The 57,540-nt window shown below is 70.4% G+C and carries 53 protein-coding genes; 9 read left to right on the top strand and 44 right to left on the bottom strand.

The window, feature by feature from the left end; all coding sequences use genetic code 11:
• Window positions 1-242 precede the first annotated feature (242 nt).
• Window positions 243-440 (bottom strand): hypothetical protein, encoded by a 198-nt coding sequence (locus tag ACH4C6_RS32410; protein ID WP_398112234.1) that lies wholly within the window; start codon window positions 438-440, stop codon window positions 243-245.
• 741 nt (window positions 441-1,181) lie between these two features.
• On the opposite strand from ACH4C6_RS32410, the gene ACH4C6_RS32405 reads away from it, so the two are divergent.
• The gene (locus ACH4C6_RS32405; protein WP_398112233.1) at window positions 1,182-3,308 is read left to right on the top strand and encodes a tetratricopeptide repeat protein; all 2,127 of its coding nucleotides are present in this window, start codon (window positions 1,182-1,184) and stop codon (window positions 3,306-3,308) included.
• Between the two features lie 426 nt (window positions 3,309-3,734).
• Here ACH4C6_RS32405 and ACH4C6_RS32400 read toward each other — a convergent pair whose 3' ends face one another.
• The 25 genes from ACH4C6_RS32400 to ACH4C6_RS32280 all read right to left on the bottom strand — a co-directional run bounded on the left by ACH4C6_RS32400 (window position 3,735) and on the right by ACH4C6_RS32280 (window position 30,105).
• Window positions 3,735-7,193: a hypothetical protein gene (locus ACH4C6_RS32400; protein ID WP_398112232.1), complete on the bottom strand. Its 3,459-nt coding sequence runs from the start codon at window positions 7,191-7,193 to the stop codon at window positions 3,735-3,737.
• Window positions 7,193-7,645: a TadE/TadG family type IV pilus assembly protein gene (locus ACH4C6_RS32395; protein ID WP_398112231.1), complete on the bottom strand. Its 453-nt coding sequence runs from the start codon at window positions 7,643-7,645 to the stop codon at window positions 7,193-7,195. The genes ACH4C6_RS32400 and ACH4C6_RS32395 overlap by 1 nt, the downstream gene beginning before the upstream one ends.
• On the bottom strand, window positions 7,645-8,106 hold the full coding sequence (locus ACH4C6_RS32390) for a TadE family protein (RefSeq protein WP_376330510.1): 462 nt from the start codon (window positions 8,104-8,106) through the stop codon (window positions 7,645-7,647). The genes ACH4C6_RS32395 and ACH4C6_RS32390 overlap by 1 nt, the downstream gene beginning before the upstream one ends.
• Window positions 8,103-8,528 (bottom strand): TadE/TadG family type IV pilus assembly protein, encoded by a 426-nt coding sequence (locus tag ACH4C6_RS32385; protein ID WP_398112230.1) that lies wholly within the window; start codon window positions 8,526-8,528, stop codon window positions 8,103-8,105. Before ACH4C6_RS32385 ends, ACH4C6_RS32390 begins: the two co-directional genes overlap by 4 nt.
• Entirely contained in the window at window positions 8,528-8,689 is a 162-nt protein-coding gene (locus tag ACH4C6_RS32380; protein WP_398112229.1) for a hypothetical protein, read from the bottom strand. Before ACH4C6_RS32380 ends, ACH4C6_RS32385 begins: the two co-directional genes overlap by 1 nt.
• A 198-nt stretch (window positions 8,690-8,887) precedes the next feature.
• Window positions 8,888-9,772: a type II secretion system F family protein gene (locus ACH4C6_RS32375; protein ID WP_398112228.1), complete on the bottom strand. Its 885-nt coding sequence runs from the start codon at window positions 9,770-9,772 to the stop codon at window positions 8,888-8,890.
• A complete protein-coding gene (locus tag ACH4C6_RS32370; protein WP_398112227.1) occupies window positions 9,769-10,719 on the bottom strand; it encodes a type II secretion system F family protein in 951 nt (316 codons plus the stop codon). The genes ACH4C6_RS32375 and ACH4C6_RS32370 overlap by 4 nt, the downstream gene beginning before the upstream one ends.
• Window positions 10,716-12,203, bottom strand: coding sequence for a CpaF family protein (locus ACH4C6_RS32365; protein ID WP_398112226.1), 1,488 nt, complete (start codon window positions 12,201-12,203; stop codon window positions 10,716-10,718). The genes ACH4C6_RS32370 and ACH4C6_RS32365 overlap by 4 nt, the downstream gene beginning before the upstream one ends.
• Window positions 12,193-13,020: a hypothetical protein gene (locus ACH4C6_RS32360; RefSeq protein WP_376330520.1), complete on the bottom strand. Its 828-nt coding sequence runs from the start codon at window positions 13,018-13,020 to the stop codon at window positions 12,193-12,195. Before ACH4C6_RS32360 ends, ACH4C6_RS32365 begins: the two co-directional genes overlap by 11 nt.
• Window positions 13,020-13,727, bottom strand: a complete 708-nt coding sequence (locus ACH4C6_RS32355) for an SAF domain-containing protein (protein ID WP_376330522.1) — start codon at window positions 13,725-13,727, stop codon at window positions 13,020-13,022. The genes ACH4C6_RS32360 and ACH4C6_RS32355 overlap by 1 nt, the downstream gene beginning before the upstream one ends.
• 21 nt (window positions 13,728-13,748) lie before the next feature.
• Window positions 13,749-14,627 (bottom strand): ATP/GTP-binding protein, encoded by an 879-nt coding sequence (locus ACH4C6_RS32350; protein WP_398112225.1) that lies wholly within the window; start codon window positions 14,625-14,627, stop codon window positions 13,749-13,751.
• On the bottom strand, window positions 14,624-15,220 hold the full coding sequence (locus tag ACH4C6_RS32345) for a hypothetical protein (protein WP_398112224.1): 597 nt from the start codon (window positions 15,218-15,220) through the stop codon (window positions 14,624-14,626). Before ACH4C6_RS32345 ends, ACH4C6_RS32350 begins: the two co-directional genes overlap by 4 nt.
• Before the next feature lie 270 nt (window positions 15,221-15,490).
• Window positions 15,491-16,099 (bottom strand): OmpA family protein, encoded by a 609-nt coding sequence (locus ACH4C6_RS32340; RefSeq protein ID WP_398112223.1) that lies wholly within the window; start codon window positions 16,097-16,099, stop codon window positions 15,491-15,493.
• Between the two features lie 11 nt (window positions 16,100-16,110).
• On the bottom strand, window positions 16,111-16,677 hold the full coding sequence (locus ACH4C6_RS32335) for a hypothetical protein (protein ID WP_398112222.1): 567 nt from the start codon (window positions 16,675-16,677) through the stop codon (window positions 16,111-16,113).
• Window positions 16,678-16,736: 59 nt separating this feature from the next.
• The gene (locus ACH4C6_RS32330; RefSeq protein ID WP_398112221.1) at window positions 16,737-16,865 is read right to left on the bottom strand and encodes a hypothetical protein; all 129 of its coding nucleotides are present in this window, start codon (window positions 16,863-16,865) and stop codon (window positions 16,737-16,739) included.
• A gap of 254 nt (window positions 16,866-17,119) precedes the next feature.
• Complete coding sequence (locus tag ACH4C6_RS32325) at window positions 17,120-18,028, bottom strand: replication-relaxation family protein (protein WP_398112220.1); 909 nt, start codon at window positions 18,026-18,028, stop codon at window positions 17,120-17,122.
• Entirely contained in the window at window positions 18,025-20,655 is a 2,631-nt protein-coding gene (locus tag ACH4C6_RS32320) for an ATP/GTP-binding protein (protein WP_398112219.1), read from the bottom strand. Before ACH4C6_RS32320 ends, ACH4C6_RS32325 begins: the two co-directional genes overlap by 4 nt.
• Window positions 20,631-21,269, bottom strand: coding sequence for a hypothetical protein (locus ACH4C6_RS32315; RefSeq protein ID WP_398112217.1), 639 nt, complete (start codon window positions 21,267-21,269; stop codon window positions 20,631-20,633). Before ACH4C6_RS32315 ends, ACH4C6_RS32320 begins: the two co-directional genes overlap by 25 nt.
• Entirely contained in the window at window positions 21,266-22,375 is a 1,110-nt protein-coding gene (locus ACH4C6_RS32310) for a C40 family peptidase (protein ID WP_398112216.1), read from the bottom strand. The genes ACH4C6_RS32315 and ACH4C6_RS32310 overlap by 4 nt, the downstream gene beginning before the upstream one ends.
• Before the next feature lie 38 nt (window positions 22,376-22,413).
• Window positions 22,414-25,209: a hypothetical protein gene (locus ACH4C6_RS32305; RefSeq protein ID WP_398112215.1), complete on the bottom strand. Its 2,796-nt coding sequence runs from the start codon at window positions 25,207-25,209 to the stop codon at window positions 22,414-22,416.
• A 1-nt stretch (window position 25,210) separates the two neighbouring features.
• On the bottom strand, window positions 25,211-25,567 hold the full coding sequence (locus tag ACH4C6_RS32300) for a hypothetical protein (RefSeq protein WP_398112214.1): 357 nt from the start codon (window positions 25,565-25,567) through the stop codon (window positions 25,211-25,213).
• On the bottom strand, window positions 25,567-28,257 hold the full coding sequence (locus ACH4C6_RS32295; protein WP_398112213.1) for an ATP-binding protein: 2,691 nt from the start codon (window positions 28,255-28,257) through the stop codon (window positions 25,567-25,569). The genes ACH4C6_RS32300 and ACH4C6_RS32295 overlap by 1 nt, the downstream gene beginning before the upstream one ends.
• Entirely contained in the window at window positions 28,254-28,835 is a 582-nt protein-coding gene (locus ACH4C6_RS32290; protein WP_398112212.1) for a hypothetical protein, read from the bottom strand. The genes ACH4C6_RS32295 and ACH4C6_RS32290 overlap by 4 nt, the downstream gene beginning before the upstream one ends.
• A complete protein-coding gene (locus tag ACH4C6_RS32285; protein WP_376330546.1) occupies window positions 28,832-29,173 on the bottom strand; it encodes a hypothetical protein in 342 nt (113 codons plus the stop codon). The genes ACH4C6_RS32290 and ACH4C6_RS32285 overlap by 4 nt, the downstream gene beginning before the upstream one ends.
• Window positions 29,170-30,105: a conjugal transfer protein gene (locus ACH4C6_RS32280; RefSeq protein WP_398112211.1), complete on the bottom strand. Its 936-nt coding sequence runs from the start codon at window positions 30,103-30,105 to the stop codon at window positions 29,170-29,172. Before ACH4C6_RS32280 ends, ACH4C6_RS32285 begins: the two co-directional genes overlap by 4 nt.
• Window positions 30,106-30,812: 707 nt before the next feature.
• Between ACH4C6_RS32280 and ACH4C6_RS32275 the strand changes: the two genes are divergently transcribed.
• Window positions 30,813-32,231 (top strand): hypothetical protein, encoded by a 1,419-nt coding sequence (locus tag ACH4C6_RS32275; protein WP_398112210.1) that lies wholly within the window; start codon window positions 30,813-30,815, stop codon window positions 32,229-32,231.
• A complete protein-coding gene (locus tag ACH4C6_RS32270; protein WP_398112209.1) occupies window positions 32,228-33,673 on the top strand; it encodes a hypothetical protein in 1,446 nt (481 codons plus the stop codon). Before ACH4C6_RS32275 ends, ACH4C6_RS32270 begins: the two co-directional genes overlap by 4 nt.
• Window positions 33,674-33,955: 282 nt before the next feature.
• On the opposite strand, the gene ACH4C6_RS32265 is transcribed toward ACH4C6_RS32270, so the two are convergent.
• The 3 genes from ACH4C6_RS32265 to ACH4C6_RS32255 all read right to left on the bottom strand — a co-directional run bounded on the left by ACH4C6_RS32265 (window position 33,956) and on the right by ACH4C6_RS32255 (window position 37,474).
• On the bottom strand, window positions 33,956-35,209 hold the full coding sequence (locus ACH4C6_RS32265; RefSeq protein ID WP_398112208.1) for a DNA cytosine methyltransferase: 1,254 nt from the start codon (window positions 35,207-35,209) through the stop codon (window positions 33,956-33,958).
• 1 nt (window position 35,210) lies between these two features.
• On the bottom strand, window positions 35,211-36,305 hold the full coding sequence (locus ACH4C6_RS32260; RefSeq protein WP_398112207.1) for a phosphoadenosine phosphosulfate reductase: 1,095 nt from the start codon (window positions 36,303-36,305) through the stop codon (window positions 35,211-35,213).
• Between the two features lie 170 nt (window positions 36,306-36,475).
• The gene (locus ACH4C6_RS32255) at window positions 36,476-37,474 is read right to left on the bottom strand and encodes a hypothetical protein (protein ID WP_398112206.1); all 999 of its coding nucleotides are present in this window, start codon (window positions 37,472-37,474) and stop codon (window positions 36,476-36,478) included.
• A gap of 502 nt (window positions 37,475-37,976) precedes the next feature.
• Between ACH4C6_RS32255 and ACH4C6_RS32250 the strand changes: the two genes are divergently transcribed.
• The 5 genes from ACH4C6_RS32250 (at window position 37,977) to ACH4C6_RS32230 (ending at window position 42,079) form a co-directional block, all read left to right on the top strand.
• Complete coding sequence (locus ACH4C6_RS32250) at window positions 37,977-38,126, top strand: hypothetical protein (protein ID WP_266478272.1); 150 nt, start codon at window positions 37,977-37,979, stop codon at window positions 38,124-38,126.
• A gap of 19 nt (window positions 38,127-38,145) precedes the next feature.
• On the top strand, window positions 38,146-39,318 hold the full coding sequence (locus tag ACH4C6_RS32245; protein ID WP_398112205.1) for a cupin domain-containing protein: 1,173 nt from the start codon (window positions 38,146-38,148) through the stop codon (window positions 39,316-39,318).
• Window positions 39,315-40,226: an aldo/keto reductase gene (locus tag ACH4C6_RS32240; RefSeq protein ID WP_398112204.1), complete on the top strand. Its 912-nt coding sequence runs from the start codon at window positions 39,315-39,317 to the stop codon at window positions 40,224-40,226. Before ACH4C6_RS32245 ends, ACH4C6_RS32240 begins: the two co-directional genes overlap by 4 nt.
• A 19-nt stretch (window positions 40,227-40,245) precedes the next feature.
• A complete protein-coding gene (locus tag ACH4C6_RS32235; protein ID WP_398112202.1) occupies window positions 40,246-41,046 on the top strand; it encodes a hypothetical protein in 801 nt (266 codons plus the stop codon).
• A gap of 280 nt (window positions 41,047-41,326) precedes the next feature.
• Window positions 41,327-42,079: a hypothetical protein gene (locus ACH4C6_RS32230; RefSeq protein WP_398112201.1), complete on the top strand. Its 753-nt coding sequence runs from the start codon at window positions 41,327-41,329 to the stop codon at window positions 42,077-42,079.
• Window positions 42,080-42,470: 391 nt separating this feature from the next.
• Here the strand turns inward: ACH4C6_RS32230 and ACH4C6_RS32225 are convergent, their stop codons facing one another.
• The 15 genes from ACH4C6_RS32225 to ACH4C6_RS32155 all read right to left on the bottom strand — a co-directional run bounded on the left by ACH4C6_RS32225 (window position 42,471) and on the right by ACH4C6_RS32155 (window position 56,688).
• Complete coding sequence (locus tag ACH4C6_RS32225) at window positions 42,471-42,638, bottom strand: hypothetical protein (protein WP_398112200.1); 168 nt, start codon at window positions 42,636-42,638, stop codon at window positions 42,471-42,473.
• A gap of 170 nt (window positions 42,639-42,808) precedes the next feature.
• The gene (locus ACH4C6_RS32220; RefSeq protein WP_376329936.1) at window positions 42,809-43,069 is read right to left on the bottom strand and encodes a hypothetical protein; all 261 of its coding nucleotides are present in this window, start codon (window positions 43,067-43,069) and stop codon (window positions 42,809-42,811) included.
• Window positions 43,066-44,025 (bottom strand): hypothetical protein, encoded by a 960-nt coding sequence (locus ACH4C6_RS32215; RefSeq protein WP_398112199.1) that lies wholly within the window; start codon window positions 44,023-44,025, stop codon window positions 43,066-43,068. Before ACH4C6_RS32215 ends, ACH4C6_RS32220 begins: the two co-directional genes overlap by 4 nt.
• Window positions 44,026-44,277: 252 nt before the next feature.
• Window positions 44,278-45,459, bottom strand: coding sequence for a hypothetical protein (locus ACH4C6_RS32210; RefSeq protein WP_398112198.1), 1,182 nt, complete (start codon window positions 45,457-45,459; stop codon window positions 44,278-44,280).
• Window positions 45,456-46,331: a hypothetical protein gene (locus tag ACH4C6_RS32205; RefSeq protein ID WP_398112197.1), complete on the bottom strand. Its 876-nt coding sequence runs from the start codon at window positions 46,329-46,331 to the stop codon at window positions 45,456-45,458. Before ACH4C6_RS32205 ends, ACH4C6_RS32210 begins: the two co-directional genes overlap by 4 nt.
• Before the next feature lie 87 nt (window positions 46,332-46,418).
• Window positions 46,419-47,402: a hypothetical protein gene (locus tag ACH4C6_RS32200; RefSeq protein WP_398112196.1), complete on the bottom strand. Its 984-nt coding sequence runs from the start codon at window positions 47,400-47,402 to the stop codon at window positions 46,419-46,421.
• Between the two features lie 66 nt (window positions 47,403-47,468).
• Window positions 47,469-47,771 (bottom strand): hypothetical protein, encoded by a 303-nt coding sequence (locus ACH4C6_RS32195; RefSeq protein WP_398112195.1) that lies wholly within the window; start codon window positions 47,769-47,771, stop codon window positions 47,469-47,471.
• 48 nt (window positions 47,772-47,819) lie between these two features.
• Window positions 47,820-48,443 carry a hypothetical protein gene (locus ACH4C6_RS32190; RefSeq protein WP_398112194.1) on the bottom strand — a complete coding sequence of 208 codons (624 nt, stop codon included), beginning with the start codon at window positions 48,441-48,443 and terminating at the stop codon, window positions 47,820-47,822.
• 87 nt (window positions 48,444-48,530) lie between these two features.
• Window positions 48,531-50,081: a ParB/RepB/Spo0J family partition protein gene (locus ACH4C6_RS32185; protein ID WP_398112192.1), complete on the bottom strand. Its 1,551-nt coding sequence runs from the start codon at window positions 50,079-50,081 to the stop codon at window positions 48,531-48,533.
• A gap of 250 nt (window positions 50,082-50,331) precedes the next feature.
• Window positions 50,332-51,567, bottom strand: coding sequence for a DUF6573 family protein (locus ACH4C6_RS32180; RefSeq protein ID WP_398112191.1), 1,236 nt, complete (start codon window positions 51,565-51,567; stop codon window positions 50,332-50,334).
• 90 nt (window positions 51,568-51,657) lie between these two features.
• Window positions 51,658-52,269 (bottom strand): hypothetical protein, encoded by a 612-nt coding sequence (locus tag ACH4C6_RS32175; protein WP_398112190.1) that lies wholly within the window; start codon window positions 52,267-52,269, stop codon window positions 51,658-51,660.
• A 105-nt stretch (window positions 52,270-52,374) separates the two neighbouring features.
• Window positions 52,375-53,271, bottom strand: a complete 897-nt coding sequence (locus tag ACH4C6_RS32170; RefSeq protein WP_398112189.1) for a methyltransferase — start codon at window positions 53,269-53,271, stop codon at window positions 52,375-52,377.
• A 132-nt stretch (window positions 53,272-53,403) separates the two neighbouring features.
• A complete protein-coding gene (locus ACH4C6_RS32165; protein ID WP_398112188.1) occupies window positions 53,404-54,696 on the bottom strand; it encodes a hypothetical protein in 1,293 nt (430 codons plus the stop codon).
• 13 nt (window positions 54,697-54,709) lie between these two features.
• Window positions 54,710-54,967 (bottom strand): hypothetical protein, encoded by a 258-nt coding sequence (locus ACH4C6_RS32160; RefSeq protein WP_376329959.1) that lies wholly within the window; start codon window positions 54,965-54,967, stop codon window positions 54,710-54,712.
• A 95-nt stretch (window positions 54,968-55,062) separates the two neighbouring features.
• Window positions 55,063-56,688 carry a DUF3560 domain-containing protein gene (locus tag ACH4C6_RS32155; protein WP_398112187.1) on the bottom strand — a complete coding sequence of 542 codons (1,626 nt, stop codon included), beginning with the start codon at window positions 56,686-56,688 and terminating at the stop codon, window positions 55,063-55,065.
• Window positions 56,689-57,092: 404 nt separating this feature from the next.
• Here ACH4C6_RS32155 and ACH4C6_RS32150 point away from each other — a divergent pair.
• Window positions 57,093-57,540 (top strand): transposase (locus tag ACH4C6_RS32150; RefSeq protein WP_398112186.1); only part of this gene is annotated, 448 nt, incomplete at its 3' end.

Here is a 57,540-nt window from a genome sequence, read left to right as displayed (position 1 = left end):
ATCGGTCCTCATGCCAGCCGTCCGGCTGCGCAATGAGAAGAATCCCCTGGTCAGGGGCGCATTGCGCAGGCATTGTGATCATTGCGCAGCCTGGCGCATCGCACCCGTGCGTTTTGCGCAGCCCCGGTCCGCGATCCAGGAGCACTTCGACCGAACCGCGACGTGCGACGGCCCCGAACGAGGGTCCAGGGTGTGGTTCGGTGCGGGGCTTGGGGCCGTCAGCCTGCGGCCGGTGGGCTGGTTCAGACGAAGAGGGCAGCGAGGGCACCCGCTACCGCAGCGGCGAGGGTGATGACTGCGGCGAAGGCGGTGGCGGCTCGGGTGAGAGCGGCTGGGTAGGTGGCGCCGTCCATGCGCGCGAGTTTGGCCGCGCCGGCGGCGGCCAATAGCGCAATGACGATCACGAGTGCGGTGGCGAGGAGGGCGACGGCGACGGTCACGGCAGGCTCCCGATTCACGAGATGGGGTGTCGTGGTCGAAAGTCGCGGAATGCCTGTTCGCCGGGGTTCGCCGGAGGAAGATGAACACCGGCGAACACGGGCTTTGCGGGGGGCGAGCGGGTGCAGTACGAGCGGGACGGCAACGGTGACAATCCGGCGCTCACGGAGCTGCGCGGGAGGCTGAGCGACGGACTGGCTCGTAACCGGATCAACAAGACAGAACTCGCCCGCCGGTCGGAGCTGGGGCGGACGACCGTATCGGAGGCCTTCCAGACCGGCGGGCCGGTGCCCTCGTCGCGCACGGTGCAGGTACTGGCCGAAGCGTTGAAGCTGCCTGTCGCGGAGTTGCTGGACTTGCAGCGGGACGCGGACCAAGGCGGGGGAGCACAGCGGCCGGTGCCGGGCCGTGCGATCGGGCAGTGGGAGCCGCACGCTCTGGAAGTCCATCCGGCAGGGCCCAGCAGCATCGTTCCCGGCAGTGATGCGCCGGGGGTGCGTGTGCTGCCGGGGTACGTCGAGCGCGCGCATGACCTGGTGCTGGCGGAAGCGGTCCGGGACGCTGCAGCCGGCCGCAGCCGGATGGTGGTCCTGGTGGGAGGTTCGTCGACGGGCAAGACACGGGCATGCTGGGAGGCTGTCCAGCCGCTCGCGGACATGGGGTGGAGGCTTTGGCATCCATTCGATCCCACCCGCGCCGAGGCCGCTCTCGATGACCTGCACCGTGTCGCACCAAAAACCGTGGTGTGGCTGAACGAAGCCCAGCACTACCTCGGCGACCGGGAGGCAGGGGAGCGCATCGCCGCCGTACTCCATAACCTGCTCACCACCCCGGAGCGTGGTCCAGTTCTGGTACTCGGCACCCTCTGGCCCGAGTACGCCGCCCGCTACGCCACCCTGCCCTCCCCGAAGGGGGAAGACCCGCACAGCCGGGTGCGGGAACTCCTGTCCGGCCGCACGCTCACCGTCCCCGAAGCGTTCGACGCCCAGGCGCTGGCCACCGCGGCAGCCCTCGCCCGGGACGGTGACCGGCTCCTGGCCGATGCCCTCACCCGCGCCGACACCGACGGGCGAGTGACTCAGGACCTGGCCGGTGCCCCCGAGCTGCTCAACCGCTACGAACGTGCGACCCCTGCGGCCCGAGCGGTGCTGGAGGCGGCGATGGACGCGCGCCGTCTCGGTGTCGGCCTCCACCTTCCGCAGGCCTTTCTCACCGACGCCGCCGCTGACTATCTCACCGACACCGATTACGACCAGCTCACCGAGGACTGGGCCGAACAGGCCTTCGCCGAACTCGCCGAGCAGGTCCACGGCAAACAAGCCCCCCTGCGCAACACCGCTCTCCGCCCCCAACGACGACCGCCTACGCCCTCCCCGCCTGCCGACATCCCGGCCCCGGCGACTGCGGGGCCGATGTTTCGGCTCGCCGACTACCTCGAACAACACGGCCGCACCGCCCGCGGACCGCTGTGTCCGCCCGCTTCCTTCTGGCATGCCGCCCTCACCCACCCCACCCACCCCGACGACCTGAACAACCTCGCCACGGCAGCCCAGACCCGGCACCGCCTGCAATGGGCCCACCACCTCCTACACCGCGCCGCCGACCACGGCAGCACCGACGCCCTGGTCCGCCTGGCCGAGGGGCGGGAGGAGGCGGGGGACCGGGAGGGCGCCCAGCGCCGCTACCGGCAGGCCGCCGACCATGGCGACACCTACGCCCTGGGCCGCTTGGCCCTGGTGCGGGAGGTGGCCGGGGACCGGGAGGGCGCCGAGGACCTCGCCCGGCGGGCCGCCGGCCACGGCAGCACGAACGCCATGACCCTCCTGGCCCTGATGCGGGAGGAGCGGGACCGGGAGGGCGCCGAGCACCTCTACCGGCAGGCCGCCGACCACGGCAGCACCGACGCTCTGGTCCGCCTGGTCGTGATGCGGGAGCGGGCCGGGGACCGGGAGGGCGCCGAGGCCCTCGCCCGGCAGGCCGCCGACCACGGCAGCACCGACGCCCTGGTCCGCTTGGCCGAGGGGCGGGAGGAGGCGGGGGACCGGGAGGGCGCCGAGCACCTCTACCGGCAGGCCGCCGACCATGGCGACACCTACGCCCTGCGCCGCCTGGCCGAGGGGCGGGAAAAGGCGGGGGACCGGGAGGGCGCCGAGGACCTCTACCGGCAGGCCGCCAGCCACGGCAGCACCGACGCCCTGGTCCTCCTGGCCGTGATGCGGGAGGTGGCCGGGGACCGGGAAAGCGCCGAGCACCTCTACCGGCAGGCCGCCGGCCACGGCGACACCTACGGCCTGGGCCGCTTGGCCGTGATGCGGGAGGAGGCGGGGGACCGGGAGGGCGCCGAGGACCTGGCCCGGCGGGCCGCCGGCCACGGCAGCACCGACGCCATGATCCTCCTGACCCTGATGCGGGAGGAGGCGGGGGACCGGGAGGGCGCCGAGGCCCTCGCCCGGCAGGCCGCCGACCACGGCAGCACCCACGGCCTGGGCCGCTTGGCCGAGGGGCGGGAGGAGGCGGGGGACCGGGAGGGCGCCGAGGCCCTCGCCCGGCAGGCCGCCAGCCACGGCGACACCTACGCCCTAGTCCACTTGGCTGAGGGGCGGGAGAAGGCGGGGGACCGGGAGGGCGCCGAGCACCTCTACCGGCAGGCCGCCGACCACGGCGACACCCTCGCCACGATCCTTCTGGCCAAGAGGCGAGAGAAGGCCGGAGACCGGGAGGGCGCCGAGCACCTCTACCGGCAGGCCGCCAACCACGTCACTGGGGATTCAATTCTCAGGCAGATCTTTCTAAAGCGGTGGCCCGAGGGACTAGACCCAGACGGCACGCCCACGCGGCCATGGCAATGCTCCACGTGCCACTCAACTTGACCTACCGGGCACCACATAGTGAAGACGTGTGGTGGACGGCGTCCGTCCTTAATGAGGCTATTTGCCCTCCGTGTGGCGCACCGCCGCGATCGAACGAGCGTCCACGAAGTGGTCCGTCCGAACCACTTCCCGTACGTGCCTAACGTGACTACACACGCAAGAAGTCACCTGACCTGCGCGTACCGACTGATACCCCTAGATAACTGCAGTCGTCACGGGCCGCACCGAGAGCGGCGACACGACGGCCCTCGACGACGACCTGGGGCACCACGCGAAGGCCGTTGCGCAGACCATCCGCGACACCCTGTCCGAGCGGCGCGCACGCCCTCCCGCCTCCGACGAGGCCGCCGTCAACGAACTCCTCGCGTACGCAGCGCACGACGTGGCCTCGGGCAGTGATGGCTGCGGCCTCTATCCACTCAGCGACTAGAGGACCTTGCCCACCGACGCACCCGAACCGTTGAGGAGTTCGTGAATGAGGGCCTCGGTCTCCGTCTCCAAAGAGCAGTCCAACGACCGGTTGACCTGCTGCACCCGTGTGATGGCGGTATGCAGCCCTTGCCGATTCCCGGCCGCATGCTCAATCCGCAGCCAAGCCCGATACAGCAGCTCTGCCGTGTCGTCGACGTCGAGACCGGTCGCGACGGCCTGACGAGCCGCGCTGAGGTCGTGGTGCGGACCTGCGGGCGTGCGGTAGGTGGCCACGGTGTGCGCGACGTCGATGATGCGCGTGATCATTTCCTGCTGGTACGGCTCAGCCCAGGGCAGGGGCTTGCCGCCGAACGGCCGGCCCCGCACCAACGTGAGCGCCCTCTCCAGCTCGGTCAGGCCAGCCGGGCCCATTGGCAGGGCGCGCTCGACGAGTTGGAGGAAGCGGGTCCAGTCGCAGCGCACGCCGGGGGAGAGCCGGTAGGGGCTCTCGCCGGTCTTGCGGCGCGGTACATAGGGGTCGCCGGCCGGGTCGTTCCCCAAGGAGCGACGCAGGCCCTGCATCCGGGCGTTGAGGGTGCTCAGCGACCAAGGGCTGACGGGATCCATGTCCGAACACAAGGCATCAGCGCTCCGCCCGGGCCGGAAGAACAGCAAGGCGGCGAGTTGTGCCATCCGAGGGCCGTGGCCGGTGCTGTCTACGCCGGTCACCTCGACCGGGCCCAGGACCCGGATCTCCGGCGCGTGCAGGTCGTGCGCCTCGCACTCCTCCGTCTCCGGCTTGCGCTCCTCGGCGGGGTCCTCATGGGCCGCAGCCTCCCCGGCGTCTTCCCCGGCGGTGCCTGCAGCCGTCAGCGACACGGGAGCCGGGGGCGCTGTCTCGGCGTGGGGGCCGGACTCGGTGTCGGCTTGAGCTCGCGGCGTAGGCAGGAGACGAAGTCCAGAGGGATCGGTGGTGGCGGCGAGCAGAGCTGGGAACACCTCGCCGCGCGAGTCCGCTTCCGCTGCCAACGAAGGGCTGGTGGCAGCGGGCGCAGGCGTGGTGGGGTCCGCCGATACCGGAGGATCCGGTTGCTGCACGGTGCCGGGCTCGTCCGGGACGTCCTGCCAGGGACCCTCGGCCGGGTGGGACGGTTGCCCGGACACCTTCAGCGCCGTGGTGATCTGCATGTAGGCCGTGTGCTCCAGGCGCTGCACCGTGATGTCGATGCCGGCGTAATCGAGGTTCTGCGGCTCGCTCCGTGAGGCGTTGAGGATCTCCGCTTCGGGGAAGTGCGCGGCCGCCGAACTCGCCGGGGCGACCAGAGTGACGGGCACCGTGCCGGACTTGTCGATGACATCGGCGAACTGCCAGGCCGTGTCCGCGTCCAGAGACGACGCGCACAGCAGCAGATACGGCTGATGCTCGGTCTCGGGCATCTGGTGCGCTTCCAGCAGCCGCTCGGACAGATCGCGCAGCGCGTGCGCGGCTTGCCGCATGTGGGCGATCCGCGCGGTGGGCAGCAGCTGCGGCAGATCCTCGCCGAACCCGATCGTCACGACCTCGACTTCACTCCCCCACGGGCTCATCCCGAGCTCCAGGGCAAGCGAGGTGCACACCTCGGAGATGTGGACCGGGTTGCCGTCCAACAGCAGCGCAGGCAACTGCGCGAGGTTGAGCAACACAAGCTGACCTGCCTTGGTGCTGCCAACCGTGACCAGCCCCGGATACGGCGCCGGTACCTCGCGGGCGGCCTCCTCATCGAGCAGGACCGCATCCGGTGCCAGGACCCACCAACCGCCCTGGCCGGAGACGAAGGGGGCCTGCGCCTCCTGGGAGAGATCCTCGGGCAGTACCTCCACCGCGCGGGCCCCGATCCGGGCGGCCCGCAGCGGCGGCACGGCGGCGGTGCCCTCCGTCTGGGCCGCCTGGTGTGCCAGGGTCCGCAGCGCCATGTCCAGGCGGGCAGCGCCGCCCGGTTCGGCGGCCGCCGCCAACTGGGCCTCTGCGGTGGAGGTTTCCGACGCGATAGCGATCTTCTCGCCGGGCTTGCGGCGGCGGCGCTGGAGCGTCCTGCGCAGGGCGAGGGCCCCGGTGATGGCGGCGGCCAGGAGCGCGCCGGCGCCGAGAACGGTGCGCAGGCTCAGCGGGCCGCTGGCCGGGGCCGTCGCCGGGGTCTCGGACGCAGTGGTGGCGGGTGGCGAGGCAGAGGTAGTGGAGCCGGATGACTCAGCCGATGGCGAGGCGGCAGGGGGCGAGACACTGGTGCTGGGCCGGGGCGTCGCGGAGGCCGAGGCGGACGGAGAGGCCTGATCCTGCCTCCCCTGTTCGGCAGGGCGGCTTGCCTCAGCGCTGGGGGCCGACGCTTCTGGTGCGGGTGCAGCGGTGTGGCTGGGCACGGGCGCCTGTTTATCCCCACTGCCCCCGCCCGGTGTCTGCTCACCGTCGGGCTTCTGCGTGGCCGGGGGAGTGGTCTCCCGGCTCTCCGACTCCTCACCTTGGTCTTGGTCTTGGGGCGGCTGGTCGGTCTGGGTGCCGGGCACGGTGACCTGCTGTCCCGCGTAAATGACGTCCGGGTTGGAGATGGCGGGCAGGCCGCGCGGCTGCGGCTTGTCCCGGCTGGCCTCGAACAGCTCAGGCCACGCGGCAGCGTCGCCGAGCTCTTCCTCCGCAATCTTCGACAGGTAGTCGCCGGAGTGGACCGTGACGACGTGCTCGCCCCTCTCATCAGCTGCCGGGGCGCCATCCCCCAGCTGCGTACGGACGCCTCCCGCCGCATCGGCGGTATCGGGCATCTCCAGCTGCCAGCCGGGCTGCAGAAAGCTGTTTGCGTGGAAGACTTGGCCATCGACCATGGTCCGGCCCTCGTTCAGGTCGGCGATCTCCCGCCACTGTTCTCCGGCCCCCAACTCCCGCTCGGCGATGCTCCACAGGCTCTCCGCGGGCCGCATCTCGCGCACCGTGTACAAAGACGGGGACGCCGAGGTGCTCGGGGAGGGCTGATCGGCTTCGGCGGCGTGCGGGGCCTGCGTCGCCTGGCCGGGGATGAGGGCTCCGGTCGTGGCTGGCGCGGCCTGCGCGTCGGAGGCCAGAGCCGAACTCGTGGGCAGCAGGACCAAGATGCTGCCGATCAGAAGAGCGGCGGCTCGCTGTGAGGAGCCCAGACCGCGCGGGGCGTGCCAGGTGCGGCCACGCAGCTGTGCGATCAGCTCGCGGACGGCGCAGAACGCGAACTGCGCCCACCCGATCCAGCCCACGGCGACGAGCAGCAGCAAAAACACCGCCCCGGTGTCCTGCCGGTCCAGCAGGTGCATGAGGTCGTCGTGGGTGGCATCCCAGATGGCCGGGGTGGCCCAGGCCAGCAGCAGTGGCAGCCCGGCGACCGCGGCGGCCAGGACGATCAAGCTCAGCACGGCCTTGAGGACCCGGGCCAAGGCGTGGCCGGCCGTCGCGGCGGGAGAGGGGGTGGTGCGCATCAGTTTCCTTCAGGAGCGGTGACGCCATGCAGGAGGGTGGCCTTGCCATGGCCGGTCACCGACAACGAGCCGATCCCAACCACCGACAGAAACTTCGTGTCGTACGAGCCGGTGACGTTGACGGTGAGGGTCTTGCCGTCGCCGGACACGCTGACCGTGCCGGTGGCGCCGGCGGAGCGCAAGTAGGCCTGGGCGGCGGCGGCCGCGTCCTGCGGATCCACGACGACTGCGCTTCCGCTGATGGCCTCGGTAGGATCGATGGCCTGCCCGCCCGCCCGGGCGGCTTCGCCGGCGATGTAGTCGGCGCGTTCCGTAGCACGCATCTTGCTGCCGCCGTCGACGGCGACGCCGATGATCCCGATCAGCGCGATGACGCACACGGCGACGAACACGGTGATGCCTCCGGCGTCGTCCAGCCGCGTTCTCCCTAGGCGTGCATGACGGAAGATCATCAGGCACCCCGCTGCCGGTACTGGTCCACGACCGAGGTGGCGGTCGACGTGAGTGTCTTCGCTCCGGGAACCCCGGGCAGCAGCAGATCGGAGAGATTGACCGTGCAGGTCACAGTCGCGGTGACCATCGCTACCTGTCCCACCGGCACGTTCAGACCGCCCGTGTTGATGTTGACGCTGGTGGACGCGCACTTGATGCCCTGGTCGTTCAGGGACTCGGCGGCTGCCGCCTGCGCGGCGCCCTGCGCAGCCCCCGCTGTGCGGTGAATGGAGGCCTCCCGCGCCGCGTCCTCAGCTGCCGCGTCGATCTTCGCTCCGGAGGTGACGACGCGTCCACCAGCGATGGCCATACAGATGAACATGATCAGCGCAGGGACGACAATGGCAGCCTCGATCGCGGCGCTGCCCTCATCGCCGCGGAGCCTGCAAGCCCATCTGTCCGTGTATCGCACCTGATTCACTCTCCCGGGACGGTCCAGCGCTCCACCGGGCCGGATGCCGATTGGCTGACCTGCAGGCCCGACAGGCCGGGGATCATCGACAGGGCCGTGCCGGAGACCTCGACCCGCACCCGCTGCCCGTCGCTGCTGGCGGAGACGCTGTAGCCGCGCAGGCTGTCACCAGCGGTGCGACCCAGCACGTCCCGGGCCTGGGCCGCACCGTCGGCCGGGTTCGACTCATAGGCGCGGGCCGCGGTGAGGCCCTCGCGAGCAGCGGTCAGGGCGATCTGCCGTGCGTAGTACCACATCGAGGCCTGGATGACGGCCACGGTGGCGAGCAGCACGAACGGAAAGATGATCGCCATCTGAATGGAGGTGTCACCACGGTCGTCGCGCCATCTTCGCCCCTGCCACCAGCCCTTCAGCCGATCCGGAGCCGACATCACAGACCGTTGAGCCTTCCGTTGTACTTGGCGATCACGACGGCGATGGTCCCGGCGATCAGGACGGCACCGGTGACGGCGGCCACCCAAATGATGACGGTGGTGGTGCTGATGTCGCCGCGGTCCGGCCGGCGGGAGGCCTCCTGCAGACCCTCCTGCACTCGGGTGGTCAGCCGGAGGACAGCACGATTCGCGCGCGCCCAGGTGCGCGCGCTCCCGCGGCCCCGGCCCGGTCCGTGGGACGCAGTGTCGGAGCCGGTGCGCGGGCGGGTGGTCGCCCGGAGCACAGCACGGCGGGTGCGAGCTGCGGTGTGCTTCATGTTCCTTACCTCTCAAAGGCGTTGAACGAATTACTCGTTTCAGACGGTCAACATGCGGATCACCGCGGGGAAAGCCATCAGCAGCATCACCAAGACGGCCAAGAGGGCTCCCGGCGCGGTCATCTTCTCGCTGGCCGCGTTCGCCTCGGCGGCCTGATCGGCCAGCAGTTCGGCGTTGAGGGCCGCGGTGCGGGCCCTCAATGCCTTGTAGACGGCTGCGCCGTCGGTAGCGCTGCCGCGCATGATGTCGGCGACGTCGTCCAGGACGGGCAGGTCGTACTCGTGGGCGAGCTGCATCAGCGCCTCATAGGGCGGGATCTTCTCCAGCCGGGCCCGTCGCAGCGCGCCCTGCAGATACAGGAAGGGCCAGCCCTCGCCGACCTCGGCGGCCTTCTCCAGGGCCTCGGCCGGGCCGGCGTCGGCGGCCCGCTTGAGCGCGACCAGGTCCAGGTAGGCGGACAAGGCATGCGCGAATTCCTCCCGTGCCCGCTTGGCCTGGTCCCGCACCGCGAGATCGGGGGTGATGAACAGCAGCCCCACGATGAGGAGTCCGACGCCGGCGGGCACGTAGAACGGCAGGGAGACGCCTGCGATGATCCACGGGATCGTCGCGATCACCGGGCAGAGCAGGCCGAGACCAGCGAGCGCGGTCTTCTTCAGCATGAACTGGCCCGGGCCCTGCCCGAGCAGGGCCAGGTTGGTGGCAGGGATCCGGACGCCGGGCAGGCGCTCGAGGCGGGCCAGCAGCCACCGGCCCCACTTCTCCTCGCGGTCCAGTTCCGGCTCGGGCACGGTCAGGGTGGCCGGGGCACTGCGGGCGAGAGCCGGTCCCAAGGCGGGCTGGGGACTCAGGAGTTCCCGTACCAGCAGGGCGAAGCCAGCACCGACCGTGCCACCGGTCACAACGACGGGAAGCAGGTTCATGAGGTGACTCCTTGCGGCTCAGAGCCAGCGACCCGCACGTCCGGCTCCGCCGCAGGTGCGGGCAGCCGGACCGTGCTGGAGGGGTCGGTGATCAGGAAGCGCGGGATGCGGCGGAAGGAACCCAGCTGCCGCATCAGGGCGAGCACCCCGATAAATCCGGCGGTCAGGAAGGCCAGCACCAACTGTCCGAGCAGCGTGGAGTAGGGCTTCGTGTAGGAGGGAACGAAGAACCCGGCCACCACGATGCCCACGGTGATGATGGTCATCCACCGCACGGTGGTGCGCGGCTTCGCCCGGTCCGCCTCGATGGCGCGCTTCTTGGCGACCTCCTCGCGGACGGTGCCCGCCAAATCCTCCAGCGCCTGGGCCAGACCCGGGCCGCGGTCGTTGACGGACAGGATGAGCGCGGCGACCACCTTGTCGGAGGTGACGTCGTCGAGCTCCTCGGCGAACGCGCGTAGCGCACCGTCCGGGCGCCAGCCCAGGCGCAGCCGGTCGGACAGGTTGATGATCTGCGGGGCGAGCTCCTCCGGAGCCCCCTGACGGCTGGTGATCATTGCCTGTTCCAGGCCCATGCCCAGCCGGAGCAAGCCCGCCAGCCGCTGGGTCCACTCACTGAGCGCCTCCAGCTGGCCGATGCGCTCCTGCGCCATCTGCCCTGGAGAGATCAGCCACGGCGCACCGATGACGGCTGCGCCGAGCAGTGCGCCGCCCACGAAGTTCCCAGAGACCAGCCACACTGCCACGAAGACCGCGGCCGCCAACGCCGCGATGGTCCGGCGCCGTAGCCGCACGTCCTCGCTTCGTTCCTTTCCGACGCGCAGGACCTTCCAGCGCTGCCGCAGCGGAGCCCGGCGCGGTGCGGTGGTACCCACGACACCAGCCACGAAGCCGATCAGCCCGCCGATGATGGCCATGCCGCACAGCAGCCCCCACAACAGCGTCATCGGCCCACCTCCACCTTCAGAGGCAGCGGCGCCTGCCACGCCCCGTAGGGCTGCTGCAGCAGGGAGGAGTCGAAGCCGACGCGGCGCAGGTCGTCGATGCAGCCCGGGTCCATCCTCGGCACTGCCCGCAGGTCCCCGAATTCGGTTCCGGGGGAGAAGATGGTGTTCGTGGCAGGACGGCCGTTCTCGCCGATCCCGGTGAGCTCCAGGACGTGGGAGACGTAGCGGTGGCGGCGACCACCGATCTGCGTCTCGTCCGTCATATCGACGTACACGATGAAGTCCAGGCCGTTGGCGGTCTGCCGGTAGGCGAGCTGCTCGGACAGGTTCTCCTGGGCGAGTGCGTACAGCTCGGCGATCCGGTCGAAGATGATGTCCGGGCGGCGGGCGTGGATCGTGCACAGATTGCCGCCCGACCCGTTCGTCAACGCCTGCATCATCGCGACGACTTCGGGCCCGCGGACCTCACCGACCACGATCCGCTCCAGCGACATCCGCAGCGCGGGGTGCATCAGGTCCAGCAACGTCACCTCGCCAGCGCCGCGGCCGGTGACGTCCTTCTCGCCGTTGGACTCGCGGCCGACCAGGGATACGACCTGCCGGTGGTAGCCGTTGGCGTGGGCGAACAGCTCATCTTCGGTCTGGATGGTGGCGAACCGGCACTCCGGGTCGAACTCCTTGAGCATCGCCCGCATCAGGGTCGTCTTCCCGGCCTTCTGCTTCCCCGCGATCATGATGTTCTTCTCCGCGCGCACGCACGCGCCGAGGAAGTCGCGCAGGATCGGGTCGATCGTGCCCAGCCGTACGAGGTCGTCGAGATCGGCGTGGGAGACCCGGTGCCGACGGATGACCGCATAGGTCATCGGGCCCAGCCCGGTGATGGCCTGGAGACGCGAGCCGTCCTGCAGCGACAGGGCGAGAGTGGGGTTCGCGGTGGAGATGGTGCGCTCGTTGTGCCCAGACCCCCTCGCCAACTCACGAAGCAGCTCCAGCAGCTCCTCTTCCGACTCGGCGATCGGCGCTACCTTCCGGCGTTCCCCATCGCCGTAGTCGAGCCACACCTCGTGCGGGCCCTGGATGATGATGTCCTCAACCCGGTCATCGTCCAGATACGGCTGCAACCTGCCGGCCCTGAAGAGCAGGTCGTACACGGCGCGCCGCAGCGCCTCGTCCTCCTGCGGCGTCATGGCCTGAGCATCCGACCACAGCGCGACAGCCTCGGCGATCCAGTTCAGGCAGCGCTGCTCTTCGCTGGCCATGTCCATATCGGGCTTCGTCTTCAGCAGTTCCTCGCGCTGCTTGGCGACCTGGGAGGCGATGTCCCGGGCAACCTTGTAGTCGACGGTGACCTGAGGAACTGCGGTGCCGAGCGCGTGTGTACTCGAGGCAGCACCGGCAGGTGCAGGCGTGCCATTCCTCTGAGGCACCCGCGTTGGAGGCAGTGGTGCCACGCTCGGGTCGGGGTGCAGGGGCCTACCGTGCATGGGTCACCTCCCCGCCTGCGGCGCGCAGGCCGCGGGGATCGAGGCGTGCCCGGCGCATCGCGGCCCGCTGAATCAGGAGAGTGCTTGCCGTGCGGGCGGCTTTCATGAGCGGCGACTTGGTGAAGTGGCGCGGCTGCTCGGCGCCGTCGGACAAGACGCGGGCGTCCTTCGGCGCGTACGGCAGCGTGGCCACCACAGGCACCTGCAGAACACGCTGCACCTCGCCTGCGGGGTACGGCCCTTCGTCAATCAGCAGGACGCTGACGTCGCCGACGCGCTCTTCGAGTGTGCGTACCCGGCCCTCGGCTGCTTGCAGACAGCGCAGAGTGTTGCGGACCACGACGAACACAGCGTCAGCCTGCTCCGCCAGGATGCCGGAGGGCCCGTACGCCCCTCGGCGGCCGAGATCGATCAGGACGTCATGGTTGGTCTGGGCGTCGATGCCGCGGAACATCTGCGCCAGGATCTTCCAAACCGAGCCCAGGCTCGCTGCCTGCGCGGGGTCGGTGATGCCGGGCAGCAGCAGCCGGTCGCGTGGAGACTCCTTCTTGCCGTCCTCACTGCTGAGGTCGATCAGCTGGCGCCAGAAAGCGTCGCTGAACTCGTTCTTGCGGGCGGCAACCGAGAGGTTGCGCAGCCCGTACCGGTCGCCGAGTGAGCCCTGCAGCAGGCCGTGCAGGACGGCCCCGCCGTCTGGGTCGCATTCGGCAAGGATCATCCGCCGGCCCGGGTCCAGTGGCCACGACAGCAGCAGGGCGAGAGCGCTCGTGGTCACGCCGGGCGCGCCGCTGCACCCTGCGAGCGCGATCACAGCCATCAGTTACCGTCCGGAGCAGCGAGGACGAGGCGTAGGGTGCCGGCCGATACCCACGCGGCGGCGGTCGGGCCGTCCTCCGCAGTGGTGGCGACGTCGACGACCACGATCCCGGTGCCGGGAGCGGCACTGGAGGCCTTCACGACCCGCCCGTCGATGGTCTCCGGCGGAGTGGTAGCCGACTTGCCGGTCTCCTCCTGGCCCTGGGCCGGGACGTGGACCAGCCGCACCTTCTGGCCCGGGACCAGAGCCGTGGCCGGCACTTGCTCCGGCTTGAGCCCGATCGGTACCAGTTGCTCGCCCGCCTTCACCAGCGAGTCTTTCGTGACCTGAGAAGGGGCGAGCAGGGAACCCGGCTTGAGCTCGACAGCGGCGCGCTTGCCCACTACCGAGTCGAGGTCACTGCCGCGCACCGCCTTGACGGACGCGTCCAGGGCGATGGAGGCCTTGCCCAAGTCGTCTTCTGTCACGACCTGGCCGACCTGGACGTCGCGGACGACGGTCACTACTTCGGTGCGATTGCCGACCTGCAGTAGCAGGACGGCAACCCCGGCCCCTCCGGCGGCGATCAAGGCCAGGGACAGGGCGATGACGCCGGGTCGGCGACGCCGGGCCGAAACCCGCGGGGGAGTGACGGGTTCGGACACCTGTCCGTGCTGGGGAACGCCGTACGAGCTGGCTGTGCCTACACGTTCTTGGGTCTTGCTCAACGTTCTGTCCTTCCGGCGGCGTTACCTGACGACCTGCAGCTCGCCAATAGCCACCTGCACATTGGATTGCCGGATCTCGGTGAGCTGGCCGGCCTGTCCGCCGCCCTGCCAGTCGATCGTCCATGTCGACGTCGCGGTGACTGGGAACTTGCCACTCTTGGCTCCGGCTGAGGTCTTGTCATACACATGTCCGCAGGTCGGCGACTGAGCCATGCCCTCGGATGCCTGGTAGTGGGTGCCGGGGCCGTTGCACGTCACGCTGGCGCCGTCGCCCATCTTCCACACGATCTTCGACACCTTCGCGGTCGCCGTGACGGTGATCCCGCCCGCCGATGCCGAGGCGGTGTTGGGCCCGTAGGTCGTGGCGCTCTGGTTGACCCACATCCACATCGGCACGCCGACGGTGTACTTCCCTACCGCGCGCGGGCTGGCGATGTCCGGGCCAAGCAGCGTCATCGAGTCGACGGCCCGCTGCGCCAAGACAGCCGGGTCGACAGTCTCTTGCGGAGGCGGGTCGGCCAGCCACACCATCCGCGTGATGGTGTCTCCGTCGACGTCGCCCCAACCGCATGTCTGTTCGTACACGGCCCCGTCTCCGGGTTCGTGGCCTTCCCAGTCCAAGCTGCCGGCGGGTGGCTGCGGGTCTGCGAGCTTGTATTTGCACACCGTCTTATCGGTGTCGTCACCGTCAGACGAGCCGCTTCCACCTGTTCCGCCCGAGCTGCCGCTGCCGCCTGCTTGGCCGCCGCCCTGTCCGGGAACGTCAACCTCGACCTGACAGGTGTACAGGCCGCAATCGATGCCGCCGTCGCCCTTCGGGTCGTCTTCCGCGTGGCTGATCACAGGGATGGAGAGCGTGGCCAGGACGGTTGCTGCGGTGATGGCGATGCGGCGCGTCAACAAGACTTCCCCTGGGGCTCATCGCTGGTGACGCGCCACCCCTCCGGGTACTTCTCCACTGTGCTGACGATCCTGTACTTCGTCAGCCGGTTTTCCGGGAGGGACACCGGCTGCTTGGTCTTGGCGTCGACGGTCTGCCACTTGGAGATGTCCAGGCAGCTGGAGACGGTCGCGTTGGGGATCTTGCCCGAGACGTTCACCTTGGTGACCGTCTGGTCGGTGAGGGCGACGCTACCGGTGTAGATGCGGCCGCGGTCATGAGCGCGCTTGGCGTCTGCCTCGGCGTTCTTCAGCGCCGCCGATGCGGCGTACTGATCAAGCTGCGCGCTCTTGCCCGTAGGGTCGGCGTAGAGCTTCTTCATCTCCCGCCAGTAGGCCCCGTATGTAGTGATCGCTTCCTTCTTCGCCGTCTCCTTCGGGTCGGCGGGGGCAGACGACGCCGGGGATTGCGTGACGCTCGGGGATTCGTCTGCTGCCTCATCCTTCCCGTCGGATGAGGTGCACGCAGTCACGGCGATCGCGGCGCACAGGACTACGGCGGTCTTTCGGAGGTGAACAGCGAAGTGATGAACCTGATGTGCGCGACGTTTCACGATGCCTCCCCGTACGGCGCGGTGTGAAATGACCGCTGCCTGAGCCGCCGACGGACGGCAGTCCAGCTCCGCGGCCTGGTCCAGCTGCGGTGATCCGTTTGCGTAGCGGCAAGATTACGCATAGGCCAGTCAACTTCCCAGCTTGATATTTGAGTTCACTCGTACATCTCGGTACGTATCAGGTCACTTTCGCAACCGGTTGTCGATTTGTTGCTGTGTGCACTTGCTCGTTTCGGCCACCCCCTACGGGGCGGCTTCGCACGGCCGGTGTTAGCTACCTGCTTGCGCGAGCGAGATCTCCACGCGCCGGTTCTTCTTGCGGCCGTCTTCCGTGGCGTTGGAGGCGACCGGGTGCCGCTCCCCGAACCCGTGCGTCTCGAAGGTGACCGTTTCCGGCTGAAGTTCGTCAGCCAGGACGCTCCGAACGGCGGCGGCGCGCTGCTTGGAGAGGTCGTCGCCGTGAACGGAGGACCCCAGGTCGTCGGTGAAGCCTGAGACACGGACTCGCGTCGCCGACCGCTGGTCAATCTCCTGGGCGATCACGGCGATGCGGGACCTCGCTGTATCACTCAGCCGCGCACTGTCCTTGGCGAACAGCACCTCGGCCTGAAGCTCGTACGTCACATCGGCGGTCGTGTCCTTGCGACGCTCGGCGCCGTCCTGGTCTCCGACCATCCGTGTGAGGCCGACAGGGTCCGAGCTGAAATCGAGAATCTTCGGAGGGGCGAGGGTTGCGCCGCTGCGTAGGGCGAGGGCGAAGCCGCTTCCGTGGGAACTGGCGGAGGCCTGCTGCACGACGCCGGTGGCCGCGCACGGGGGAGCCGCCACGGCGGTGAGGGCGAGGAACAAGACCGTGAACCAGGATCGGATCGGGCGCATGGCCGCGCACCTCACCCGGAGACCTTGATGTTCGCGGTGTCGAACAGCGGTAGCTGGAAGCCGACTGTGGTCGTGCTCGCCGGAGGGGCCGGGAACTGCATGAAGACGGGCACGCTCTCACCGGCCCTGAGCGTGGAGAGACCGGTGGTGGTGAGCGGGCGGCCGTCCGTGTCGCGCAGCACGTAGTAGCGCTTGCTCCGCGCGAAGTCCACGACGGTCGCCCCGGCCAGCGATGGGCCCGTTCTGAGGACGTCGAGCTCGTTGCCGCGCAGTTCCGCAGGGACGACGACAACTTCGGCTCCGTCGTTGTTCAGGTCTCCACGGACGGTGAGGTAGCCGGCCGGGTCCCGCTCGGCGGAGGTGATCGTGAGGGACAGGCCGTTCTGGCCACGGAGTTCCGTCAGAGCCGCGCCCGGCTGTTCACGCGGTGTGGAGCTGCTGACTGCCGACTCGGCCGCTGACGTACGGTCCTGACCCGCGTCGCCGTCCGAGCAGGCGGGGACGCTCAAGGTCAGACCGCAAGTGATCGCCAGCACGCTGAGGCGTCGGCCGAACGCTGAGGCGCGCCAACCGGTCATGGACTGCTTCCTTTCAACAAGGGTTCCGGTGAGCTGGGGCAGGGGGGACGGGCTTCGTCTCACTCCCACCGGCGGGGCGGCGGCCACACCGTGATCACGTCGCCGTCGAGGGTGACGTGCCGGCCCGGGAACCGGCGGCGCACCTTATGCAGATCGGCGAAGTCGAAGTCGCCGATCCCCTGGATCACGCAGGCGTTCCCGACGTACGAGACGGCCTGCGTTCGGACTGGCCACCCGCCATCAGGGGCCGTTTCGTGAGTGCGAACGTCACGAGTGGCTTGCGGCATCTGGCATCTCCTAACGTTGTTGCACGCCAGGGCTGTTTTAAACGAAGGCCTCGTTGTGCAGAAGTAAACTAGTAGTTCGCTAACGCGAATATCAAGGGGTTTCGGTAGTAGTTGCAAGGCTGCGACATTCGGTCAGTGGACGTGCCGTCGTGGTGTCACAGGTCGGTCCACGAGCGGGGCTTGCCGCCAGCCAGAGGGACCCACACATCGGAGGTGGGGCCGTGCTCTTCCAGGTCTTCCAGGACGACCGCTCCCAGCGGCACTTCGCGGGCGAGGTCAGCCACGAGCGGATGGTGGGCGACCATGGCCTTGAGGTCGCTGATCCGGTTGTCCATCGCCTGGCGCCCAGCTCCGGTCAGCACGAAGAGGACGCGGGGAAACACCGGGTACCAGCGCAACCACCCCTGCCCTGTCGGATGCCGGCGCCGACCGGGCGGCTGTGGATCGTAGGTCCACAATCTCGCGTACTCGATCAGCTTGGCCGCCAGTCGCTCGCTGCTCATGGTGGCCCGGTCGACCTCGACGAACGCCCGCAGTTTCCGCCGCTGTTGGCCGTCGATGAGGGTGTAGTGCATGACCGCGTCGGCCACGACCTTTTCGCCGTCGCCGATCGAGTGGAACACCTCAGGCGTCCAGTCGAGGTGGCCGTGCTCGTCGCCGCGGCGGCGGGCATCGGCGACGAACTCCAGATGCGTGCGCAGGACGGTGAGGGTGTGGGGGGTTTTCAACGAGGCGGCCGTCGCAGAGGTGATCGGGTAGGGCGGGCGGCCGCGCAGTGCGGGCCAGTCTCTCGTCAGGCGGGCGCCCTTCGGCGTGAGGTACCAGACCCGGGTGCGGTTCGACTGCGGCAGCACCACGAAGTCGACCAGGCGCTTGCCGCGCAGCTCATTCAGGCGCTCCGAGACTGACTGGCGGGAGCGGTCGGGCCGCAGCAGGACGTGCAGTTGATTGGTGGAGGCCATGCGGTGCTGGGCGAGGGTGGCCAGGATCTGATGCGCGAGCGGCTCCACAGGACTGGGCGTGAAGCCGGCCGTCGTACGGCCCTCCGGCTGGGTGGTGGTCATCCGAACTCCTTCTCCTTCGACAGGTCGACAGCGCCAGCGCCGGCAGGGGAGTGCTCGCCAAGGAACGCAGCGACACGGCCGAGCTGTCCGGCAGCGCGGTCCGTGAGCTGGTCCAGAGGGAGCGCTTGGGCGTTCGCCTGAGCGGCCCGCTCCAGCGCGGGCACGTACTTCGGGCGGGCCTGTGCGGCGAAGACGTCATTGAGATGGGGCCCGCGCAGCTGGATGGGCCCGATACGGCGGCCGTGCACGTTCATGGACACGAAGTGCTCGAACCGCCCCATGGTGGCGACCCGGTCCGGGCTGGGGGTGTCGCCCCACTCTGCGGTGATAGGCGCGATCGCAGACTTCGAACCGGCGGTCGTGGCCAGCGTGGACGCGTTCTGCACCAGGGACAGCCGCACCGCGGACGGGAGACGGGCCAGCAGCTGGGTCATGCCATGGATGTGGCACCGGTACTTCCGCAGATCCTCGAACATGCTCGCGATGGTCTCCGGGGCCGCGCCCGTCAGCGTGATCAGCTCGTCAAAGTACGGGCGGAACGGCACCCGCTTCTCCTCAGGCGTATCGCGCCGGGAGCGTGCGGCACGCAGCAGATCGCGGGCGAGGAGCGCGGTCAAGAGACGGTCGGTGGGCCCATTGCCGCCCGGGCACACCCACACGATCATCTTGGAGTCCATCGCGGCACGGACGTTGTAGACGCCCATCGGCTGACCAAGGAAGGCGCGAGTGATCGGGTTAGCGGCCAGCCGGGCGATTGGGTTGAGGACCACGGCGAACGCGTCCGGCGGCAGGGTCGGGAACACCGCCTGCCACCACGAACGCGTCTCCTCATCCAGGCGGTCCGCCACCGCGGCGAGCGCTGCCTTGCGGAACTTGGCGTCGGCGAGCAGGGCCCGTACGTGGAAGATCGTGGCCTGGTCCTCCGGCCGGCCAGCCTGGCAGGCCGCCTCGTTGACCGCGACCAGGACGGTCAGCGCGGCGGTCAGGATGGTCAGCGCACGCGGAGCGGTCACGTCGTCCCAGGCCAGTGCGGAGGCGTAGGCGTCGGCGATCGCTTCGACGACCTCGTGCGCTGCCTGACCCTGGTGCATGCCGAGCGGATTCCACGAACTCACCCGCGGGTTGGGGCCCAGGCCGTTGAGGTCGATCAACGCGATCCGCGGCATCAGGGTCTCGTGCGCCAGGAACGTTGTGGCCCGCGGCCAGGAGTCACGGTGCGGGTCGACGAAGATCAGCCCTCCGCCCGCGTGCGCCCAGCCGATCGCCTGCGCCAGGGCACGCTCCGTCTTCCCGCCACCCGCCTTGCCGACCCCGACCTCGAACAGCGTCTCCTCGGCATAGGTGGCGACCACCCGCTCCCTGCCGTCGGGGCCCCGGTAGATGCCCTGCAGGAGCAGCTCCGGATCGCCGAACGAAAAGGTCGGCAGATCACCAGCAAGAACCGGGAGACGGCAGTGCGAAGTCGGGGGCTTGAGCAGGCCGCACAGCTCCTCCAGCCGGACCCAGTTCGCGCGGGGCGGCTGACAGTGCCCCAGATTCCAGCGGCGCTCGAAGCCGTGCCGGGTGGGCCAGTGGTCGGCCCCCACCCGCCACGGTCCCAGCCGCCAGCCGCGCATGGCCCACCGGGAGCGGCCGCCGAACACGTCGAATGCCGCCTGGAGCTGGGCGAGCCGGGCCTGGGCGCGGCCTTCGGTGTTCGAGGCGCACATCACGAGCAGCTGGACCCGCACCAAGTGGTCGTCCTCGGCGAGCTTGCCCAGCGCCTCGGCCGGCTCCACTCGACGGGGAACGGGCGGCATCACCAGTCGCCTTCCGGACCCCGAGCCGGGCCTGTCGCTGAGGAGCTGCTGCATCTGCCAGCCCAGGGAGTCCTCGATGCCGCTGGCGTCCTGCCGCAGCCAGCGCGCGGACCGCTGGGCCTCCCGGCGTTCGGACCGACGCGCGGCGCTCATCAGCTGCAGGCGGCGAGCCCTCAACGCCCACTTGGGCGCGCGCTGGATATCGAGCCGGATCTCGGCGAGGTCGCCGAGCTCGGCGCGCAGGTCGGCCACGGCGTCGACGAGCGGCTGAAGCGGGTCGGGAGTGAGCGGCACCTCGCGCAGTGGAGAGGTGAGCTTGCCCCGCAGGATGAACTCGGCTCGCACCGTGTGCGTCCGCGGCTTGTCGACGATCGGCCGGGCGCGGTTGACGGTGACATCCGGCCCGAACGGGGTGATGGACAACAGGCGTTCGCCGCCCGCCGGGCCCTCGATGCGATAGCGCAACGGTGCACTGCCGTCCGCGCGCAGCCGGATTTGTACGGCCTTGGCTCTGCGCGGCGCCCACCAGGGCATGGCCGTCGATGCGCGGGCGAGCTGAACGCCTCGCCGGAAGATTTCCTCCAAGCTCGGGTCGAAATGGCGGTTAGAGACGAGCTCCAGGGCCATCCGCTCGGCCGAAGCCTTGGCCGCGAGCCGACGCACCAACAGGTCGCCCACGCCCCAGCACAAGCCGATCGCTAGGGCAAGCAGGTACCAGTGGTCGTAGAGCCAGTCGGCGGCGTCGACCAGGCCGGTGACCAAGCCGAGTGCCTGACCAGCGGCCGTGTCAGTGGCCCGGTCCGTCAGGTACGGGGCTGCGGAGTCCACGTCGCTCTTCCCTTCTTGATAGCGCGGGTGAAGCACCAGTCGGTGATGCGGAGGTCGGTGAAGGTGCCGCCGCGGTCCATGCCGGCCCACACCAGATGGACCACCGCCTTGCCCGGGCTGCCGTCGCGGCGGGCGATCGCGGCCTGGATACGGAAGCGAGCGGTGGCGAACGCCGGGGCTACCGCCCGGCCCGAGTCGGGGAAATCCTCCGGCCACTTCGCACGGCCGACTCCCGTGGCGTCCGCGCGGAGCAGAGAGCGACCGGCGGCAAGCAGTTCCCGTTCGTCGTTGGAGGAAAGGTCGGCGGGCCAGGCGGCCTCCAAGTTCCGCTGCACCGCCGGGTCGCCGGCCACGCCCTCGCCGTGCGGCGGCAGAGCGGACTCGACGGCCGACGGGGTCGATGCGGCGAACGTCGCGGAGGGAACCGTGCTGGCGATCGGCTTACTGGCGGGAGGCACTTCGGCCGCCGATGACGGGTCCGTAGTCGCGTGCGCCGTCGACGCCGGGGCGGGTTGCTCCTGACCGTGCGGCACGCCCAGCAGGGCCACACCGGCGACGGCGAGGATGACGGTGCTCAGCAACAGCAGGCGCGGTGAGCGCGGGGTGGTGGTCACAGCAGCCGCGCTCCCCCAGCAAAGCCCGACATCGCGTTGACGGAGTCCAGGCGCACCACGGTCCCCGGGCGGGGAGCGTTGACCATCTTTCCGCCGCCCACGTAGATCCCGACGTGATAGATCGTGGAATCGCGCCCGGGAGCGGTTGCGTAGAAGACGAGGTCACCAGCCTTCAGCGCGATCGGGCCAAGGCTGGCCGGGATCCGCTGGCCGACACCGGCCTGGGAGGCCGCGACGCGCGGCAGGCTGATGCCGACCTTCGCGTACGCGTACTGGGTCAACCCGGAGCAGTCGAAGCCCCTGATACCCACGCCGCTCTTCCCACCGGGGGAGCAGCAGATGCCGGTCGACTTGCCGCCCGCGTTGCCGCCGCCCCACGAGTAGGGGACCCCGCGCTGGGCTAGCGCGGCGTCGATGACGGTGCGAACCTTTCCCGTGACGTTCTTCAGGTCCGGGTCCTTGGCGGCCGCCGTGTACTGGCCGACCCAGCCCAGCACGTTGGCGACGTACTCCTGCGACCGGTTGTACTGGAAGATCGCGGCCTTCAGCTGCGACCGCTTCGTCAGGTCACGGCCGTTTCCGCACAGGTAGATCGCGGCGCCCAGCGCGGCGTCGTCGGCATTGTGCGGGTCAGCGGCCTTATCACCATTGGCGTCCTTGCCGACGCCTTCCCAGGTGGAAGGCAGGAACTGGAAGGGGCCGACAGCACGCTCCGCGCTCGCGGTGCCGTCCCAGCGGCCGTTGTCGGTGTCGGGGAAGACGGTGGTGTTGCCGCCCTGGCCGGAGCCGTTGAGGAGCACCCCGTAGATCTTCGGGCGGATGTCACCGCCTGCGGCGATGTTTCTGCCAACGGCGTGGTTGGACTCGACCTTGGCGATCCCGGCGAGGATCGGCCATCGCATGCCCTGACACTTCGGCACATGCTTGCCGACCTGCTGGACGGCCTTCTTGTACGCGGTCAGCATCCGCGGCGGGATGTCCGCGGCGCTGCCGCCCTCTGCGATCCCGCCGTCGTCCTGGGCACCCGACTTCAGCGCGACGTACGCGCTGATCGCGTTGCCTACCGGCGCGGCACAGCACACTGCGGCGAACAGCAACAGCACCACCACACACCCCCACCGCGCCATCCGGCGTTGGGTCGGCCTCACTCGTCCTCACCGTCCTCCGGCTGCCGGGCCCGCTCCTGACGAAGGCGCTCTGCGTCGGGCGCGGTCCTGCGCATCAGCGCCTGGAACCGGGCGCGGGCCTCGTCACGGGTGCCGCTGCGAGCCCCGCCCCCTCCGGGGAAGACCGGCCTGGACCTGTCCGGTGCCGGGCGGGCCGGACGCCGGAGCCCACCGCCTCCAAGCCGCGTCGGGGACGTCGGCGGGGCGCTCGGCCGGGGACTGGCTGCAGCCGTGGTCGGAGATGCGGGCGCGCTGGCCCGCGGCGAGGCCGGCCGCGTGCGGCCCGGGGAACCGGAAAAACCGGTCGGACGCGGAGCCGGTGCCGGACGGGCCGGCAGACGACGGCTGACGACGGGTCCGGGCCCGCCGCTGTCGTCCGTGTGCTCCCGCAGGACACGGGACACATGACGGCCCGTGTCGGCCCAGGCCCGGCCGTCCTCGCGGACCGTGTTGCCCCAGACCCGCACCTGCTGGCGGGCGTCCTGGGAGTAGCGCGAGCCTCCCGACCGGGTCCGGCGGACGCCTGCCGGCAGACCGACCGTCGCCCCATACGTGGTCCGGCCACCGCGATTGAGGATGCGGTACCCGCGGAAGCGGACCAGCCGGTTGTGGGCGCGGGTGGACAGCAGGGTGCGGTCGGTGTTCTGGTCGTGCAGCACCTGACCGGAGTTGCGGTCAACGACCTGGCCCTGTTCGTTGCGGTAGCGGTCGGGCGGGCCCGAGGGCCGACGCGGACCCGTGCCGCCTGAACCGTCGCCGCCCTCCGACGGGCTACCGCCCGCGTTCGGGTAGCCGTCGGCGGTGGGCTTGCGCCACTTGGCCAACTGCTCATTGTCCGGTCGCTTCCCGATCAGCAGCCAGTGCGCGCCCTTCGCACCGAGTTGTGCGCCCAGCCCGCCCACGGCGGCGGCCGCGGTGAGCGGGGCGAGACCACGCCCGGCTTCGGCGGTGGCATCGGCGAGGATGCGGCCGGTGTCCACCGGCATGCCCGCGCCGTCGACGAGGGAGGAGAATGCGCCCATCAGCCGCTGGCGGGTGCCGAGCATCCCGTACCGGCCGCCTCCACCTCCGGTGAAGGCGCGCAGACCACCGCCGTAACCGCCCATCGCGGCTGGCGAGTTCATAGCGAGCGCGGCGCCGAGCTCGGAGGTGTCACCGGGCATGTGGGTGCCGCCCACCTTGGCGTAGCGCATCCGCATCGCCATGCGACGGCCGAAGGACGTGATGCCCACCAGCAGACGGCGGTGGCCGGCCGCACCAGCGATGGCGAGGACGTCGATCAGCAGGATGCGCTCGACCATCAGGTCGGGACCGTTGGTGATGGTGGCGTCGATGGCGATCCCAAAAAAGGGGATGAAGGCGCAGATTCCGACGACAGCGAGGCATGCGATGCCCCATAGGGACAGCCACTTCCAGACCGACTGGCGGGCGGGGCCGGGCAGCATGCCCGCGATGAAGGTGACGCCACCGGCGGCCGCCGCTGCGGCGCAGACGCCCTGGGTGCCGAGCAGGACGATCGCGCTGGACAGAAGCATGCCGCAGATGAACGCGGCGCCGATCAGCAACAGGAACGCGCCGCCGACCCGCCACCAAGTGGGCTCCTCGGCATAGGCAGCACACGCCTTGCCGACATCCCCGGCTCTCTTCATGTCGGCGAGGAAGGCAGCGAACTCCCTGTCCTCGTCGGTGACGATCGCGTTGGAGGCGTCCAGGAGCGCTCCGCCGGGCGTCAGCTCGGGCAGACCGCGGGGGGCGTCGTCGGTGTCGCGCTCGCAGTATTTCCTCGCCGGGCCCTTGATCCGGCTGCAGGCGTCCTTCTTTTCGTTCTGCTCTTCGCAGTACTTCCGGGCCGGTTTGGGGAGCTGGTCGCAATTCGCTTCGCCGTCCCCGTCACCGTCGAAGGCTTTGTATCCTCCGGAAACCCATTTCAGGTGAACGGCGTAGGCCTTGCGGTCGGACGCCTTGGCGGGGTCAAGGATGCGCCCGTACTCGAGCAACATGAATGGCTTGACGATCAGGGCATTGGTGACCGAGTCCTGGAGGGGGCGGGCCACGTCCTCTGCGGAGACAGGCGCTTCTTCTTCACGCTCCAGGCACTTGATCTCGGCATTGCCGGCCATGCCGTCGCACGGGCCCTTACTGGCGAGCTTGCCGCCCCAGTCGTATGAGTTGACGCTCTGCTGGGCGACCTCGGCGGCCACCTGCTGGGATTGCCCCAGCGGGCCGTCCTGGGCCAGTAGGGTGTCGGGGCGGATGAGAGCTGAGGCGGCGATCGCCCCGATGAGCAGGGTGAGGAAGATTTCGCCCAGACCACGGCCCAAGCGGCCGCGCACAATCATGAACCCGGCGAACACAAACGCCCAGGCCAGCAACAAGCCCTTCAACCCCAGGGTGTCGACCACCACGATGTCGTACGTGTCGGCGACCTTCTGTGCCGGGCGGGTGAGGATCTTCAGCAGCGGGAACCGGAAGGCAACCTCGATCGCCCACCCCGCAAGGCCCACCAAGAGACGGATCAGGGTGAACAGGCCCGAGAGGGCAAAGGCGAGGGACTGGGTCTTGAAGCTGACGATGGAACCGCCCTCGGCGTTCAGCTCGTACCCGTCGATGGGCACCCCCTCGGAGGAGGTGATGTTGAGCGGGGCGAGCAGGTCTCCAGTCTCACTGTTGCTGCTTGCCGCGTACACGACCTGGCTGTTCACCATGAGAAACACGCCGCTGAGCAGCACCACGAAGCCGGCCGAGCGCAGCGTCGCGCGGTCTGGACGGAACATTTCAGCGCCGCCTTTGCCCAGCAGGGCTCCGGAGCCGCCACATCACGAGGGCGGCCACCCCGGCACCGGCTGGCACGAGCCGCCAAGCCGCACCGGCAACACCCGGCTGCTCGGCGGAGGCGGTGGTCGTGGTGCCGCGCTCGCAGTACTCCTTGGCCGGACCCACGATCAGCGCGCACGGGTCCTGGTTCGTGGAATGGGCGTCGGCGGCGAAGGCCTGCCCCGTGTGCGGCCACCACGCCTGAGGCACACCCACCTCGACGGCCAGAACGAGCACGCCGACCACGACAGCGATCAACGTGAGGACACTCACGGCCGCGGCAAGGCGACGCGAGCGGACCCAGGTAGAAGAGGTCATCAGACGAGTTCCTTCGGACGGGACCCTGCGGCCTCACCGGCCAGCGGCTCAGGCACGGACGGCGAGGCAGCGCTCGCGCGACGTCCCGGTGTGGTCGTGATGGAGGTGGTGATGCGCTCGATGCGGGGGATGGAGACCTTGACCCGCCCGGTGTTCTGCCGCGGGCAGGTCAGAAGGAACTCGCCCTCCCGGCCCTTGCGTCCTACGGGGGACAAACCGGTGGTCACCAGCCGCAGCAACTCGCCGTCGCTCGGGTCGAGGCCCACGAACTCCAGACCACGGCGTGCACGTTCGCGGTCGGCGGTGCGGGCGAGCGCGCGGTAGGCCATCAGGCCGCGGTCGGGGCCGAGTTCCTCGGCGTCGTGGGAGGCGGCAAGGAGACCGGCACCGTGCTTGCGGCCGTCGTGGAGAATTTCGTGGACCAGCGCGGTGCCCTCGGCCGACGACGTCAGCCAGTACAGCTCGTCGGCGACCACGGCAGTGAACCGTTCGGGGTCCTCGAACGCGGTCTGCCGGGCGAGAGCGGCGATCAGGTAAAGCACCGCACGGCCGATCAATGCCTCCAGCGGCTGCTGGTGCAGAACCTCCGGGTTGTCGAACGCGGCCTTCGGCGGCAACTTCAGCCCCGACGTCGTGATCACGATCATGTCGGAGGTGCTGGACGCGTCCAGGCGTACCGGCGGCAGCGTGGGGTCGAAAACCATCCGTGCCAGGGAGTTGGTGGCGACCACGCGGACGAGTCCGGCGAGGGTGGCGGCTGCGTCCTGCCGTTTGCCCACCTCGCTCTTAGCCATCTCCTCGAGGACTACCAGCACGCGGTGCATGGACGGGGCCTCGCTGGCGGCGGCCTGCTCGACGGCGTGGTGCAGGACCTCCCCGTTGGTGCTCATCGGGCCGATCCCGAGCTGCAAAGTGAGGTAGGACAGGGCGTAGTGGCGGCCCTCAGGCCCGTCGAACATGCGCAGCGGGTCGATGGACACCTCAGCCTGGGCGGCGTCGATGATCTGGACGCGCCCCTTGGCCGCGGTGCGGGCAAAGGTCGCCCACTCGCGTACGGGGGTGCGGTCAATGCAGATGGCGCAGCCGCCGCGTGCCCACACCGCCTCCGCGATCAGCTTCTGCAGGACGCTCTTGCCCGCCCCGAGGTCCCCAACGATGCCCATGGACGCGGACGCGTCCACCTTGGGCGCATCCGCCACGTTGATCATGACGGGGCGGGTGGTGCCGCTGTCCAGGTCGATGCCGAGGAACATGCCGTTCGGGTCGCCGACCTCGGAGGCCGTGAAGGCCCCGCCGAGCGCCCAGTCTTCGGAGATCTGGTGCTGGGTGAACTCCCGCACGACACCCGGGCGTACGGTGCCGGGCAGGCCGAGCGCGAACAGGGCTTCTTGCAGGCCGGCCGGGCGCACGGCCCGGTAGTCGGCGCCGCCCAGCAGCGCCGCCAGGGCGCGGGCCCTCGCGTCGCACACGGCGGCGGTCGGCCCCCACACCGTCAGCACGGTCACGGACTGCACCTCAACCTCCACGCTGGTGCGCGACAGGCGGGCGTCCAGCTCGCCCAGATCACGGGCGGCTTCGGTCAGCGACGCCGGCATGCCGGTGGGGCGGGCGTCGTACTGGTCGGCCTGGTCGATGAGTTCGTTCTTCTTGCGCCGGACCTGGTCGCGGGCCTTCTCCGCCGGGACGAGGGTGAGGTCGACGGTGTAGTCGACGGGGAAGTCGAGAGTTTCCAGCTGGGCGAAGAGGTCGGCGGCGTCCTGGCTGACCGCGGGCGGGCACTCGGCCAGAGCGAGCTGCGCCTGGTAGCCCACCCCGGCGTCGGATTCGACCTGCAGCCAGCGCCGCCCGAGCGGCGAGCCGCTGTTCACCCGCCACCAGGCCTTCCGCCCGGACCGCGTGATCCGGCCGGAGCTTTTGAGGTCGTCGACGTCATCCAGGTCGGGGTCGATGCCGCCTTCCTGCAGGCGTACTTGGCCGAGGTCGGCGTAACTGGGGGAGCGCAGCACACCGTCACGCAGCTGCCCGCCGTACAGGTCGCTGGATTCGGCTTCCGTCAGCAGCGGCTCGGCCAGACCGCGGTGGAGGGCGTGCTGGATCATCCACACAATCTCCGCCGGGCGGGCCGGGCGGAAGGCGATGCCGCCGGCGAGCGCGGCCTCCACTCGGGAGGCCTGCTCGTGGTAGGCGGTCACCTCCCGTTGCGCCACGGGCGCCGGCCGCATGCCGAGCATCGGAGACATCTCCGCCCACGCCGCGCCGAAGGAGGCCGATACCTGAAGGCCGGTTGTCTCGGCCTGGAGCGGCACCACCAGCCACAGGGTGCGGTGGTGCATCTCCTGGTCGCCCAGCAGATCCAGGGTGGCCTCGACGTTCTCCACCCACGGATGCGGGCCGTCATCCGGTGCCGTGTCGGCCGGCTCGATGCCCTCGATCATCTTGAGGGCGATCTCGCCGGGGTCGACCTGCGCGCACAGCCCGAACAGCCGTGGCGCCCCGGACAGCGACCGCACCAAATGTGTGATCTTGGCGAGTTGTTCGTCACGGACCGCGGCGGGCACGTAGGTGCCCTGAACGGTCTCCTCGTGCTGCCCTTGTGCGTCCGGGCCCGGGTGCAGGCGGTAGCAGGCCCACACGCTGCCGTGCGTCGACCAGAGAAGGTGCCCGGCAATGTGACGGATTGGAACCCTCACCGCACACCTCCGCTCTGCTCGGCGAGCGCGAGCAGCTGCTGAACACCCGACATCGGCCCCACCGGCACCGCGGGAGCAGTCGGCCCCGTGCGGTGGCGCGTGGCCGAGCAGCTGGTGGCCGGGTTCGGGTGCGGCGCCCGGTCGATACGCGGCTGCACCGCAGGGGACGGTGCGGCGGCTATGGCGGAGACGGGCGCCTCCTCGATCGTGAAGCCGCCGAGCAGCGGGTGGGGCGAGCGGTCGCGGGCGGCGCGCCCACCGATCCGCCCTCCCTGGGGCTGCCAGAGGAGCAGCACCCAGCCCAGCGCCGCCTGCAGAGGGGCACGGCCCCGGATCTTCGGACGGCGGACCGCCCAGATCGACAGCAGCCAGGCCGCGATCGGAATCGGCCCCATCCACGACCACCAGCTGATCGTCTTGATGAGAAGGAAGCCGCCTCCGACGGCAACCGCGATCTGCGCGGGTGTGTATGGGCCGAGCGGGATCTTCCAGTCCGCGACCTTTCCCAGCACCCAGGGATGGCGACGGGCGGCGGTGTAGAAACGCCCCACCCGGCCCGTGGCCGCTGCGGCGCTCACAGCCAGCCTCCGACGCCAGGGGAGTGCTCTCGTACGACGGAGCCAGAACTGTCCACGATGCCGGGGACAGCGGGCGCGCCCTTGGCTGGGTTCTTGACCTCGTCCTCGAACATGTCCGAGAGGTCCTCGCGGGAGTTGTACAACCCCAGCGCGATGATCATCAGCAACAAGGCGCCGATCCCCGCCTTGAGGCTGAACTTCTGGATCATGATGACGACGACGAGCACGAGCAGACCGGCCTGCAGACCCTTGGTCGCCCAGTCCTTGAACATGTTGATCCAGCTGTCGCCAAGGTCGTCCAACTGACCGGCGAGGATCACGCTGTTCACCGCATTCACCGGGCACCCCCGTCTAGAGCCGTCCCGGACTCAAGAGCCGAGACTTCCCAACGGTTCGAGCGCGCCGTGAGCGCAAGCTCGTAACCCAGCGGCCACCGCCCGCCGGTGTCCCGGGCTTCCACCTGTGCATGGACTCGGACCTTCGTGCCGTCGGCCGGCACCTGCTCGGCGGCCGCGGCCTCCTCGACGGCGGACACCTGCTGCACCGTGACCGTCGTGTACGGGGCGGGGGAGACCGGCGACAGGCTCACACCGGGGGCGAGGTAGCGGTCCACCTCTCCGGCACCGGTCAGGTAGGCGGCGAGGAACTCTCCGACGGCCGCCGACAAATCACCCTCCGGGACACTCACGCCGTACGACGACTTCCGTACCTCGGCCCGGCCCGGGCCGGCCACCACACCGGGCGCACCGGTCACGGCGAACGAGGCGCCCGCGCGGTCGGCGGCCACCGGCACGGCGTAGTACCGCACCGCTCCGTCGGCGTACTGCGCAGCCACCGTCACCGACCACGCGCCGTCCGTGCGCTGCGCACTGCGCACCGCCGTCACCGACGCCGGCGTCGACTGCGCATCCGCAGCGGGGTCGGGCAGTTCGACGTCCGGCGCCATCGAGTGCGCAAGCCGCGCCTGCGCACTCGAGGCGTCGTCCGCGCTGCTGCGCAGCCACGCGTGGACGAACAGCTGCGCATAGCCGGCCGGATCGGCTGCCTGCGCCGTGGTGCGCACGGCGGCGGTGGGCTTGGACGGGGTGGCCGCCTCGACCGTGGTCGGGGTGGAGGTGATGGCAACGCCCAGAGCGATCGGGCCGGCCGCGATGACGGTCCAAACTGCCAGGCGCGACAGACGCACTCGGCGCCGCATCGCCTCCAGCCGGGCGCCTGCCGCCATTGGAGCAGCGGCCTCGCCTTCCGAGGCCTGCTTGCCAGGAGACATGGTCAAACTCCCAGGTCAGAACGAATGTTTCTGCCCTTGAGGAAACCTGCGGGACCCGACCCGACCACCAACCATGAACCCCCGACCACGGTCACGATGGGGACACGAAGTCCATGGTCGGGGCCATGGTCGGCCCGACCACAGGCCCGACCACGGGGCAGCCGCGAGCTGGGAACCGGCGCATCCTGTCCGCCACAAGCCCGCGACCGACGACGCCGCGGATGCCTTCCTGCCGCACTGCCACCGCACCCGCACACCAGTGCGCACATGATCGCCGTCAAGGACCGCGGCTGAGCCTGCACAGTGCGGCACTCGAACCTGCGCACGAGAAGATCAGGAAGCCTCGGGCGGACTGCACAACCGCTCCGCGCCACCCGACTGCGCACAACCCTCGACTGGTTGCGCAACTCCATTGCGCAACCGCCCGTCCGGAACTGCGCAACCGGACGGGGCACCCCGCACAGACCACTGCTGAAGGCGCGTGGTCGCCCCGACCATGAGCCCGACCACGGCAGCTAGACGGCTGCGTTGCCGGATCGTGACCGATGGTCGGGGCTGGTGGCCGTCAGCCTGGTCGGGGGCGGCTAGTGAGCTGACGACATGGAACACATGCACGCCCCAACGCCCAGGACCACCGGCCGCTCCACCTCGGCGAGCCAGGTGCGCCGCCGTGGCCACCGTGCTCGGCCGGCGCCAGGGGCACGGCGGTGACCCGCTTCGGGGCGGGGATCCGCCGGGGCGTGATGGCGGCCGATCAGTTCACCCAGGTTGCCAACGCGCTCTTCCGTGAATCCCAGTTGTCGTTCAAAGCGAAGGGAATCTTCGGGTACGTCAGTACCCACACCAACGGCTGGCAGGTGACGATCGCCGACCTAGTCCGTCTGGGTCCGGACGGACGGGAAGCGGTACGCACCGGGCTGAAGGAACTGGAGGCGCACGGCTACCTGATCCGTGAGCGCCTGCGCCGCCCCGACGGCACTCTCGGCGAGATCGTCTACTGCATCACCGACCGCCCGGCCACCCTGGACATCGCGCTGATCGAAGCCGACCTGGTGATCGCGCCGGCAGAAGTCGCGCACGCCGGCGGGTTCGGGGCGGGTGTCCGCCGGGGCGTGATGGCTTCCGATCAGTTCACCCAGATCGCCAACGGACTGTTCCGCACCGCCGAGCTGTCCTACAAGGCCAAGGGACTGTTCGGGCTGCTCTCCACGCACCGGGAGGGCTGGCGGATGACCGTCGCCGACATCGCCCGCCGCGGCCGCGATGGCGAGTCAGCCGTCAAGAGCGGGCTGAAGGAACTTGAGAAGCACGGCTTCCTCGTCCGGGAACGCGAGCGCGAGCGCGACGGCACCCTCGGCGCGGCCGCGTACTTCATCACCGATCTGCCCGCCTTGCAAAACGGCAGGTCACAACCAGAGTCGGGTTTCCCACCAGTGGATGACCCTACGTTGGCTGATCGGCCCACTAAGAACACCAACAGAAAGAAGACCACTCAGCAGAACACCAGACCCCTCCCTCCCGGCGGCCGCGCCGAGCGACCGCGCGGCGAAGCGCCGCCCACGCCACGGACGGCACCGGCGCCCGCGGACCTCGAACCGGGAGTCCGCCTGCTGCTGGCGATCGGCGCACAGCGCCCCGAGCTGCTGCTCACCGATCAGGTCCTCGCCGAGCAGGGGCGCACCGTCACCGCGATGCTGGACGCCGGCTGGACGCGCGAACAGCTTCAGCACGTCATCAGCGACCGCCCCCTGCCGAGCCCGGTCCGGACCACCGTCGGCGCGATCATCGCCGCCCGGCTACGCGCCGCCCAGGCCTACCCACCGCCCGCCACCGTGGCCACCCACCACGACGCGCCCGCGTGGGAGGACCCGCCGCCGCGCTCAACCACCTCCATCGCCGCCCGCACGGTGAGCGAGGCCCTGACCTACCGGGCCCTCGTCGAATGCGCCGGCTGCGGCGTGCCCGGAACCGCCCCCGGCGAAGACCTCTGCCCGACCTGCCTCGGGTGGCCGCCGTGCCGCACCTGCCCGGGACCGACTCCCCGCCGCGCCCACCCCGACGGCGACGGCCGCTGCACCACGTGCGCCTCCACGTTCATCGACCACCTGGAAGGAAGCACCCCGTGACGGACACGCTCCACACCCCGCCGCCGACCGCGGCCGCGCACCACCGACACCCCTTCATCCGTGACCCGGGCCGGTGGGAGAAAGAACGCTCCCACGCCGTGCGCACCGGCCACGTCCATGACGACACCTGCTCGGCCGTGTGCCAGCCAGTCCTCGTACACGAACGCACCTCCTGTGGCTGGCTCGCCTGGACCGTCCCCGCCGACGGCACGCTGCCTGAGCTCCCCCAGCAGATCGGGGTGCTTACCCCGGGCGCGACCCTTCCCCAGCGTCTGGCGCTGCGCTGGCTGACCAGACGCCCTGCCCAGCGCATCGCTCTGCACACCGTTCCCGGATCCCTGCGGTTCTCCGCAGCTGCCGTCGCGCTCGTCAGTCTGGTCGTCGGACTGTTCGCCATGCGCCACGGCGTCCCCGTCGATGTGGCGCTGCCGGCGATGCTGCTCGCTCCGCTCCTCGCCGAGCACCTGCCCGGCCGACTGGACGTGCGGGCCCGCGAGCACGTCCGCAGCGTCGAAGGCGACGGTGCCGTCCGCTACCTGCAGCGCCTCGCCGCCCTGCACACCTCCCTCGTCCAGGCCGCCGCGGGCAGCGACCACTACGAACTGCGCCGCTCGGCCGAGGTCGGTCACACCGTGCTGTGGGACGCCGCCGACATGCTCCAGACCCACGACACCCGCTCGGCCTCTGCCAGCCTCATCGGCCGTGAACGGCTGATGCTCCAACTCGCCGACCAGGTCGCACAGATCATCGAGCGCTCCGCCACCGAGGACGGTGCCGCCGATGCGGACCAGATGCGGGAGCCCGGGTGGCCACTGGGCCCGTACCCGCCGGGCGTCCGTCCGACCACACCTCGCCCCACACCCAGCACACCACCGCTGAAGGGAACCGTCCTAATGCCCCAGCCCGAGTCCAGCCCGGCCGTCCACACCCAGGACGTCTACTTGCTCTTCGCACACGAGCCGTACTACCCCGGCCCCGGAACCCAGGAGATCAACACCACCGTCGTCGCCGCCGACTCCCTGCTCCACCCGCAAGTGCTCCAGCCCGACGGCACCCAAATCCACGACCTTCTCACCCAAGGACGCCACCCCGGCGAGATCATCCCGCTGTCCACCCTCACCCATGAACTGAACGGCGGCGCCGACTGGCCGACCGTCGGCGACTGGGAGCACGTCACCACCGACCTGGTGCGGCTCGTTCGCTCCGGGGACTGCGATGCCCTCAGCCTCGGCCTGCCCGAGATCGCGCGCGCCCTCGTCTGCACCGGCCCGCACAGCCACGTGCGGGCATTCGACGCCGCAGCCGACGAGTTCATTGTCTACGGGGCCGCCGAGCGGGCCGCCGTGCTGGCCGAGATCGACGTGTTCCTTGCCGGCCTCGTGGCCGAACAAGGCCTTTGGCCCGGCGATGGCCTGCTCACCCCGCTAGTCCGACGCGTGTGAGCAGGCGAGGGACCACGGTGGCGCAAGGCGTACCGGCCGCAGAGCAACAAAGGGGAGTTGAGATGCTGATCGGATTCGAAACCAGGGCAGTGTGGGCAGACCTCCGCCGCCTGCTCCAACGACTGGCGCGGCAAGCCCGGAGGCACCAGCGGCTCGTGCGCTGACCGCCGCCGCTCCGTAAGGCCATGGACGGGCGGGAACACGAAACGGAGCCCCAGGCAACGCCTGGGGCTCCATAGCCTCGTGCCTGCCTGCAGTCGGCCTACTACGACGATCCTGCCATCACGACGGCAGGACTTTCAGTGTTTCCTGTGCTGCCCAGGTGGCGACAGTGACGGGCACGGCGTCGCCGACCTGGAGCTTCTGGTCGGGCTCCTCGCCGGCGAAGACGTGCTCCGTGGGGAAGCCCTGGGTGCGGGCGTTCTCCTTCACAGTCAGAGGGCGGTACTCGCACTCGTCGATGTCCATGTCGGGCGTGGGGCGCGCGAGGTAGTGGTGGGCGCCACCCTGCGCGGTGACGGTGCCGATCGGCACGTCGAGGGGAGTTGCGCCGCCGTGGTTGCGGCGCGTGACAATGAACGGCTTGCCGCCGAACAGTCTGTGGCCCTCCACCACAGCGGCACGGGCAGCAGGCGCGTACGCCTCGAACGCGTTGCGGTCCTGGCGGCCGTCGCCGAACCTGTGCCCGCGCACGCCCTCGTCGATGACGTCGCCGATGCCCCGGGTGACCGGCTCGACCCGCGCGTGGCAGCGCTGGGTCGGGCACACGTAGTAGTAAGACCGTTTCGCCTGGGAGGCGCCGCTCTTGGGAATCCGGCGCAGGTAGGCACCGATGCGACGGCCACGGCCGTTCTGGACGCCCGGCCAGTGCTGAATACCCCGGACCGGACCGCAGTTCGGGCAGATCGAGACGGGGCGGGGCAGCAGGTCGGGCACTTTGCCGAGGTCCTTACGAACCATCACCCACACGAGCCGATCGCGGTACTGAGGGACCGGGCCAAGGACGGTGCCGTCCGGCATCTCGACGGTGACGTGGGCGGAGTTCACGCACGCCAGCGTCACGTAGTAACCGTGGCGACCGAGGACGTCCCATACCCCCAGCCAGGCATCGAAGAGCCGCGGATTGCGGGTGAAGAACCCGGGCACATTCTCACCCACGTAGGCCAGCGGCTCATGGACGTCGACGTATCGGATGGGCTCCCACGCGGTCATACGCGTCTGCTCCCACCGGCTGGGCTTCCCCTGCGTTCCATCGCCGACGTCGAACTCCAACTGCACACGGGCCCTGCTATTGCCGCCAGCAGGAGTGGCTTCCCGGCAGATCGGCGAGCCGACCAGGACATCCGCGTGGGGCAGGGTGCGCATGTCGATCGTCTGAATCGCTGCTTCCCGCGTGTAGATGTCCGGGACGTTGGCGCGGGCGGTCTTGATGGCCCACGGATTGTGGTTGGCGCCGAAGCGGGGGGTGTATCCGGCGTTCATGAAGCCGCGGCCGTCGCCCCAGCCGCCGCTGAACAGATGGCCAGAGGTGTACACGTCACGCCTCCTGGTCCGCAGCCGTGGTGGGGTTCCCTGTCGTGCAGCCGTCGCAGCTGCCGGGCAGGGCGTCCGCTGGGGCGCCGGGGCGGACGTAACGAGCCCGCTTGGCGGGCTTCTTCAGTGCGGCCTCGACGGCGTTCGTCAGAGCCTCGAACTCGGGTCCTTCGTCCTCGATGACCACCCCCGGATCGGGAGCTCCGGGGCGGTCGGCCCGCTCGATCAACTCGGCCATGCTGGTGTTGGGGTTGAAGGGGACACCCCGCACCCGCTCGACGAGGGCGTACAGATCTGCCAGTCGCGGCCGGCGCTTCACGGCGAGCAGCAGGTCCCGCTGAGAGGCGAGGACGCACAGCGAGCAGGAGCAGCGGCTGGATCCCTTCCAATCTCCCGCGCCCGGGTGGGAGTCGTAGCACCACTGGTGAGCAAGACCCTGCGCGTCGGTCCAGTCTTTGACCTCCTGAGTGGTCACCTGATGGGCGGGAGACCACTCGTGTACGACACGGGCCGTGTTGTCCGTCGTCGTACGGAACGCAGGCCGCTTCTTGCGATCCGGGCTCTCATCCGCCCTGATCCCCAGGACGTTCGCGCAGACCACCGGACGGCCAAGCTGCTTCTTGCGGGCCCGGACCATGGAGCTGAAGGCGCCATAGATGAGGCCGGTCTTCCAGTCACTGCGGCAGGGGAGCACACCCTTCCACGGCCAGTCACCGCGCTCGGCGATGTAGGTCAACAGGTCGTACGGGACGCGCTCGCCCTCCAGATCACGAGCCCGCCGGACCTCGATGTGCCGCTCGGGAGGGACGCCCAGAGCCCGGCTGTGAAGGGCCGCCAGTTCGCTGCTGCCGGGGTAGCGGACGCCGCCGACCGTGACGGCAGGCCACTCCAGCGGACCGAGACTGGCATGGATGGTGTAGACCCGGTCCTCGACGCCGGCGGCGCGCGCAGCGTCCAGAGCCAGAGCGGCGGCGCGGGGACCGTCCTTCCCGCCCGAGAGATTGAGGATGTAGATGTCGACCTCGTCCGGGACGAGGGCGGTCATGGGGTCGGTTCCCTCTTCGGTGGTGAACAGACCGAGCTGCAGGCTGCTGCTCATGTGCGACGTCTCCTGGTGAGCTGAGTTGGTGACCTGTGGGCTGGGCGTTGCCGCGCCCGGCCACAGAGACTTCAGAGTGGTGACCGTTCCAGGGTGCCGCTGGAACGTAAAATTAATTATACACCCTTTCAACCCCGGACGGAAGTCCGGGGCCTTCGTCGCTTCATGGTTCAGGCCGCCAGGACCTCGCGCAGCTCACGCACGGCGGCCTCCTCGTGATGCTGGGCGGGGATCGACTGGTAGAGGTCGAGCGCACGGCGGCGCACGAGCCCGGTGCGGTAGGCGTCCGGGAGGCCGGACAGGACGGCGACGGTGCGCTCGCATGCCTGCTCGGTGTCGCCGTCGTGGTGGATGCAGGTGGCTGCGTCGATGGTCAGCAGGGCGCGGGTCATGGTGCTGGTCGGCGCGGAGAGCTGGAGCGCCCGCTGCTGGCTTTCGCGGGCTCGCCGGGTGTCGCCGAGCGCGGTGAGCGCATGGGACAGGTGGACGTGGTGCTTCTGCTCGCCGTGGGTGAGCCAGGTGTCGGCCCGCGCGCCGGCGTCGAGCCGTTCCATGAACGTGTCGGCGGCCGCGAGTGCGCGGCGGGCCTGCTCGGGCCGGTGGGACAGGGCGTAGGCCCGGGAGGCGACGGCGGCGGCCAACGTGGCTGCGGCGGTCGGTTGGCCCCCGGCGACCTGGCGGGCCTGCTCGGCGATGGCGGCCGCCGTCTTCGGGGCTCCGTAGTTGAGCGGCACCATCGCCTCCCGGGCCAGCACCCAGGCGTGCAACTGCCGGTCGCCGGACTCCTTCGCGGCGGCGGCTGCGGTGGCGAACCAGCCGCGAGCCTCCTTCCGCAGCCCGATGTCGTGCAGCACCACGGCCACCATGCCGGCCATCTGCCCGGCGGTACGGCAGACCCGCATCCGCGTGGCGACGGGCTGCGGGCTGGCCAGATAGGACTGGAGGTCGGCGAAGTCGCCGACCAGATCCTGAAGGAACCGGGTCGGGGGCTGGCCGTGGTAGCCGTAGCCGTAGGTCTCGGCGGCCGCTTCCAGGTCGGACAGAGCGGCCGGGGCGCTGTCGGCGGCGAGCGCCATGTCCACCGAACGGCGGGTGTCGGTCAGGGCGGCGAGCGCCGTTCCGGTGAGACCGGCGGCGAGCCCGCCGCGCAGCAGTTGGCGGCGGTTCATGGGGTCGTCTCCATCGTCGGACTCCGGGAGGGACGTCGGGGAGCTGTACTCCCAGGGTCGCGCAGCAAGGCCGAGAAGGGCACCGGGAACCCGAAGTGCGTCCGCAACGCGCTCGATCGTGTCAAGGGCGGTCACCGACGCGTCGCCCCTCGCAACCTTGGAGACCCGCTCGGGCTTCATGCCGCAGGCCTCGCCGATCCGGTAGTAGCTCACCCCTGCCCGGTGAGCCATGGCGAACACGACCGTGAAGTCACGGGCACAAAGGGCTTGGGTGAACGCCGGATCGCGCAGAAGACGGTCCGGAACCTGAGCTGGTGACGGCGCTAAGTCGTCCACAAGTCCCCCTCAGCTCGCACAGCGTGACGGAGCGTCGGCGCAGACGATACCCCCACGGTGGGGGCCCCATGCTGCGGGTTACCGGCCGCGTTGGTGGCGAGTTCACTGGCGGAGCCCTGGCCGAGCCGAAAGGCGACGGCCGCCCATCGAAGTGGAGGAGGACTCCATGCCGGTTCCCATCCCGCCCCCGTCCGCGCCGGACCCGACGTCCGGCGGCCTGGTGCGCTCCCGGACGCTGATCACCGCCGCCCGGGCGCGGACCGCTTCCGCCGAGTCGGACGGCGGCGGCACCGGCCGCAGCGACGGCAACGACTGACGGAACGGACTGCCACGCGATGACGACGACGTCGATCGCGGAGTGCCTGGGCGAGGACTTCCTCGCCCAGGCACTGCACCGCGACTACCGCCACTTCCCCGCCGCCGTGGACGTTGCCGGGCTGATGACCTGGGACGACCTCAACAAGCTGCTCGCCACGCAGCGGCTGGAGCCGCCCCGGATGCGGCTGCACCAGGGCGGTCCGCCCCTGCACGTCGGCGACTACACCGAGCCGGTCACCACTCGCCGGCACACGGTGTGGCGTCGGCTGCGACCCGCCGACCTGCACGCCCGCCTCGCCGACGGCGCCTCCCTCGTCCTGGACTCCGTGGACGAGATGCACCGCCCGCTCGCCCGCCTCGCCGAGGACATCGAACGCGTCCTGCGGACCCGCATCCAAGCCAACCTGTACGCCTCCTGGACGAGCACCGAGGGCTTCGGCGTCCACTGGGACGACCACGACACCATCGTCGTCCAGCTCGACGGCAGCAAGCACTGGCGCCTGTACGGCACCACCCGCCCGTACCCCCTCTACCGCGACACCGCCCAACCCGCCGAGCCGCCCGAGGGACCCGTCGCCGACCTGGTGCTGCACGCGGGCGACGTCCTCTACGTGCCGCGCGGCATCTGGCACGCGGTCACCGCAGACCAGGGCGCCCGCTCCTTGCACGTCACCTGCGGGCTCCAGACCCACACGGCCACCGACCTGGTCGCGTGGGCGTGCGAGCAGCTCCTCGACCACGAGGAATGGCGCCGCGACCTGCCCCGCCTCGCCGCCCCTGCCGAGCAGGCGGAAGCCCTGCACGGCCTGCGCAAGCTGTTGGCCGAACGGCTCGCCGACCCGCACCTGATCAGCCGCTACACCAAGGCCATGGACGGCCGGGCCCCCGGCCGGATGGTGCCGAGCCTGCCGTACGTCGGCCCCGTCCCCGCCGACGGCGACCTGCGGGTGCGGCTGACGACCGCCCGAGCGGTGCTGGAGGTCTCCGACGACGCGGTGACGCTGGCGGCCGCCGACAACGCGTACGAGTTCGCCCCGGCCGCCGAGCCGGTGCTGCGGCCGCTGGTCGACGGCCAGACTGTCGCCCTGGCCACCCTCGCGGCCGCCGCCGACCTGGACGTGGCGGCCGTCGCCGGGCTCGTCCAGGAACTCGTCACCGGTCAGGCCGCCGTCGTGGGGAACCTGCTGTGACGGCACGGATCGCCCTCGGGACCTACCGGTGCCGGGACATCGCCGAGGCGGCCGCGTACGCGGCCGCCTCCGGTGCCCAGTGGATCGACACCGCCCCCAACTACGGCACCGGCCGGGCACAGTTCGCGCTGGCCGGTGTGCTGACGGCCCACCCGCACGTCCGGGTGTCCACCAAGGTCGGCTACTTCACCGCGGCGACCGGCGGCGCCGCCACCGTCGCCGGAGTGCTGACCGCCGACGAGGCGGTGACCGGCCACAGCCTCGCGCCCGACTACGTGCGCTGGCAGGTCGCGCGCAACCGGCTCGAACTGCGCCGTCCCCGCCTCGACCTGGTCCTGCTGCACAACCCCGAGCGCGCCTACCGGGGCGACCGGGCCGCGCTGTACCGCACGCTGCGGGAAGCCTTCGCCGTGCTGGAGGAGGAGGTGGCGGCCGGACGCGTCGGCGGATACGGGGTGGCCACATGGAACGGCTTCGCGGACGGGGCGTTCTCGGTGCCGCTGCTGGCGGCCCTGGCCACCGAGGCGGCCGGCGGCGCCCGGCACCACCTGACGGCCGTGCAACTGCCGGTGAGCCTGGTCAGCCTGACGCCCATCGAGCAGGCGCTGGACGGGCGCGGCCCGCTACGGGACGCGGCCAGCACCGGGCTGCGTGTGATGGCGTCCGCACCGCTGCACGGCGGCGAGCTGGTGGAGATGGTCGGCAAGGAGCTGGTCGACCTCATCCGCCCGGGCCTGACACCCGCTCAGGCCTGCCTGCTGGCCGTGGCGTCATGCCCAGGGGTGACGAACGTCCTCGTGTCCGCCTCCAGTGCGTCACACTGGCAGCAGGCGGCCGACGCGCTCGCCGAGCCCCCCTTGGACATCGCCCGACTACGGGAGATCACTGGTGTACTCGCCTCCGCCTGACCCGGCCGTAGAGCAGCGCATGCGCGCCCACCACCACCGCGCGGCCAAGGCCCTGACCGCGACGGTCGAAGAGGGCGGCGAGTTCTGGGGATGGGCCGGGCGCACCCTGGGTGCCCCGGCCCGCACCGCCGCCGGCGTACCCGCATGGCTACGCCTGGCGGCCGTGCCGGAGGACAAGGCCTCCGGGAAGCTGTGGGAGGGCGCATGGTCCGCCCAGCACACGCTGGGCGGCCTCGACGGGCGCCGCCCGGCGCTGATCGGCCTGCACGACGTGACCGAGGACGGCATCGCCTACCGGGCAGAGCTGTCGATCCGCGTCGGCGAACCGGTCCTCTCCAGCGACCCGATCCTCCACCAGGACCTCGACCTGCCCGGCCAGTGGTGGACGGACCTCGCGCAGACGCTCCAGAAGCTCGCGGCGGCCGCCACCGACCGCACCGCCGTCCGCACCCAGTACATGCAGCGGGCCATCCCCCAGTTCGTGGGCGTCCCGGCCCCGCAGGCGCCCTACTGGAGCACGGCCCACGCAGACCTGCACTGGGCCAACCTCACCAACCCGCTGCGCATCCTCGACTGGGAAGGCTGGGGCGCCGCGCCAGTCGGGTTCGACGCTGCGATGCTCTACGCCTACTCCCTGCGCTGCCCGGCCACCGCCGCCCGCGTCCGCGCGACCTTCCCCACCCTCGGCGGCCCGGAGGCACTCGCCGCCGAGGCGACCGTGTGCGCCATGCTGCTCCAGACCGTCGACCGCGGCGACAACCTCGTCCTGGGCGACCCGCTGCGGCAGTGGGCGCGGGAGATCCGAGACCGCTGCCCGTGACGTGGCGGACTGCACCCGCGCTCCCACGGTGGCGTGGTCTATCTGGCCAGATAACCCGCGGCTCCTCGGGCACCGGCGGGAGCAGCGGGACAGCGGCTGCCCCCGATCCGCTGTCTCGCTGCCCCTGCATCTAGAATCGAACTTGTGACCGAGCAGCATTCCTCGCGGCTGCAGATGCTGCACTTCGCGCGCCAGGTGGTGGTGGAGCAGAAGGCAGCCGCCCTCGCGCAGCTCGATCAGTTGATCGTCGGCTCGTGATCAATACACCTAGCCTCCCCCCATGACAGACATAGATCGGCGCCGCCGACGCCGTCGCCTGCTGCTCGTCCTGGCGCTCCTCGCCACGGTGAGCGGCCTTGTGGTCCTCACCGCCCTGGACCAGCTCGGGAACGATCGAGCCAGCGTCATCGCCGCCTTCCTCAGCGTCGCGGCCGCCGCTGCGGCGTGGGAGGCAACCGGGCGGGCGAGCGACACGGCCGAGGAAACAAGGCGGACAGCCGAGATCGTGGCCCGGATCGAGCGGGACCGGTGGCTCGCCGAACTCACCCCGCAGTTCGAGTTCACGCTCACCAAGGAGGGCGACCGGGCGGCCAAGCTCCTCGTGCACCTCGCCGGCCCCGACGCCTTGGGCCACCTGGACTCGGTGGCCGTCCGGATCGGGGACGACGACTACCACCACACCCCGACCCAGCAGCGGCTCGGGTACACCAACCCCAACGGGCCTACCCCGGAACAGATCGCTGCCCATGTCTGGGGCCCGTTCCGCCTCCGGCCCAGGATCGACGACGCCGACGAGCATGGCCGTGAGGTGACCTTCACCGACCTCCGCGTAGGCCGCGGCCGGCCCCTCGTCCTCGACCGGACGATGCCGGGGGTGTGGATGGAGGGCAGGACCTATGACTCCTGGCAGCGGGAGTACGAGGGGCACCCGCTGCGCCTCCTCTTCACGTGCCGTCGGGGAGAGGAGACGTGGCAGATCGCCCGGACCGTCGACAACCCGGACTGGCGCCCCGCAGACCCCTCAGTCAATTAAGGGATGCACCACCGGCCACGGTCGGTGTCACCCCCCGGCGACGCGCAGGACCAGGGCCGGTGATCGCGGCCGGGAGGAAGGGCGGTCACCTCGGTCCGCGCGGCTCGAACGCGCGTGCGTGCAGGCCAGTTACCCTGGCGAGCGGGCGACCGGGGGCGGCCGCCCGGACAAGCAACCCGCCATGAGCACCCCACCCCCGCCGATCTCCGAGCCGGCCCCTTCCGCCCTCATCTGCCCCGGCGACAAGATCGGCCCCTGCAGCTCCTGTCAGCGGAAGACCTGGCGGTACGGCAACGGTGGATCCCCGCTCTGCCAGTGGTGCATGGATCCCGTGCAGCAGCAGTGGGGCACTACCGTCCGGCACAAGAACACGCGCGGCTAGGTGTATTGATCAATCGCTCTCCCAGCCGTCCACATACGGCAGGATGCCGTCGATGAAGTCGACGTCCGGCTCGGTGTGATGGTGCACCGTGCCGGCCGCCGCCGCGGCGTACGGCGCCCCGGTGCGCTGCGCCTTCTTTCGGGCGCGCTGCTTCTTTCCGTGTCCCTTGAGCAGCATCCTTCCTGATGCACCCACACCTGCGGGACCTCATGCTGAACGTCTTGGCAACCCTGCTCACAGCTGTGGCCCCCGGTGGACCGGGGGCCACAGTCAGGCGTTTCGCGGCCTCGCGAGGCGGCGCTTGCCGGTGGTCGGTGGTCGGTGGAACGCGTTCTAGCGCGCGGCGATCACTCAGCGGGAAGCAGGTCAGGCGCGTCGTCTACGCCGAGCAGCAGGACGTGGTGGCCGACGGCCTCGGTTACGCCGTCGGTGACCCGCTCGACGTCCAGGCGCAGCCGGATGCGGCCGGCGCCTTCGCCGTTAGCTGCAAGGTCGTGTTCCAGTTCGTCGTCGAGGCGGTCCAGGGCGGCCTCGGCCGCGGCATAGTCAGCCAGGTCGCGGACGAGGAGCTGGCGGGTGGTGGTGTCGCGGAGTTGGTAGCTGGTCATCGGGACTCATCCTTCGGCGTGGGGTGATCAGTGGTCGAGTCGGCGATCTTTCGTGCCGCGCTCACCGCGCGCGACCAGACGTCGGGGCTGCCGCCGTGCTCGCGGGCGAGGGACGCGGCGAGTCCACGGATGTCGCCGCGCTCTCGCAGGGCGGCCAGGGCGACGGCCGCCCGCCGGTCGGCTTCCGAGCGGGCCGGCGCGGCCGCGGGCCGGTGCTCGAGGGCGTTGCGCACGACGTACTCCCAGGACCTCTGCGGTCCCCCGTACTGCACGCTGAGCTCCGCGGCCAGCCCCGGGCGGTAGCCGTCGCGCTCGATCGCCTCGATGGCGTACTGTTCGGCCAGCTGCGTGGCTGTGAGCGGCTCACCGCCGGCGTGGGCGCTCAGCTTGGCCGCGAGAGCCTCCTCGAGGGCGGAGGGCCGACCGACGGCCGCGCCAGCCTGGGGCCCAGGGCGGCGGCCGGCCTTGCCGAGCTTGTCCCCGGTGCGCTTGCGGTCGAAGTCCTGCAGGTCGCCGACGCGGAAACCGGGGATCATGCGGCCGGTCGGGCCCTCGACCGGCTCAGCGAGTGGCTTCGGGAAGTAGTCGGGGTTGTCCTTCAGATACTTACGGATGGCCGAGGCCCCGTTGAAGCCCAGCCACTTGGCGGCCGTGTTGATGGAGACGACATCCTCAGGGTCGGCCTGGTACAGCTCAGGATCGGCCTTGAGGACCCTGCTCGCCTTCTCCTGCTGGAACCAGGTGTGGAAGTCGCGGAACTGCTGCTCGTCGTAGAAGTCGGTCCCGTCGATGCGCTCCTTCTCCGGGTGACGGTGCTCTTCCGGCTGCTCGAGGCGCACCTTGTACCAACGGGCCGCGGTGCCGACGCTGGCGCCGGTGAACTCGCGGATCCAGTCGCGGTTGACCACGGCGCGGTCGCCGACGACGCGACGCTGCGGGTTCAGGGCCTTGGACATTGCACTCTCCGGTTCGGATTGCGGCCCTATACTGAGGGCCTGCTCCTCTTTGTTCCTCCGGCGCTCACGCGCCGGCGGGCGAGTCGAGTTGGTGAAGGTGGTCGGCGGGACGTTCGGTCGGGGTTGCCGCCCTGGGCCGACACCCTCGTGAGAGGGTGCCTTCCGCCGCCCACCGCTTTTGCCGCTATCTTCGCGTAATCAATATGACGCCCTTGGTGGGTGGCTGTCAATCTCGCCGACACCCAGAGCACGTCACGGCCTGACGCGGCGATGCGCGGCCCACTCCCGTTCGAAGTGCGGCGCCTTCTTGTCCCGGACCTGGAACGGGGCGGTGACCATCAGCTCTTCCACGGTCGGAAGAGCCGGTCCGCGCCGTTGGACCCACGCCCGCACCCGCCCATAGCGCTCGTCGACCTCGACCGGGACGCCGCGCCGCTCCGAGACGCTCTGCAGCCTCCGGCCAAGAGCGGATGCCCGACCCACGTCGACCCGCTCCACCGAGCGCATCGCCCGCCCGCGCCGAGTCGGGTCCGCCTTCGAAACCGGCAGGATCCGCCGCACGTGGTACAGCGCCCACGGGCAGGCGAGCTCCTCCTCGAACGCGGCGAGCACGGGCCGGTCGGCGGCCCGGCCAGGGTCGAACTGCTCCAGCAGACTGCGCCGGCCGAACAGCCTCGCCTGCGGGTTGAGGCTGACCGAGGTGTACTCCAGGCGCAGAACCCGTCCGGCGATGTCCGGATGGGCGCGCATCCGGTCCAGGTGCGCGTCCATGGCCCCCATCGACACCGGGAAACAACAGAAGCTGCAGTAACTCTTCTCCCACCGCACCCCGAACCGCTCGTACAGGAACGCTTCGCACCGCTCGCGCCCCCACCCCCAGGCGATCAACGGATACACACCCTGGCGCAGCGGGTTCTTGCTTGCGGCCTCGTCCCGGCGGCTGCGGCTGACCTCGTCGGCGTTAAACCCCATCACTTGCCTAAACGGCCGGTCGCCGATCTCCTGGGCGATCAGTGCGTCGCCGACCTCGCCCTTGGCATGCAAGCTGCAGAGCCGAATACCGCCCTGCTGGGGAACGGTGCCGTTGGACTCGTACTCGTCCCACAGCGCCCAGGGCCCGCGCTCGATGATCCGCTGGGGCTGGCGGGAGTCGTCCACGACCGCGATCTCCAACGAGCGGCTGGCCCGAGCGACTTGAACGAGCCGGACCCGGTGCTCGCGCAGCAGCGGCAGCACGTACTGAGCGGCGTGGGCGCGGGTGGCCGGCCACTCGTCCCCGGTGAGTTCGTGCAGCACCATGGTGCGGGCCAGATCGACTCCGTGGGCGGACGGGTCCTCCAGCACCTTCACCAAGTACGCGGTCGAGTCGACGCCCAGGCCCCAGTTGATGACCAGCTCGACATCCTCGCCGCCGGTGCGGGATGCGGCGTTCATGCGACCGCACCTCCTTGGTCGGCCTTCGGGTACGGGTAGGAGGTGGCGGTGAGCCGGCGCCCGGTGCGCGGCCCGATGTAGGCCGCGTACTTGTGGTTGCCCCCGTGGGATACGACCCGCGCGCCGACGGCCTGCAGGGCCTCCTCCAGCCACTCCCGGCCGGGCTCGCCCTCGTCACGGTGGCGAGCGCCGAGGGCGACCAGGCGCCGCTCGACTCCGCCGCGGCCACGCTCGCCGTTACGGACCTTGGACATCGCGCGGTCGTGCAGAACCGACCCGTCGGGCAGCATGGTCAGGCGCCGCGGATGCGTCTTGCCCAGGTAGTCCATCCCCTTGGCCTGGTAGATCGTCCCGTAGTGACCGGGAAAGACCAGCTCGGGGCCGTGGGCGGTGAGGCGCGTCCTGGGCTCGGGGTCGCTGTGCGCGACGACCCCGCGCACGCCTCGGGCGGCCGCCAGGCGGAAGGCGCACGCCTGCGCCCACGTCTCCGCGTTCGCCGGTACCTCGTCGAGCAGCACCAGCCGGTTCAGCTCTAAGCTCTCCTCGTACGGGGTGAGCCGGCCGAACACCGAAGTGAGCACGGCGACCTGGGTCGGGATGCCCAGGGTGAGCACTCCCACCAGGCGGTTCTCCGGGGACGCGGCGGTGTCGATGAGGCCGTAGACGAAGCGGACGGCGGGCCACGAGCCGCTGTAGTGGTGGGCGCGTGCGAAGGCCTTCGCTGTGTGGACCAGATGGTTCGGCATCTCGCGGACGCGGTAGCGGGTGGAGTCGAATCCGCCCTCGCTAGTCGGCCTCCAGCTGTGCCGGCGGTTCTTCCACCGCTGGCAGACGGTGCCGAGATCGAGCGGGGGTTGCTCGTACGCAGACATCAGGGTGTTCCCCTCGGGGTCGGTGAGTTGGTGAACGAAGGCCGGTCCGGGGTTGCCGCCCCGGGACCGGCGCAGGCGGGCGTTGGGTCAGGTCGTGGTGGGGAGCATCAGCTGACGGGGGGCGTGCAGCACGTCCAGGACGCGTTCGCGCCAGCGCATCGCCCAGTGCACGCAGTTGGAGCAGCTCTTGTGCTTGCCCTCGCACTGGGGCAGCGGGGCGTTCCAGCGGGCGTCGCGCGACCACGCGAGGGAGTCGGCGGAGGCCAGGTACTCGGCGCACGTCTCGAGCGCCTGGGTCTTCAGCCCGAAGCCGTGCAGGCGCAGCCCGGCGGCGGCCACCGTGGCGAGGACGGCCTGAACGTCCTTGACCGACTTGCGGCGGCATACGGAGCCGACCCCGACCAGCGGATAGTCCGCCAGCCGTATGCCGCGCTTGTCGTACAGGTCCAAGCAGGCCTCGTAGTCGGCCGGCCGCCATCCCTGCACGGTCGGGATGATGTCGACACCGGGTTCCTCGGCCATCAGGTCGACGAAATTGCCCACGGTGCGGTCGATGTGCTCCCTCACCGACAGGCCCGTCTTGGCGATCATGTCGGGCTCGCACATCCAGTCCTGCGGGCCGGCCCAGACCAGAAGGCCGATCTCGTCGCGATACCGGTGCAGCTCCCGGACGTAGGCGTACGGACTGACCGTCCAGCCGCCGTGGTCGCCGAGTTCGGAGAAGGCGCCCGAGTCGCACACCCAGGCGTCTGCGGCGCGCGGCAGCGTCGCGCGTTCGGTCAGTGTCGATCGCGAGACGCACATGGGCACGCCCCAGGTGGAGAGCCACTTGGCGTGGTGCCCGCCGATCCAGAACGTCGGTCCCTCGGCCGGCGAGTCGCTCGGGTGGAAGCCGAGACCGTATTCGCAGCGGCAGACGCAACTGCCGATCGTGCAGAACCCGCAGTCCAGGCACTGGTCGTGGTAGCAGTGGCCGCAGGCGTAGCGGACGGCGGGCGTGCACGTGCACGTCTCAGCGTCCACCGTCGGCGTCAGCACGAGGGGGGCTGGGGCGGTGAGTACGGCGTTCACGTGAGTGCCCTTCGAGTTGGTGAGGGGGCCGGTTCCGGGGTTGCCGCCCCGGAACCGGCCGATGGGTCAGTGGGGGAGGGGCTCGCCGGTCTGGCCGTGGCACGCCACGGTGAAGGCGGCGTCGAGGATGCGCGACGTGACAGGCGTCGGGGTGTGCGCGCCGATGCGCGCGGTGCAGATCCGGGCGGGGCCGCTGGGCGACGGCGCGGCCAGAGCGGCCTCAAGCTGGCCGTGCCGCTCGCGGGTGCGCAGGGTCAGCCGGTAGCCGCCGGGCAGGTCGGCGCGGGTGCGGTCACGTCCGCGCGGGTGGTGTTCGACGATGGTGTCGGAGATGGCGTAGGTCGGCGAGGCGGGCTCGAACTCGTACATGGCGCAGGCCTCCACAGGCGGCAGTCGGCGCGGGATGTAGGGAGCTGGTCAGCGGGTGATGCGGGCCCGGGCGCGGTCGGCCTGGACGTGGACGGCATCGGCGTGCGCGGCGACGCGAACCTTGTCGGCCCACTCGGCGGCGCGCTGGGCCAGTCCAGCGAGGGGCACGAAGTAGGCGTCCTGGTGCTGGCGGGCGCGGTCCATCAGCGCCGAGTGCTCGGCGGTCAGCTCCTGGGCGGTGTACGCGGCGATCGCTTCCACGCCATGGCGGCGAGTGACGCGTCCGAAGGGGCAGGAGCCTTCCTCCTGCTCGATGACGGCGACGTCGGCGGCGGGCCAGCCGGTGGCCTCGTCGCGCGGGCCGAGCTGGATGTCGAGCACGCACACCGCGTCCGCATCGTGCAGGCCGTCAGCCTGGTAGCGGATGTGCGGCCGGGGCACCGGGCCCGTCTGGCGCTCGGTGTGCGCGCGCCACAGTTCGGGGGAGGGGTCCTCTTCGTCCTGGTGGAGGCGGTGAAGGTAGGAGAGAAGGGCGGGCAGCTGCCAGGCGGGGGAGCCGAACGGCGCGGCCGGCATGGCGAGCCCGGTCCGGGCGATCAGGCCCGTGTGGTTGCTGACGGCGGCCTGGGCGACGAACAAAGAGACGTTCAGGCGGAGTGCGGAGCGGAGCATGGCGAGGCCTTCCGGGCGGGCGGCGCGCAGAGAGGGCAGGGGGAGGGGGCCCGGGCCGGACCTGTCAGGTCCGGCCCGGGCAGCAGATCAGGACGCGTCCTCGGAGTCCTCGACGCTTACGGCGTCCGGCTCGTCCGGGGTGACCTCGCCAGCCTGGCCGTCGGCCGCGTCCGGCTCGCCCTCCTGGTAGGGCTCGTCGTCGACGATGGCCTGTTCGACGCTGGAGAGCGGGTAGCCGATCTCGGCGAGGAACGACAGCCACGTGCGGGCGTCCTCGCGGATCTCCGGCAGCTCGTACACGGCCGAGCGGGCGGTGCTGTCGGTGCGCCAGGTCCGGGCCTCGCCCATCCGCTTCTCGAACGTCGCGGCCAGCACCGCGAAGTTCAGCAGGGTGAGCTTGGCCGGAGTCGCCGTGGCGGCGCGCTCGGCGGGCTGGTCGTAGCCGGTCAGCTCCTTGACCAGGTCCCGGCGGCCCGCGTCGCCCACCCACTGAGCCACCGGCTTGGGGCAGGCAAGAAGCTGCCCGGTGATGAATGCGGCGAGCGGCTTCGGTGCGGTCTTTCGGCCGATCAGGTCCTTCAGCCACGTCTGCCGGGCCTTCTCGGCGGCGCGGTAGGCCTTGTTGCCCGCCTTGACGTACTCGCGGGACGGCTCCGACGGCTTGGCCTCGCCCGTCGCCTGCGGCTGCTCCTCGACCTGGTCGCCGTCCGTCTCGGGGGCGTCCTCCTGGGGCGGGTAGTGGTCGAAGCGCTCCGGGTCGGTGCAGAAGTAGTCGACCTCGCCGGGCTCGCGGGGGTTCTCGGCCCAGGTCGCCACGTGGCCGGGGCACTCGGCGTGCGCCTCGGTGGTCATGGGCTCGCCGTCCGGGCCTTCCAGCTCGCTGAGCGGCTCGGCGGTGGTCGGAAGCGTGTCGCCGTCCTCGGCCAGCCGCACCCCCGCCGCCGTCAGCTGCGGGCGGACCTCGGCGCGGGCGCGCTGCTCCTCGCGGTCGTCGCGCTCCCATTGCACCTGGAACTCGAAACGGCCCTTGGCGTGGGCGTCCAGCAGCCGGTCTACGGCGGCGGGATCGTCGTCGAACTCACCCAACACTCCGAGGACTTCGAGGTCGAGGTCGTAGGTACCGGCTTCGGCGAGTGCCGAACGGGTCCGCTCGCCTACCGACTTGGCGGTCTTCACCGCCTGGGACACGTCCCTGCGGGAGCGGCCGGTGAGCTCGGCGACCCTGGCCTGCTTCATGCCCGCGCCGACCGCGCCGAACAGGGCGTCGGCCTGCTCCAGCTCGGTCAGGCCCCGACGGTAGTTGTCGTCGTTCTCGATGAGCTGGTCGATGAAGTCCTCGCCCGCTTCGCGCAGGGAGGGGTCGAGCACGTACGCGGGGACCTCGATCGCGTCCTGCTCCGCCTCGGTCTCCTTGGTGGCCCGGGCGGCGAAGTAGCGCCGGTGGCCCATCTTCAGCTCGTAGGTGTCCTCGCCGAGAGGGAGGACGACGACGGGGACCTTCACGCCGTTGGCCGCGACGGACTTGCGGAACTTCTCGTCCAGGTTGAGGTCCTGGCGGACGTTGTTCTCGTTGACGCGGATCTGGCCGAGTTGCAGCGTGACCCGCTGCATCGGTGTGGTCGTTGTGGTGTCGCTCACGGATTGCTCCTCGTGCGATCGGTTGGTGTTGAGCAAGTTGCCGCTTGCCCGCAAAATTAATTATACGCCATTTGGGCCGTGAGGCAACACCTTTCTTCGGGGGAGTACTGGGGGAACCGTGCTGGTCAGGGGCGCTCTTCGGGCGGGCAGGCCTATGTGGGCGGCCCATGCTTCGGCCCGGGGGCTGCGGCGGCTTGGTCGGTCAGGACCGAGGGGGGCGGCGCGCTGTCCGCCCCCCTGGGCGGTGAGGTCAGTCCTCGTCTGGCTGCATGATGGTGATCACGGGCTCGCCGTGGTCGCCGGGCCCGATCGCGCAGACGAGCTGGACTGGTTGGGCCTGCCGGGTGCGGCCGTCACGCGGCACCCGCCGCAGGTCGACAGTGACCTGCCCGCCGCCCCCGCCGCTGCGCCGGACCGCGTGGCGGGTCATGTTCAGCACGTCCCACAGGCGGCCGCGCTCGTCCTGCGGCACCTGCCGCTCACTGTCCCCCTCGTTCCAGGCCACGCAGCCGCTCCAAACGGCGCTGGTGAGGGCGACCGGAACCCGGAAGCCGGCCTCCCGGGCCAACTCGGCATCGGCGGCGACCAGAACGCCGTCTGCCAGGGCCCGGGCGCGGGTGTAGACGTGGATGAACTCGTCCGCATCGGCCAGGGGGACCGACCGCATGGCGTCGTCGCTGACGGCGGGATCATCGGTGACGGCGGGATCATCGGTGACGGCCGCGTTGTACAGAACCGCATCGATGCGGGACAGCACGCTGTCGCTGCTCACTCGCTCTTCTCGCGGCGAGCTGGGGCGGTGCCGGGCGGGCTGCTGCTCGTGCGGGGAACTGTGGCCGTGCTCGGCCGGTGCGGGGCCGGTGGGCGGCTGGGTGGCGTCCTCCTCGGCCACCATGGCCGCGTGCACCTCGAGCACCGTCCCCAGGGCCGCAACCCTCCCGCTGTCTCCAGCGGTCACGGCTTCGGCCCGCTCCTGCTCGAACTCGTCCCGGATCTGTTCGTGGCTGTAGCCCTGGGCGAGCTTCACGCGGACGGTCTTTCCCACGAGATCGACCGCCAGGGCGGGCAGATGACCGGGCAGGCGGTCACAGCCCGGCACGCCGGATGCCCGCGTGCGCCGGGCAAGCGTGCGAGCCGTGCTGCGGTACTGCGCGCTGGCCGGTCCGGCGGCCTGGTGCGCGCGTCCAGAGCCGGGCGCGGCGGTGGGAGCCGCGGGAACCTCGGCGGCCGGCGCGTCGTCCGCAGGGGCGGCGGGGGCCTCGGCGGTCAGTTCGTAGAACCGGTTGGAGTGAACGTGGACCGTCCACTTCTGCCCGGGGGTGTCCTCGGTGAGCCGGGCGCGCGGCGTGCTCTCCCACGCCTCGAATGCGCGCGCCGGGTCGACCGGCAGCATGTTGCCGCTTGCGGAGTCGTAGGCGCGGCAGGTGCGGGCCGCCGTGCGGATCTCCGCAACGCGCTTGGTCCAGTTCCGGCGGATGGTGGTCATGATGCGTCCTCCTGTGTCGAGTGGTGCCGGATGAGTTGCGGCTCATCCGGTAGGGGACCGGGCGCCGGATTCGGCGCCCGGCGGGACGGTTCAGACCCGGACGGCCGAGTCGGCGGTGCGCAGGGCCTCGCGGGTGGCCTCCAGCAGCGACGCGGAGATACCGCCCGCCTCCAGGTCGCCGGCCGTCATGCGGCCTGCCTCCAGGTCGCAGAACAGGTTCCCGAGGCACACCGACAGGGCGCCCAGCTCGTAGCGCAGGCCGTGCGGGGTGACCGTCCGCGCGCCCACCAGGAACCCGTGGCGGTCGTAGGGGGCGGCATTCACCAGGTCGCGCACGGTCGGGTAGTCGTCGGAGGTGGACCCCCGGAAGCGGGTGGCCCGCAGGAAGGCCACCATGGCGCGGTCCATGCGGAAGGTACCCGGCTTGGTGTGGTCGTCCTCGTCGGCGGCCTCGACCAGTCGTCCTACCGGCTTGGTGCCGGTCCATCCGGAGTTGGACGGGGTGGTGTTCTTGCCGTGAACCTCGGCGCTCCGCACGTGCGCGTACGTGCTGTAGACGGTGGTGCCGCCCGGGCTGCGCTCCTCGTGTCCGGCCACCTTCTCGACCAGCCAGACCGGCTCCAAGCCGGGCCGGTAGGCGGTGAAGTCCTCCCGGTCGAAGACCAGCATTCCGGCGGTGATCTCGTGTCCGTAGGCGCCCATGTGCGGCTCCCTGTCTGCTCGTGTGGGTCGGTCGGTGGCCGGTGAGTTGCCGCTCACCTGCAAAATCAATATTACACCTTCATGGGAGGTTGATCAATCCCCTTCTCAGAACAAGGTGTCCCCGGCGCCGTCGCCGAACCCGGCCGGCTGCGCGGCCCTGGGTGCCACACGGGCGTGCTCGGCCTTCGGCTTGCGCGGGCGGCGGGCCGTGGCTTCCTGCTCCGCGCGGGCGGCCTGCTCCGCCTGGGCCTCCAACTCGTCCTCGTCGCGGTTGTGCACCACGATTTCTACGGCCGGTGAGGCGTCGCGCCACTGGTCGCGGAAAAGGTCTGTGGGGATGCCGGGGTTGGGGCGGAGCTTGATCCCGGTCTCGCGGTGGAAGCGCTCGTACGCGGGCGAGTCCTGCGAGACGAATCCGGTCTCGATGCGGAACGGGGCTGACTCTCTCGGGATGATGAACGCCCCCCGCCGGGCGAGCGTCTCCGCGACCGCGATCACGTGGAATTCGAACAGCGGCCCTCGGTACCCGGGGGCGTTGCCGCTGCGCTTGATCCGCCCGAACGGCGGGTTGCTGATCGCGCAGTCGAACGGACCGAGATTCAGGCCCGGAACGTCGAGCACGTCAGCACAGATCCACGTCGCCTCCGGCAGAATGCGCCGCCCGACCCGCACATACTCCGGGTCCTTCTCCACACACACGATCTCGCGCGGAGGCAGACGCTCCCAGTGCCGGTTCCAGGAGTCGCGGGCGTGCCAGGCCAGGCGTCCGATGCCCGCGCACAGATCGATGATGCGGTCACCCGGGATCACGTGGTGGAGTTCGCCGGCGAGCTCGGCCGGAGTGAAGAATGCGCCGTCCAGGGTGCGGCCCATGTTCGCGGACTCGTGGAAGTGGTCGAGAACGAATTGCCGCTCCTCCTCGGTCAAGTCCCGGTCCGTGTCGACCAGTTCGCGCGCCCGGTTGTGCTGCTTGGTCTGCTCCTTACTGAGCTTTCCGGCCATGGCATGCCGCCTTTCGCGGTGGTGTGGGGGAGCGGTCCTGACGCGGTTGTCCGGACCGCTCCAGGGCGGTTGTGTGTCCGATGGGGAGCGATGGCTACGGCGTCCGCGCTGCGCGCCATCAGGAGGCGTTCGTCAGGTGTCGGTCGGCGGCTGGAAGCTGCTGCAACGGCCCCACCCGCGCGCGGGGTCGTGCTCCGTCTCGTACCAACCGCACGTCCCGCACCGTGGCCCCCATGACTGGGGTGCGGCGGTGGGTGTGGCGATGTACACGTCTGCGGACTCCCAGGGGAAGCCTCGCGGGGCGAACTTCACGGACTCGTCCGGCATGAGCAGTGCCCAGCCGTCCGGCCAGTCGATCGGGCCAGGGCGTGTGGCTTCGGAAACTGCCTCATGGACGGCTGCTTGCGTCCAGACCTGGGGAAGGCGGCCGTGTCCGGTGATGCGGTACGCGTCAGCCGTGATGTACCGCTCCGGGTGGGTGATGATGACGCCGGAGTCGCGATCCGGCGTGAATGTGATCGCTGAGTGCCCGTTGGTCTGGCGGTAGATGATCGTTTCGTCGTCCGTGATGGTGGCCTGGCTGGACAGCCAGAATCCGAGCGATCCGCCGAGGAATGCGCGCACCGCGTCGCCGCTGAGGTGAGGCCGACCGTATCCGGGTGCCTCCCGCACGGGGATGCCGGTGTCGTCGTGGTGGATGGTCTGCGTGTAGCGCGCGTACATGCGCGCGTCGCGGACGAGGATGCGTTCGCGGGGCGCGCCTTCGTACCACTGCGGCAGCGGCACAGTCTCCAGCTCTGTACCTGGCAGTGGACTGCCGGGCTGGATCCATCCCGCTTCCTTGCCCGCTCGGCACATGGCGGGCGCGTCACGCACCCATGCGAGGAATTCGCCGAAACCGCCGGCGTACCGGCCGTTGCGCTCGGACACCTCTCCCCAGTAACTGGAGCCGTACCACACGCACCGGGCGGTGAGTTCAGCGACCGTGGTCGGCGTCGGGAAAGCACCGGTCAGGGTGATCGTGCGTACGTGGGCATCTTCCACGATGCCCTGAGAGGTGACGGTGACGTCCCACCCGTTCGCCGTCGCTGCCTCGACCAGCGTGCGTGCCCTCGTGGGCAGGTCGGCGACCTCGGCGGCGGACGGTGCGGCGGGACGGGCCGCGGGGGTGTGGCCGGTCGGCTCGACCCCGGGGCCGGCTCCGCCGTCCGTCTCCCACGCCTCGACGGTGCCTGGGTCGGTGACGGCGGCGCCCGGATCCGGACGATCGCTGGTGGGCTGAGAGGGGAGGTGCGTGGACATGGGGGCTCCGCTCGGTGGGCCGGGCGCCTGGGGCGCCCGGCTCTGCTGCGAGTTGGGTTGGTGGCGGATGAGTTGCCGCTTACCCGCAAAATTAATAATACGCCCTTGCGTGGAAGGGTTCAACGCTTCGTCCGCATCAGTCGGCGCTGAAGACACATTCACCGTTGACCGTGATCCGGATCGGGATCGTTCCATCCGGGCTGATCAGGTCGCCGGGCACCTCTCCGGTGTCCAGATGGACGGACACCACCAGGCCTTCACCGCGGCTCCAGTAGGCGTAGACCTGGGTCCCGCCGGTCTCCAGGCACGGCAACGTGCCCCGCTGCTTCCGGTGCTGGTGCAGAAACCGCGCGCGTCGGTTCAGGGTGGTCGCTCGGCGCTTACTCAGTCGCATAGCTGTGCTTCCTCTGAGAACTCTTGGGAGGTGGCTGGGCGCTGTGGGCGCCCCGCCATGGGGTGGTCAGGCGGTGGGGGCAGGCGTGGTGACGGTCAGGCCGGCGGCGACGGCGGCAATGAACCCGGTGTCGGGGCGGGCTCCGGGGTGATGTCGCGCGGGTCGGCCGGGATCGCCTCGCCCGCCAGGGCGGCTCGCATCTGCTCGGCCGACATGCGCCCGCTTACCTCGTTGTAGGGGAGCGTGTACGTGCTGCCCTTGTGCCGGGTCTCAGCCGTTGCCGCGCGGGTGACCACGCGGCAGCCGCCGACGGCACCGACGGTGCCGCCGTCAAACGCGGCGTGGATGTGCGGCACGGTCACCGTCTTGGCGCTGACCCGGGTCACCTCGTACCAGGACCCCCGCCACCGCGCGAAGTCACCACGGACAAAGTCCGGCTTGCCCCACACCTTGAAGCCGCGCCGCTCCGCCTCCTTGATCGTTTCCGCCCAGTACGTCAGCTCTTCGTCGTACTCGGCCAAACGGCGCGTCAGCTCCTGGTAGCGCTCCTCGGACGGCTTGCGTCGCCACACATCAGCCGGACGGCCCTTGTCGTCAACGCCGTCACGCTCCCGCAGCACGCCGCGCCGCTCCGCCTCCAGCTTCTCGATGCGGCGCAGCGTGCGCCCCGGGTTCTTCCGGTACCGCTCGTAGGCGTCCGCCGCCGCCGCACGGGATGCCCAGTAACCGGCCCGCTCGCCCTCGGCGATGCTCTTGCGCATCGCGTTGTGCATGCGCTCCTGGTCCCTGCGGGCGCGCCCTTCCGAATGGTGGCCCACAAGGATCGGCTGACCCATCCAGAACCGTTCGCCGATCCGGTCCGAGGCATCCCGCGCCGACTGCGACGATGCCGCCGCACGTCCGGCCCGGTCCGTGAACCGGTCTGCCCTCTGCTCGGCCGCATCGACGCGGGCGGCCTCCCGCTCCGCAAATGACATGCCCTCTTCGATCACCACGGCGCATGACAGGCCGAGTGCGCGCACCGCGTCCGCAGCCCGGTTGATCTTCCACCGGTCGGCGTCCTTGTAGCGGCTGCCACGGATGAAGATCCCCGGGTTGCGCCGGTAGGTCCAGCCCAGCGGGCGCAACGCCTCCCACACTCCGTCGCCCTTGGCGGAGCCCTCAACGGTGGTGCCGTCTTCGTGGGTGTGCCGGATGACGATGTCCGCCGCCTCGGCCCCCTCCTCCGCCTCCACGACGTCTCCGGGCAGGGTGAGCGCACGCAGTGCCGCCGGAGAGTGCCCCATGACCCGTGCGGCGCACTCGGCGCAGCGCGGAGCGCAGCCGGGCAGGTCCCACAGCAGCACCCCGAACCCGCCACACGTGTTTGCCGCCGCGCAGTCACCGCGCCCAGCAGGCTTCGCCCAGTCGATCGGCAAAACCGCCACAGCCGCCGCGACGGGGGCCGGGCTGTCGACGCCCGGCACCGTGCCGCCCTCTGCCTCCCACACCTCCGCCCCGGAGGGGTCGGACACCACGTCAGCTGCCCGCGCGGACACCTCGTCACGGGTTGCCGGCGGGGGGAGCTCTCCGCCATGATCCCGTGCGAGCGCTCCGCCTTCGCCCTCCCATCCGTCCATGCCGCCGGGGTCGCTCACGCCCTCGGGGGCAGGCGCTGAGCTGCTCAGCGCGACCCGTGCGAGCGTGCCCGGCTCCGCCGCATGCTGCACCGTCGCCAACATCAAAGGATCTTGGTGCTTGCCCGACCGGCCCACCCGGACCGGCGCCGACCACAACGGGGTCCGCTTGCGCGTCACCCGCCGACCGGTAACCCATACCGCCGAACGGTCCTCAGTGCCTGACGCTGTCGGGGATCTTGAAAATCGGAGTCGTCCAGCGTGATCGACATGCTGATGAAGCGATCCGTTTCCCCTGTTCAGAGCTTCACAGGTAGGTCGGCGAGCCTGTGTCGGCTGCCGCCTGCGAGTTGGTGACCGTTGGGCGAACGCTTCGTTCGTGACTGCTGGTGCTTGTGTGACCTGGGTGTCGATCGCGTTCACCCGTTCGTGGTGGCCGTGCCAGGAACCATGGGCTCGGTGATCTGCGTGGGTGGGACGGTTGGGGCCCGCGACTCCGGAGGTCTGAGATGTGCATTCGCCCCCGTACCGGCTGCGTGATCCCCGAGCTGACCGTGCGGGTCGCCCGGGCGTGCAACCCCAGGGGCACCACGGCCATGGCCATCCGTGACCACCTCAACGGCCTGTGGGCCGACGAGGACTTCGAGGAGTGGTACCCGCGGGACGGCAAGCCGGGCCTGTCGCCGGCCCAGTTGGCGACCGTGTCGGTTCTGCAGTTCCTGCTGGAGCTTTCCGACCGGCAGGCCGCCGAGTCCGTGCGCAACCGCATCGACTTCAAGTACGCCCTGGGCATGGAACTGGAAGACCCCGGCTTCCATCACAGCGTCCTGGCCGACTTCCGCGAGCGCCTGGCCGAGGAGGACCGGGCCGACAAGCTGCTCGGCCTCGCGCTGGAGAAGATCCGGGCCGTCGGCCTGGTCCGGGAACGCGGCCGGCAGCGCACCGACTCCACCCACG

It is taken from the genome of Streptomyces sp. NPDC017943 (assembly GCF_044328425.1).
In the GTDB taxonomy this organism is placed as follows: Bacteria; Actinomycetota; Actinomycetes; order Streptomycetales; family Streptomycetaceae; genus Streptomyces; species Streptomyces djakartensis_A.
This window is presented reverse-complemented; position numbering and strand designations above follow the sequence as displayed.

Bases quoted from the DNA above. Each gene is read 5' to 3' on its own strand.
- ACH4C6_RS32400 (WP_398112232.1), bottom strand. From the start codon at position 7,193: ATGCGCACCACCCCCTCTCCCGCCGCGACGGCCGGCCACGCCTTGGCC.
- ACH4C6_RS32170 (WP_398112189.1), bottom strand. From the start codon at position 53,271: ATGGCCGGAAAGCTCAGTAAGGAGCAGACCAAGCAGCACAACCGGGCG.
- ACH4C6_RS32215 (WP_398112199.1), bottom strand. From the start codon at position 44,025: ATGTCCAAGGCCCTGAACCCGCAGCGTCGCGTCGTCGGCGACCGCGCC.
- ACH4C6_RS32375 (WP_398112228.1), bottom strand. From the start codon at position 9,772: ATGAACCTGCTTCCCGTCGTTGTGACCGGTGGCACGGTCGGTGCTGGC.
- ACH4C6_RS32395 (WP_398112231.1), bottom strand. From the start codon at position 7,645: ATGATCTTCCGTCATGCACGCCTAGGGAGAACGCGGCTGGACGACGCC.
- ACH4C6_RS32175 (WP_398112190.1), bottom strand. From the start codon at position 52,269: ATGGGCGCCTACGGACACGAGATCACCGCCGGAATGCTGGTCTTCGAC.
- ACH4C6_RS32210 (WP_398112198.1), bottom strand. From the start codon at position 45,459: ATGAACGCCGCATCCCGCACCGGCGGCGAGGATGTCGAGCTGGTCATC.
- ACH4C6_RS32260 (WP_398112207.1), bottom strand. From the start codon at position 36,305: ATGAGCAGCAGCCTGCAGCTCGGTCTGTTCACCACCGAAGAGGGAACC.
- ACH4C6_RS32160 (WP_376329959.1), bottom strand. From the start codon at position 54,967: ATGCGACTGAGTAAGCGCCGAGCGACCACCCTGAACCGACGCGCGCGG.
- ACH4C6_RS32180 (WP_398112191.1), bottom strand. From the start codon at position 51,567: ATGACCACCATCCGCCGGAACTGGACCAAGCGCGTTGCGGAGATCCGC.
- ACH4C6_RS32220 (WP_376329936.1), bottom strand. From the start codon at position 43,069: ATGACCAGCTACCAACTCCGCGACACCACCACCCGCCAGCTCCTCGTC.
- ACH4C6_RS32235 (WP_398112202.1), top strand. From the start codon at position 40,246: ATGCGCGCCCACCACCACCGCGCGGCCAAGGCCCTGACCGCGACGGTC.
- ACH4C6_RS32305 (WP_398112215.1), bottom strand. From the start codon at position 25,209: ATGTTCCGTCCAGACCGCGCGACGCTGCGCTCGGCCGGCTTCGTGGTG.
- ACH4C6_RS32255 (WP_398112206.1), bottom strand. From the start codon at position 37,474: ATGAACCGCCGCCAACTGCTGCGCGGCGGGCTCGCCGCCGGTCTCACC.
- ACH4C6_RS32360 (WP_376330520.1), bottom strand. From the start codon at position 13,020: ATGGCTGTGATCGCGCTCGCAGGGTGCAGCGGCGCGCCCGGCGTGACC.
- ACH4C6_RS32250 (WP_266478272.1), top strand. From the start codon at position 37,977: ATGCCGGTTCCCATCCCGCCCCCGTCCGCGCCGGACCCGACGTCCGGC.
- ACH4C6_RS32205 (WP_398112197.1), bottom strand. From the start codon at position 46,331: ATGTCTGCGTACGAGCAACCCCCGCTCGATCTCGGCACCGTCTGCCAG.
- ACH4C6_RS32370 (WP_398112227.1), bottom strand. From the start codon at position 10,719: ATGACGCTGTTGTGGGGGCTGCTGTGCGGCATGGCCATCATCGGCGGG.
- ACH4C6_RS32325 (WP_398112220.1), bottom strand. From the start codon at position 18,028: ATGACCACCACCCAGCCGGAGGGCCGTACGACGGCCGGCTTCACGCCC.
- ACH4C6_RS32225 (WP_398112200.1), bottom strand. From the start codon at position 42,638: ATGCTGCTCAAGGGACACGGAAAGAAGCAGCGCGCCCGAAAGAAGGCG.
- ACH4C6_RS32245 (WP_398112205.1), top strand. From the start codon at position 38,146: ATGACGACGACGTCGATCGCGGAGTGCCTGGGCGAGGACTTCCTCGCC.
- ACH4C6_RS32335 (WP_398112222.1), bottom strand. From the start codon at position 16,677: ATGACCGGTTGGCGCGCCTCAGCGTTCGGCCGACGCCTCAGCGTGCTG.
- ACH4C6_RS32155 (WP_398112187.1), bottom strand. From the start codon at position 56,688: ATGTTGGCGACGGTGCAGCATGCGGCGGAGCCGGGCACGCTCGCACGG.
- ACH4C6_RS32300 (WP_398112214.1), bottom strand. From the start codon at position 25,567: ATGACCTCTTCTACCTGGGTCCGCTCGCGTCGCCTTGCCGCGGCCGTG.
- ACH4C6_RS32340 (WP_398112223.1), bottom strand. From the start codon at position 16,099: ATGCGCCCGATCCGATCCTGGTTCACGGTCTTGTTCCTCGCCCTCACC.
- ACH4C6_RS32230 (WP_398112201.1), top strand. From the start codon at position 41,327: ATGACAGACATAGATCGGCGCCGCCGACGCCGTCGCCTGCTGCTCGTC.
- ACH4C6_RS32190 (WP_398112194.1), bottom strand. From the start codon at position 48,443: ATGCTCCGCTCCGCACTCCGCCTGAACGTCTCTTTGTTCGTCGCCCAG.
- ACH4C6_RS32365 (WP_398112226.1), bottom strand. From the start codon at position 12,203: ATGCACGGTAGGCCCCTGCACCCCGACCCGAGCGTGGCACCACTGCCT.
- ACH4C6_RS32280 (WP_398112211.1), bottom strand. From the start codon at position 30,105: ATGTCTCCTGGCAAGCAGGCCTCGGAAGGCGAGGCCGCTGCTCCAATG.
- ACH4C6_RS32195 (WP_398112195.1), bottom strand. From the start codon at position 47,771: ATGTACGAGTTCGAGCCCGCCTCGCCGACCTACGCCATCTCCGACACC.
- ACH4C6_RS32385 (WP_398112230.1), bottom strand. From the start codon at position 8,528: ATGTCGGCTCCGGATCGGCTGAAGGGCTGGTGGCAGGGGCGAAGATGG.